The 49465-nt window shown below is 61.6% G+C and carries 50 protein-coding genes (1 of these 50 only partly in view); 25 read left to right on the top strand and 25 right to left on the bottom strand.

All coding sequences use genetic code 11. The features are described 5' to 3' along the window. Window positions 1-76: 76 nt before the first annotated feature. A complete protein-coding gene (ilvN, locus tag AKL28_RS06370; protein ID WP_050467241.1) occupies window positions 77-568 on the bottom strand; it encodes an acetolactate synthase small subunit in 492 nt (163 codons plus the stop codon). A gap of 2 nt (window positions 569-570) precedes the next feature. Further along, window positions 571-2289 (bottom strand): acetolactate synthase 3 catalytic subunit, encoded by a 1719-nt coding sequence (locus AKL28_RS06365; RefSeq protein ID WP_050467240.1) that lies wholly within the window; start codon window positions 2287-2289, stop codon window positions 571-573. A gap of 546 nt (window positions 2290-2835) precedes the next feature. On the opposite strand from AKL28_RS06365, the gene AKL28_RS06360 reads away from it, so the two are divergent. From AKL28_RS06360 to AKL28_RS06340, 5 genes are all read left to right on the top strand, one after another. Continuing rightward, window positions 2836-3405, top strand: a complete 570-nt coding sequence (locus AKL28_RS06360; RefSeq protein WP_050467239.1) for an RNA polymerase sigma factor — start codon at window positions 2836-2838, stop codon at window positions 3403-3405. Further along, complete coding sequence (locus AKL28_RS06355) at window positions 3402-3812, top strand: DUF3619 family protein (RefSeq protein WP_050467238.1); 411 nt, start codon at window positions 3402-3404, stop codon at window positions 3810-3812. Before AKL28_RS06360 ends, AKL28_RS06355 begins: the two co-directional genes overlap by 4 nt. Beyond that, a complete protein-coding gene (locus AKL28_RS06350; RefSeq protein ID WP_331456550.1) occupies window positions 3809-4642 on the top strand; it encodes a DUF3106 domain-containing protein in 834 nt (277 codons plus the stop codon). Before AKL28_RS06355 ends, AKL28_RS06350 begins: the two co-directional genes overlap by 4 nt. Window positions 4643-4895: 253 nt before the next feature. Continuing rightward, window positions 4896-5429: an RDD family protein gene (locus AKL28_RS06345; RefSeq protein WP_050467237.1), complete on the top strand. Its 534-nt coding sequence runs from the start codon at window positions 4896-4898 to the stop codon at window positions 5427-5429. A 112-nt stretch (window positions 5430-5541) separates the two neighbouring features. After that, on the top strand, window positions 5542-6471 hold the full coding sequence (locus tag AKL28_RS06340; RefSeq protein WP_050467236.1) for an esterase/lipase family protein: 930 nt from the start codon (window positions 5542-5544) through the stop codon (window positions 6469-6471). Window positions 6472-6547: 76 nt separating this feature from the next. On the opposite strand, the gene AKL28_RS06335 is transcribed toward AKL28_RS06340, so the two are convergent. Both AKL28_RS06335 and AKL28_RS06330 read right to left on the bottom strand, forming a co-directional pair. Further along, a complete protein-coding gene (locus tag AKL28_RS06335; RefSeq protein ID WP_050467235.1) occupies window positions 6548-6895 on the bottom strand; it encodes a hypothetical protein in 348 nt (115 codons plus the stop codon). A gap of 148 nt (window positions 6896-7043) precedes the next feature. Further along, window positions 7044-7880, bottom strand: coding sequence for a ferritin-like domain-containing protein (locus AKL28_RS06330; protein ID WP_050467267.1), 837 nt, complete (start codon window positions 7878-7880; stop codon window positions 7044-7046). Between the two features lie 123 nt (window positions 7881-8003). Between AKL28_RS06330 and AKL28_RS06325 the strand changes: the two genes are divergently transcribed. Both AKL28_RS06325 and hslO read left to right on the top strand, forming a co-directional pair. Beyond that, the gene (locus tag AKL28_RS06325) at window positions 8004-8528 is read left to right on the top strand and encodes a gamma carbonic anhydrase family protein (RefSeq protein ID WP_050467234.1); all 525 of its coding nucleotides are present in this window, start codon (window positions 8004-8006) and stop codon (window positions 8526-8528) included. A gap of 56 nt (window positions 8529-8584) precedes the next feature. Continuing rightward, complete coding sequence (hslO, locus tag AKL28_RS06320; protein ID WP_050467233.1) at window positions 8585-9511, top strand: Hsp33 family molecular chaperone HslO; 927 nt, start codon at window positions 8585-8587, stop codon at window positions 9509-9511. 103 nt (window positions 9512-9614) lie between these two features. Here the strand turns inward: hslO and AKL28_RS06315 are convergent, their stop codons facing one another. Then, window positions 9615-10337 (bottom strand): pseudouridine synthase, encoded by a 723-nt coding sequence (locus tag AKL28_RS06315; RefSeq protein ID WP_050467232.1) that lies wholly within the window; start codon window positions 10335-10337, stop codon window positions 9615-9617. Then, on the bottom strand, window positions 10330-11166 hold the full coding sequence (locus AKL28_RS06310) for an RNA methyltransferase (protein ID WP_050467231.1): 837 nt from the start codon (window positions 11164-11166) through the stop codon (window positions 10330-10332). The genes AKL28_RS06315 and AKL28_RS06310 overlap by 8 nt, the downstream gene beginning before the upstream one ends. Before the next feature lie 268 nt (window positions 11167-11434). Between AKL28_RS06310 and AKL28_RS06305 the strand changes: the two genes are divergently transcribed. The 5 genes from AKL28_RS06305 to AKL28_RS06285 all read left to right on the top strand — a co-directional run bounded on the left by AKL28_RS06305 (window position 11435) and on the right by AKL28_RS06285 (window position 15872). Continuing rightward, window positions 11435-12232: an inositol monophosphatase family protein gene (locus AKL28_RS06305; RefSeq protein ID WP_050467230.1), complete on the top strand. Its 798-nt coding sequence runs from the start codon at window positions 11435-11437 to the stop codon at window positions 12230-12232. A 75-nt stretch (window positions 12233-12307) separates the two neighbouring features. Then, window positions 12308-12847, top strand: coding sequence for a VOC family protein (locus AKL28_RS06300; RefSeq protein ID WP_082221386.1), 540 nt, complete (start codon window positions 12308-12310; stop codon window positions 12845-12847). Window positions 12848-12856: 9 nt separating this feature from the next. Then, entirely contained in the window at window positions 12857-13612 is a 756-nt protein-coding gene (locus AKL28_RS06295) for an alpha/beta fold hydrolase (RefSeq protein ID WP_050467229.1), read from the top strand. Between the two features lie 223 nt (window positions 13613-13835). Beyond that, entirely contained in the window at window positions 13836-15359 is a 1524-nt protein-coding gene (locus tag AKL28_RS06290; RefSeq protein WP_050467228.1) for a DEAD/DEAH box helicase, read from the top strand. A gap of 27 nt (window positions 15360-15386) precedes the next feature. Continuing rightward, complete coding sequence (locus AKL28_RS06285; protein WP_050467227.1) at window positions 15387-15872, top strand: GNAT family N-acetyltransferase; 486 nt, start codon at window positions 15387-15389, stop codon at window positions 15870-15872. 148 nt (window positions 15873-16020) lie between these two features. Here AKL28_RS06285 and AKL28_RS06280 read toward each other — a convergent pair whose 3' ends face one another. From AKL28_RS06280 to AKL28_RS06250, 7 genes are all read right to left on the bottom strand, one after another. Beyond that, window positions 16021-17154: an ABC transporter ATP-binding protein gene (locus AKL28_RS06280; protein ID WP_050467226.1), complete on the bottom strand. Its 1134-nt coding sequence runs from the start codon at window positions 17152-17154 to the stop codon at window positions 16021-16023. After that, on the bottom strand, window positions 17151-17801 hold the full coding sequence (locus tag AKL28_RS06275; protein WP_050467225.1) for an ABC transporter permease: 651 nt from the start codon (window positions 17799-17801) through the stop codon (window positions 17151-17153). The genes AKL28_RS06280 and AKL28_RS06275 overlap by 4 nt, the downstream gene beginning before the upstream one ends. A 12-nt stretch (window positions 17802-17813) precedes the next feature. Continuing rightward, entirely contained in the window at window positions 17814-18719 is a 906-nt protein-coding gene (locus AKL28_RS06270; RefSeq protein WP_050467224.1) for a glycine betaine ABC transporter substrate-binding protein, read from the bottom strand. A gap of 15 nt (window positions 18720-18734) precedes the next feature. After that, on the bottom strand, window positions 18735-19448 hold the full coding sequence (locus AKL28_RS06265; protein WP_050467223.1) for an ABC transporter permease: 714 nt from the start codon (window positions 19446-19448) through the stop codon (window positions 18735-18737). A 593-nt stretch (window positions 19449-20041) separates the two neighbouring features. Further along, a complete protein-coding gene (locus tag AKL28_RS06260; protein ID WP_050467222.1) occupies window positions 20042-20740 on the bottom strand; it encodes a DUF4197 domain-containing protein in 699 nt (232 codons plus the stop codon). A gap of 104 nt (window positions 20741-20844) precedes the next feature. Next, window positions 20845-22179: an MFS transporter gene (locus tag AKL28_RS06255; RefSeq protein ID WP_082221385.1), complete on the bottom strand. Its 1335-nt coding sequence runs from the start codon at window positions 22177-22179 to the stop codon at window positions 20845-20847. 156 nt (window positions 22180-22335) lie between these two features. Continuing rightward, on the bottom strand, window positions 22336-23124 hold the full coding sequence (locus AKL28_RS06250) for an AraC family transcriptional regulator (RefSeq protein ID WP_050467265.1): 789 nt from the start codon (window positions 23122-23124) through the stop codon (window positions 22336-22338). Between the two features lie 142 nt (window positions 23125-23266). Between AKL28_RS06250 and AKL28_RS06245 the strand changes: the two genes are divergently transcribed. Then, window positions 23267-24181: a DMT family transporter gene (locus tag AKL28_RS06245; RefSeq protein ID WP_050467220.1), complete on the top strand. Its 915-nt coding sequence runs from the start codon at window positions 23267-23269 to the stop codon at window positions 24179-24181. Between the two features lie 153 nt (window positions 24182-24334). Next, window positions 24335-24739, top strand: coding sequence for an NINE protein (locus AKL28_RS06240; RefSeq protein ID WP_050467219.1), 405 nt, complete (start codon window positions 24335-24337; stop codon window positions 24737-24739). A 239-nt stretch (window positions 24740-24978) separates the two neighbouring features. Here the strand turns inward: AKL28_RS06240 and AKL28_RS06235 are convergent, their stop codons facing one another. From AKL28_RS06235 to AKL28_RS06195, 9 genes are all read right to left on the bottom strand, one after another. Beyond that, window positions 24979-25917: a DNA ligase gene (locus AKL28_RS06235; protein ID WP_269432171.1), complete on the bottom strand. Its 939-nt coding sequence runs from the start codon at window positions 25915-25917 to the stop codon at window positions 24979-24981. An 83-nt stretch (window positions 25918-26000) separates the two neighbouring features. Next, a complete protein-coding gene (gene paeA, locus AKL28_RS06230; protein WP_050467217.1) occupies window positions 26001-27338 on the bottom strand; it encodes a polyamine export protein PaeA in 1338 nt (445 codons plus the stop codon). A 159-nt stretch (window positions 27339-27497) separates the two neighbouring features. Further along, on the bottom strand, window positions 27498-29123 hold the full coding sequence (locus tag AKL28_RS06225; protein WP_414735689.1) for a sulfite reductase subunit alpha: 1626 nt from the start codon (window positions 29121-29123) through the stop codon (window positions 27498-27500). A 7-nt stretch (window positions 29124-29130) separates the two neighbouring features. Further along, window positions 29131-30144: an FAD:protein FMN transferase gene (locus tag AKL28_RS06220; RefSeq protein WP_050467216.1), complete on the bottom strand. Its 1014-nt coding sequence runs from the start codon at window positions 30142-30144 to the stop codon at window positions 29131-29133. 110 nt (window positions 30145-30254) lie between these two features. After that, the gene (locus AKL28_RS06215; protein ID WP_050467215.1) at window positions 30255-31085 is read right to left on the bottom strand and encodes a DUF4198 domain-containing protein; all 831 of its coding nucleotides are present in this window, start codon (window positions 31083-31085) and stop codon (window positions 30255-30257) included. 80 nt (window positions 31086-31165) lie between these two features. Then, window positions 31166-31726, bottom strand: a complete 561-nt coding sequence (locus AKL28_RS06210; protein WP_050467214.1) for a DUF2271 domain-containing protein — start codon at window positions 31724-31726, stop codon at window positions 31166-31168. 78 nt (window positions 31727-31804) lie between these two features. Then, complete coding sequence (locus AKL28_RS06205) at window positions 31805-32470, bottom strand: PepSY-associated TM helix domain-containing protein (protein WP_050467213.1); 666 nt, start codon at window positions 32468-32470, stop codon at window positions 31805-31807. A gap of 131 nt (window positions 32471-32601) precedes the next feature. Beyond that, a complete protein-coding gene (locus AKL28_RS06200) occupies window positions 32602-33570 on the bottom strand; it encodes an alpha/beta hydrolase (RefSeq protein WP_050467212.1) in 969 nt (322 codons plus the stop codon). 71 nt (window positions 33571-33641) lie between these two features. Continuing rightward, window positions 33642-35720, bottom strand: coding sequence for a TonB-dependent receptor domain-containing protein (locus tag AKL28_RS06195; RefSeq protein WP_082221390.1), 2079 nt, complete (start codon window positions 35718-35720; stop codon window positions 33642-33644). A 247-nt stretch (window positions 35721-35967) separates the two neighbouring features. Here AKL28_RS06195 and AKL28_RS06190 point away from each other — a divergent pair, with 247 nt between their 5' ends. Together AKL28_RS06190 and AKL28_RS06185 are read left to right on the top strand one after the other, a co-directional pair. Beyond that, window positions 35968-36741: a response regulator gene (locus AKL28_RS06190; RefSeq protein WP_156226247.1), complete on the top strand. Its 774-nt coding sequence runs from the start codon at window positions 35968-35970 to the stop codon at window positions 36739-36741. Further along, window positions 36738-38081, top strand: coding sequence for an ATP-binding protein (locus AKL28_RS06185; RefSeq protein WP_231602355.1), 1344 nt, complete (start codon window positions 36738-36740; stop codon window positions 38079-38081). The genes AKL28_RS06190 and AKL28_RS06185 overlap by 4 nt, the downstream gene beginning before the upstream one ends. A gap of 15 nt (window positions 38082-38096) precedes the next feature. On the opposite strand, the gene AKL28_RS06180 is transcribed toward AKL28_RS06185, so the two are convergent. Further along, window positions 38097-38765, bottom strand: a complete 669-nt coding sequence (locus tag AKL28_RS06180) for a glutathione S-transferase (RefSeq protein WP_050467260.1) — start codon at window positions 38763-38765, stop codon at window positions 38097-38099. Window positions 38766-38831: 66 nt separating this feature from the next. On the opposite strand from AKL28_RS06180, the gene AKL28_RS06175 reads away from it, so the two are divergent. Then, window positions 38832-40274, top strand: coding sequence for an aminotransferase-like domain-containing protein (locus AKL28_RS06175; RefSeq protein WP_050467211.1), 1443 nt, complete (start codon window positions 38832-38834; stop codon window positions 40272-40274). Window positions 40275-40297: 23 nt separating this feature from the next. Here AKL28_RS06175 and AKL28_RS06170 read toward each other — a convergent pair whose 3' ends face one another. Together AKL28_RS06170 and AKL28_RS06165 are read right to left on the bottom strand one after the other, a co-directional pair. Beyond that, entirely contained in the window at window positions 40298-40537 is a 240-nt protein-coding gene (locus tag AKL28_RS06170) for a helix-turn-helix domain-containing protein (protein WP_050467210.1), read from the bottom strand. Between the two features lie 5 nt (window positions 40538-40542). Then, entirely contained in the window at window positions 40543-42867 is a 2325-nt protein-coding gene (locus AKL28_RS06165) for an FdhF/YdeP family oxidoreductase (protein WP_174525349.1), read from the bottom strand. A gap of 400 nt (window positions 42868-43267) precedes the next feature. Between AKL28_RS06165 and AKL28_RS06160 the strand changes: the two genes are divergently transcribed. The 8 genes from AKL28_RS06160 to cpaB form a co-directional block, all read left to right on the top strand. Continuing rightward, window positions 43268-44872, top strand: coding sequence for a collagen-like triple helix repeat-containing protein (locus AKL28_RS06160; protein WP_050467208.1), 1605 nt, complete (start codon window positions 43268-43270; stop codon window positions 44870-44872). A gap of 75 nt (window positions 44873-44947) precedes the next feature. Further along, on the top strand, window positions 44948-45166 hold the full coding sequence (locus AKL28_RS06155) for a helix-turn-helix domain-containing protein (RefSeq protein ID WP_050467207.1): 219 nt from the start codon (window positions 44948-44950) through the stop codon (window positions 45164-45166). 244 nt (window positions 45167-45410) lie between these two features. After that, window positions 45411-47102, top strand: a complete 1692-nt coding sequence (locus AKL28_RS06150; RefSeq protein WP_050467206.1) for a ShlB/FhaC/HecB family hemolysin secretion/activation protein — start codon at window positions 45411-45413, stop codon at window positions 47100-47102. Window positions 47103-47331: 229 nt separating this feature from the next. After that, complete coding sequence (locus AKL28_RS23840; protein WP_082221384.1) at window positions 47332-47505, top strand: Flp family type IVb pilin; 174 nt, start codon at window positions 47332-47334, stop codon at window positions 47503-47505. 207 nt (window positions 47506-47712) lie between these two features. Next, the gene (locus tag AKL28_RS06145; protein ID WP_082221389.1) at window positions 47713-47886 is read left to right on the top strand and encodes a Flp family type IVb pilin; all 174 of its coding nucleotides are present in this window, start codon (window positions 47713-47715) and stop codon (window positions 47884-47886) included. 93 nt (window positions 47887-47979) lie between these two features. Beyond that, the gene (locus tag AKL28_RS06140) at window positions 47980-48492 is read left to right on the top strand and encodes an A24 family peptidase (protein WP_169801820.1); all 513 of its coding nucleotides are present in this window, start codon (window positions 47980-47982) and stop codon (window positions 48490-48492) included. A 29-nt stretch (window positions 48493-48521) separates the two neighbouring features. Continuing rightward, entirely contained in the window at window positions 48522-49133 is a 612-nt protein-coding gene (locus tag AKL28_RS06135) for a TadE/TadG family type IV pilus assembly protein (protein WP_231602354.1), read from the top strand. Between the two features lie 37 nt (window positions 49134-49170). Continuing rightward, window positions 49171-49465 carry the start of a Flp pilus assembly protein CpaB gene (cpaB, locus tag AKL28_RS06130; RefSeq protein WP_082221383.1) on the top strand. 647 nt of this gene lie beyond the right edge of the window, so 295 of the gene's 942 nt are visible here — the first part of the coding sequence; the start codon lies at window positions 49171-49173; its stop codon lies beyond the right edge, outside the window.

The following is a 49465-nucleotide window of genomic DNA, read 5'->3' as shown; positions in this document are numbered from 1 at the left end:
ATTTTTCCTATGTTCTTAAATAACTGAATAACTCAAAACTTGAATGATGACTCTTGTGTACTGGCGCTGCGGCCGCTCAGATCTTCAGGATCCGTTCGCCGCGGCCGATGCCGGAGCCGCCGGTACGAACCGTTTCCAGGATCGCAGTGCGGTCCATGGCGTCAATGAAGGCGTCCAGCTTGCCCTTGTTGCCGGTCAGCTCGATCGTGTAGGTCTTTTCGGTGACGTCGATGATGCGGCCGCGGAAGATATCCGCCGTCCGTTTCATCTCTTCACGCTCCTTGCCCACTGCGCGCACCTTGATCAGCATCAGTTCGCGCTCGATGTGCGCGCCTTCCGTCAGATCGACGACCTTCACCACCTCGATCAGGCGGTTCAGGTGTTTGGTGATCTGTTCGATCACATCGTCCGAACCGGTGGTCACGATGGTCATGCGCGACAGGGTCGGGTCTTCGGTGGGTGCAACGGTGAGCGTTTCGATGTTGTAGCCGCGTGCGGAGAACAGGCCCACGACACGGGACAATGCGCCGGCTTCGTTTTCCAGCAGTACAGAAATGATATGGCGCATGATTAAAGATCCTCCGAACCCAACAGCATTTCAGTCAAGCCCTTGCCCGCCTTGACCATCGGCCAGACGTTTTCGGTTTGATCCGTAATGAAGTTCATGAAGACCAGCCTGTCTTTCATTGCGAAGGCTTCGCGCAGTGCACCATCAACGTCGCCCGGCTTCTCGATCTTCATGCCGACGTGGCCATACGACTCGACCAGCTTGTTGAAATCGGGCAGGGAATCCATGTAGGACTCGGAATAACGGGAACCGTAGTCGATCTGCTGCCACTGGCGAACCATGCCCAGGAAGCGGTTGTTGAGCAGAATGATCTTCGGCGTCAGGTGATATTGCTTGCAGGTCGCCAGCTCCTGGATACACATCTGGATCGATGCTTCGCCGGTGATGCAGGCGACGGTCGCATCCGGATTGGCCTTCTGCACGCCCATGGCGTACGGCAGGCCCACACCCATGGTGCCCAGGCCGCCGGAGTTGATCCAGCGGCGCGGCTTGTCGAAACCGTAGTATTGCGCGGCCCACATCTGGTGCTGGCCGACGTCGGAGGTGATGAAGGCGTCGCCCTTGGTGACTTCCCAGACTTTCTGCACCACCGCTTGCGGCTTGATGAATTCGTCCGAAGAAGCGAACTTCAGGCAGTCGCGCTCGCGCCACTTGTTGATCTGCTTCCACCAGTTATCCAGCGCGGCGCCGTTAGGCTTGGTTTCCGTGGCATCCAGCTGGGCCAGCAGCTCTTGCAGCACGTCCTTGACGTTGCCCACGATGGGGATGTCGACCTTGACGCGCTTGGAGATCGACGATGGGTCGATGTCGATATGGATGATCTTGCGCGCGTTCGATGCGAAGTGCTTGGGATTGCCGATCACGCGGTCATCGAAGCGTGCGCCGATGGCGATCAGCACATCGCTGTGCTGCATGGCCATGTTGGCTTCATAAGTGCCGTGCATGCCGGGCATGCCGACGAACTTGTCGCTCGAGGCGCGATAGGCGCCCAGGCCCATCAGCGTGTTGGTACAGGGGAAACCCAGGCGGTCGACCAGCTTGTTGAGCTCAGGGGCTGCATTGGCCAGGATGATGCCGCCGCCGGTGTAGATCATCGGGCGCTCGGCCGACAGCAGCAGCTGCAGTGCCTTGCGAATCTGGCCCGAATGGCCCTTGTCGACCGGCTTGTACGAACGCATCTCGACGCTCTTCGGATATTCGAAGGCGCAGGTATGCATCGTGATGTCTTTGGGAATGTCCACCAGCACCGGACCCGGACGACCTGTCGTGGCAATGAAGAATGCCTTCTTGATCGTTTCCGCCAGGTCTTTCACATCCTTCACCAGGAAGTTGTGCTTGACGCAGGGACGGGTGATGCCGACGGTGTCGCACTCCTGGAAAGCATCCTGGCCGATGGCGGTCGACGGCACCTGGCCGGAGATCACCACCATGGGAATCGAATCCATATACGCGGTCGCCAGGCCGGTCACCGCATTGGTGACACCGGGGCCGGAGGTGACGATACAGACGCCCACCTTTTCCGAACTGCGCGAATACGCGTCGGCGGCATGCACCGCAGCCTGTTCATGGCGAACCAGGATGTGCTGGAATTTGTCTTGCTTGAAAATTGCGTCGTAGATGTAAAGGACGGCGCCACCGGGATAGCCGAACACGTGTTCGACGCCCTCTTCGGCCAGGCAACGGACGAGTATGTCCGCACCGGAGATCTGCTCAGAACTCATTACTGCTTCCTTTCAAGGTCCATTGGAAATTGATCGGATGTTCTCTCCTGACGGAATCGCAGTCATCTGCTTGCCGTTGGCTTCCCTTTTTTGTGCGGTCACGCCATTTCTGCGCCCCAACCGTAGTGAGGTTCGAAATGCCGCTCAACGCGACTCGTTCAGCCTTGGTACAAGATGGACTTCTACTGATCCCTCGCGCTTGTGGCACGGGTTAGAACAAACAAGCTTTAAATTAAAGCGCGTCTTTGAATCGGCACGACCTTATGTGAAGCACCGACAAAGAACATAAAACGCCCCAAGTGTGGGAGGCGGGAGACAAACAGTAATGCGTTGCATCATTTTGGTCAAGAGAAATCCTCTGAAAACTGCTCCAATACTCGCGCTCCAAAGGTATTTGCAGAGAAACACCACGACAAATAGGGCCATTTTTGCTAGGATTCGGTCTGCTTTTTTAACAAATTCTTGCGCCTCCCGCATTTTCCTGCCGGATCACGGTCTGCTTCCGATCGATAACTTCCGGCTGTCCGCCCTCGGCAACCGTACTGCATGGCAACTGACAAAGAACTCTCCGATTTTCTTGAAAATGTCGAACGCCGCGCCTTCAAACAGGCGGTGTATGCCGTACGCAAAGACGAAGCTGCGTTGGACATTGTTCAAGATGCAATGATCAAGCTCGCCGAGAAATACGGCGACAAGCCTGTGGACGAACTGCCGATGCTGTTCCAGCGCATCCTGCAAAACACCATCCACGATTTCTTCCGGCGCGAAAAAGTACGCAATACCTGGGTCAGCCTGTTCTCCAGCTTTGGTGGCGACAGCGCTGGGCAGGAGGATTTCGACGTCCTCGAAAGCCTCGAAGCGCAAGACGGTTCGGAAGCCGCCGAATCCAGCGCCGACAAGGTCGAGCGCGAGCAGACGCTGACGCTGATCGATGCCGAAATCCAAAAGCTGCCGACGCGTCAACGGGAAGCGTTCCTGATGCGTTACTGGCAGGACATGGACGTGGCTGAAACGGCCGCCGCCATGGGTTGCTCCGAAGGCAGCGTCAAAACCCATTGCTCTCGCGCAACCCATGCGCTGGCTCAAGCTCTGAGAGCCAAAGGAATCACACTATGAACAACAAGGAACTGCAATTCGCCTATAAGGTGAAGATGGCGCTTGACGCCAACCTGGACAACATGTCCGACGACACTCTGCAAAGTCTGGCAGCGGCTCGCCGCGTGGCGCTCGCACGCAAGAAAAAAGCGCCCCTCACCGTGCGCGTGGAACAGCCTGTATTTGCCGGCGCGCTGGGCGCAGGCGGATCGATGTCGTCCGGCCAGCCGTCCTGGCTTGGCCGCCTGGGCGTGGCGGTGCCGCTCCTGGCCGGCATCATCCTGTTCGCCGGTATCTACCAGCACGAAAATGCCAAGCGCGTGGCCGACCTGGCCGAGATCGATGCGGCCGTCCTCTCGGACGAACTTCCGCTGTCGGCCTATCTGGATCACGGCTTCAACGCCTACCTGGCAGAAAAGAACCAATGACCATGCGCGACTCCACCGGTCTCATCACCAAAGCACCTTATCGCCTCTCGCGCATTGCGCTGGCGCTGGCAGTGCTGGCCGGTGGCTTGACCTGCGCGTGGACGTCGGCACAAAACGCTCCCGTTGCCACGCCTGCAACGGTGGCAGCATCGCCTGCGGCAACGCCCCAGGCAAACGCATCGACAGCAACACCCGCGGACGCACATTTGTCGCCGCCGGCCAAAGCCGGCACCGGCGCCAAGTCCTCAGGCAAGAAACCCGATAATAAGCTCGCATGGGCAACCCTGTCGGCTCCGCAGCAACAGGCCCTCGAACCGTTGTCCGGCGAATGGGTGAAGATGAGCGACCTCCAGAAAGAAAAATGGCTGGCGATCGGCAAAAAATTCACCAAGATGAAACCGGAAGAACAGCAGCGCCTGCATGATCGCATGCGCGACTGGGTCAAGCTGACCCCGGCACAACGCAGCGCGGCACGCACCAACTATGCCCGCGCCAAAAAGCTGGATGCCGAAGAGAAGAACGAACAATGGAATAAATACCAGCAACTCTCCGTCGAGCAAAAGAAAAAACTGGCGCAAGCCAAGTTGCCCAAGCGAGTTGCCAAGCTGCCTTCCGCGCCAGGTAACGCAGCCCCCACCATCCAGTTGCCGGCAGAGGCACTGGACCGTCCGCTGCCGCCGGCCGCAGCGCCAGCGCTGGCCCCTGGCTCGCAGGCGACACCGCAACCCGGCGCCATCCCCCAATCTCAGGCACAGGCAGCAGCAACTCCTCCTGCCGTGGTCACAAGTGCCGTGGTTTCCACCTCGGCCACGGTTGCCGAGAGCAATTAAGCTTTCCGTGTCGTTCGCTGCGGGCTGTTGGCTGCAGCGCTTGCCTCCTCCTCTTCGAACATCTTCCGCTGCACATGGCGTCGCCATGCCGATACGTGCCTTCTCGACGGCAGCGACGTATCGTCGCCTTGCCTTCAATCAAGCCTGCTTGTAGGCAAGTCCCGTCGATTGCATTACCATCCATGACACCATGGCCGCCACAGGGTCGCTATCGCCTGTTGCGCACATCAATAAATTTCAATACCGAGACACCATGCAGGACATGACCACGCCTTCGCTGCGCCGCCGCCTCAGCAGCATGCTCTACGAATCCATGCTGCTGTTCGGCGTCCTGTTTATTTCGGGCTGGCTGTTCTCGACCTTGCTGCAACAGCGCCACGCGCTCTATCTGCGCCATGCGCTGGAAGCCTGGCTATTCCTGGTGCTGGCTACCTATTTCATCTGGTTCTGGCTCCATGGCGGACAAACCCTGGCAATGAAGACCTGGCGCTTCAAGCTGGTGGACCTCTCGGGCCGACCGGTCGGCATCTGGCGCGCTACCTTTCGTTTCCTGCTGGCCTGGCTGTGGGTGCTGCCCGGCCTGGCGTTGGCATCGACCATGAGCGACCGGCATTGGATGCTGGTGCTGATCCCGGCCGGCAATCTGCTGCTATGGGCCCTGACGATCTACCTCGATCCGCAGCGCCAGTTCCTGCATGACAGGATCGTCGGCACGCGGCTGGTCAACTCTACCCCGACCGCCAAGCCCAAGGCCGCCACCGGCGCCGCCGATCCGAAAAGCACATAGGGAATTCCAGCCGACATAGCGTCATGGATCCGACACGGGGCTCTGCTATGCTCTGCGCAAACACGTGCCTCCGGCATATCCGCTCCCCTGACCGCATCGGACCCAGCCACGCATGATTTCCCGCATTTCCAGAACCCTGCTCCTGATCCAGCTTGCTATCGCGGTTCTGTTCTACTTTCTGTTGCGGCATTTCGACTGGCCCATTGCGCTGGCGGCACTCGGCGGCATCGGCATCGTGCTGCTGCTGCGCGCGCAGGTCACCGCCAACAGCTTCTTCCTGACCTGGCCCTACCGCGGCCGCACGTCGACTCCCATCGAAATCACCTGGCTGCAAATCGGCAAGCTGTTCCTGCGCGAATACCGCGCCACCATGCTGTGTTCCTCATGGGCGATGCCTTTCCTGCGCTTCGACCAGTTCACCTATCCCGACACCACCTCCCTGCCGGTACTGCTGATCCACGGCTACGGCTGCAACAGCGGCTACTGGCGATGGATGAGCCTGGCCCTGCGCGAAGCCCACATCACCCATTACGCGCTGGACATGGAGCCGGTATTCGGCAGCATCGACGGCTATGCGCCGCTGGTCGACGCCGCCGTCAGGCGCGTGCAGGCCGAGACCGGACAAAAGAAGATCGTCATCGTCGCCCATAGCATGGGCGGCCTGGCGGCACGCGCCTACCTGCGCGACCACGGCACCACGCATATCGCCAAGGTAGTCACGCTGGGCACGCCGCATCATGGAACCGCCATCGCCAACTTCGGCATCGGCATCAACTGCGGCGAGATGAACTGGCTGGGACGCTACGAAGAGGGCCGCAGCAGCGAATGGCTGCAAAAACTGGCCGCGACCGAAGAGGCCGATGCGTTAAGCGCCATCGTTTCCATTTATTCGCATCATGACAACATCATCTCGCCGCAAAGCTCGGCCCACCTGGCGGGAGCCCGCAATATCGCCATGCCGGGCATCGGCCATGTCGCGCTGGCGCTGGAGCCGTCGATACAACAAATGGTGATCGAAGAAATCCACAGCGCGCAGGACTAAGGCCTCGAGCCGGCAAATGAAAAAGCCTCCATACGGAGGCTTCTGTTTTTTACGGCCTTATCAAACTGAAAACGGATTACTTCTTGGCCGCATCCTGGATCTTCTGGCCAGCCTCCGCCACCTTCTCACCGGCCTTTTGCGTCAGTTCCTTGGCGCCTTCCTTGGTCTTTTCATAGGCGGACTTGGCATCTTCCTTGGCCTGGTCCATCGCCTCGCCCAACTTGCTGCTGGCATCCGAGGACTGCTCCTTGGTCTTGTCGGTCGCCTGGTCGATCTGCTTGCCGGCTTCCTGCACGGCGCCGTCGATCTTCTTGCCCAGCGCTTCCGCCGGACCGGCCTCATCCTTCTTCTGGCATGCGGCCAGCAAGGCAACGGCGGCACCTGCCGCCGCCAGGCCGAACAACAGTTTGGACATCGTCTTCATAGTGTCACCCTTTCCTGAAATAAGATCCCTCGATGGATCAGAACCCGGCAGTAATAGCATGGCTGTTATCGCATTGCCAGCCGATGAAAACAAGTTCCGATACAAAAACATGCTTTTTTTACAAAGCACTCGGCGCAATTCAATCTCATCAGCCCGCCATATCTTTAAACATCAACAATTCCTCGTCCGAAAAACCAGCAGCCTTCCTTGCCTCCAGGTTAAACGGCCCACGCAACGGCGGCGCCTTGTAGCGAATCGACAATTCGGCAAAAGTGGGCACCGGATCCAGCCCGCGCTGCTCGCACAGCCAGGCAAACCAGCGGTTGCCGATCAGCACGTGCCCCACCTCGTCGCGCAGGATGATGTCGAGGATCTCAGCCGCCGCCTGGTCGCCCGCCTGGGCCAATTTGGCGCGCACCGGCGGTGCCGCATCCAAACCGCGCGCTTCCAGCGTGCGCGGCACCAGGGCGATGCGGGCCAGCACGTCGGACTGGGTCTTTTCAGCCATATCCCACAGGCTGTTATGCGCCGTGAAATCGCCGTAGGCATAGCCCAGCGTCTCCAAATGCTGGGCTAACAGCGAGAAATGGTAGGCCTCTTCCGCCGCCACCTGCAGCCAATCAACATAAAATTGGCGCGGCATATCGGCGAAACGCCAGACCGCATCCAGCGCCAGGTTGATCGCGTTGAATTCGATATGCGCCAACGCGTGGATCAACGCCGCCCGCCCCTCGGGCGTGCGCATCGAGCGCGACTTCACTTGCAACGGCGACACCAGTTCCGGCTTGCCTGGACGGCCCGGAATGCCATCGCCGGCGTCGCTGGCAGCCAGATCCTCCTGCTGCTCCAGCGCCAATCCCCCATCATGCCAGACCGCATGCAAGGCATTGACTGCTGCGCATTTGGCTTCCGGCCGGGTTTCTTTCAGGCAAACCAAAGCGCCGACGCGCAGGCCGTTGAATGAAAGGATTTCAAGTGAGGGCAAGGCGTGATCCAAGGATGCTTCTTTCAAGGGACGGTAAAATATGCGGTTGATGACGCCAGCTTCGCCACCATATAGGCGCAAGCGGCAAAAAAGGCGGGTTCAACACGAGGAGACGATTTTATTATGGCAATCTATCAATTAGAGCAAGAAATTCCCGACATCCACGAAACCGCCTTCGTGGCTGACACCTCGACCGTGGTCGGCAAGGTGAAGATGGAAGCGCATTCCAGCGTCTGGTTCAACGTCGCCATCCGCGGCGACAACGAACTGATCACCATCGGCGAAAACAGCAACGTGCAAGAAGGCGCGGTGCTGCATACCGACATCGGTTATCCGATGGTGATCGGCAAGAATGTCACCGTCGGCCACCAGGCCATGCTGCACGGCTGCACCATCGGTGAAGGCGCCCTGATCGGCATCCAGGCCGTGGTGCTCAACGGCGCCAAGATCGGCAAGAACTGCCTGGTCGGCGCCGGCGCGCTGGTGACGGAAGGCAAGGAATTCCCCGACAACTCGCTGATCATCGGCGCCCCGGCTAAGGCCGTGCGCCAGCTCTCCGAAGAAGATATCGCGCGCATGCACGCCGGCACCGACAGCTACGTCGAGCGCGCGCAGCAGTTCAAGGCCAAGCTCAAGCGCATCGCCTGAGCACGCCTGGACTGGCATTGACAAGGCAGCGCCGGCGCGCTGCCTGGAAAGAAAGAATGAAAGACACGCTGCAAAAATTCCTGGTCGACAACGCTCCCGTGCGCGGCGAGCTGGTCGAAATTTCCGACACCTGGCAACAGGTGCAGGCCCGCCGCGACTATCCGGCCGCGGTCAAGACGCTGCTGGGCGAAATGCTGGCGGCATCGGCCCTGCTGTCGGCCAACCTCAAGTTCAACGGCATGATCGTCATGCAGATCCACGGCGACGGCCCGATCAAGCTGCTGGTGGTGGAGTGCGACTCCGAGCTGCAGTTGCGCGCTACCGCCAAACTGGCCGATGACGCGGCCATCGCCGACGAAGCCACGCTGACCGAACTGGTGAATGCGACAGGCCACGGCCGCTTCGTGATCACGCTCGACCCCAAGGACAAACTGCCCGGCCAGCAACCCTACCAGGGCATCGTGCCGCTGGACGGCGACAATGTGGCCACCGTCATTGAAAACTACATGCTGCGTTCCGAGCAATTGGACACCAAGCTGTGGCTGGCCGCCGACGGCAAGGTATCGCGCGGCATGCTGCTGCAAAAGCTGCCCAGCGAAGGCGGCATCAACGCGCCGACCGCCAAGGCCGAAGGCAGCGAGCTGGACACCTGGAACCACTTTGTCATGCTGGGCAACACCCTGCGCCGCGAGGAACTGCTGTCCACCGACATCAGCACCCTGATGCACCGCCTGTTCTGGGAAGAGACCATCCGCGTGTTCGACCCCGTGCATCCGCACTTCCACTGCTCCTGCTCACGCGAGAAGGTCGGCAACATGCTCAAGATGCTGGGCCGGGAAGAAGTCGAGGACGCGCTGACGCAAATGGACAAGCTCGCCATCGACTGCGATTTCTGCGGCCAGCACTACGAGTTCGACGCGGTGGACTGCGCCCTGCTGTTCGCCAGCGATGTAAGTGCCGAGGTGGGAGATATCCGGCATTGAGTTGTCTGCCAGCCAGCTTCTGTCGCCTCCTGCAAAAGCAGGAGCGACAAGTCAGCTGAAACACCGCCGCCGTTGGGCGGCCAGTCGTCAATTCAGTGAATCCTCAACCCTGCTCCGGCACCAGCAGCGCCATTTGCGCCGCATCGAGGTAGCACCACTCCCCCTCTTCCAGCGCCAGCGCATCCAGCTGCAAACCGCCGATGGCGGTCCGGCGCAAGGCACTGCAATGGTTGCCGGCCGCAGCCAGCATGCGTTTGACCTGGTGATACTTCCCCTGCTCCAGCACGATCTCCAGCAAATGTTCGCCCAGCTGGCTGCAGCGCGACGCCGCCAGCGGCGCCGGTTCGTCGTGCAGTTGCACGCCAGCCTTCAGTTGCGCGATCAGCGCTTCGGTCACCGGCTCGGCGGTGGTGGCCGCATAGACCTTGGGCACATGGCGCTTGGGCGAGGACTGCGCGTGGATGAAGCTGCCGTCGTCCGACATCAGCAGCAGCCCCGTGGTGTCGTGGTCCAGCCGGCCGACCGGTTGCACGTCGCGCCAGGTGAACTGCTCCGGCAGGATGGTCAGCACGCCGGGATGGTGGCTGGGCTTGCGCGAGCATTCGAAATTGGGCGGCTTGTTGAGCGCGATATAGACGTGCTCGCGGTACTCCCACTGCTCATCGAACAGCGTCAGCATGAGCTTGTCGGTATCAGGCGTGGCGCGATAGTTGTCGACCACTTCGCCGTTGACGGCCACTTCGCCGTCCTCGATCAGTTCGCGGCAATACTTGCGCGAGCCAAAGCCCTGCGATTGCAGGATGCGGTCCAGGGTCAACTTAGCCATTCTGTTCTCCCTTATCGGACGATTTATCCGCCGCACCGGCCTTGGCCTGCTTGGGCGCCAGGATCTGGCGGGCAATGCCGCGCAGGATGTTGACCTCTTCGGCCTCCAGTTGGGCACGCGAGAACATGCGTTTCAAACGTGGCATCAGTTTCTTGGGATTGTCGGGATTGAGGAAATCGATCGCCACCAGCGCCTGCTCCAGATGATCGAACATGCCTTCGATCTCGGCCACGCTGGCGCTGCTGCCCTGGAAGCCGACCTCGCCCGGCGCACGGGCGTCGCCGCTGGTCTGCATCGGGCCGCCGCGCAGTTCCAGCTCGGTCATGCGGCATTCATAGGCCAGCACCTGCACCGCTTGCGACAGGTTCAGCGAGGAGTAATCGGGATTGGCCGGAATGTTGATCAGCGCCTGGCATTTCTGCACCACCTCGTTGGGCAGGCCGAAACGTTCGTTGCCGAACAGCAGCGCGGCGTTCAGGCCGATGTCTTGCGACAGTTGTCCAGCCAGCGCACGCGGCGTGACCACCGGCGGCGAAAATTCGCGCAGGCGGGCGCTCACGGCGGCGGCAAAGTTGCAGCCCTGCAACGCTTCCTCGACGCTGCCAACCACGCGCGCGTTCTGCAGCACGTCCAGCGCACCGCTGGCGAAGGCCACGGCTTCGTCTTCATGTACGGCGTCGGGAAAGCGCGGATTGACCAGCACCAGCTCGGAAAAGCCCATGGTCTTGATGGCCCGCGCGGCCGAGCCGATGTTGCCCGGACTGCTGGTATTGACCAACACAAAACGCAGCCGGGTGAAAAGAGAGTGTTCGGATTCTTGCTTGTTCATTTAAAATAGCGGGATTCGCGCCTGAAATGCGGACGTTGGCAAAACGCCATCACACCGCGATTCGGCAAGTCCGCAAGCATACCGCCACGGACGGCGCATCGCTCATTAATTTCACTGTCGCCATTGTCGTTTCACTGCTGTACTTTCATTCGCACGCATGCCGTTTCCGTGATTTCTCGGGTACGCATTCGCGAAAAGGGAGACGGGGTCGACGGATACCAACGCGATCATCAGCATCGATCATCGCAATTTTAACGGAACCATCGGAATGATCATCCCACCCATGCTCAACACGGCGATCAAGGCAGCTCGCCGCGCCGCAACCATCATCAACCGGGCGTCCTTCGACGTCTCGCTGCTGAAAGTCACCCAGAAGTCGCACAACGACTTCGTCACCGAAGTCGACAAGGCCGCAGAAGACGCCATCATCGACGTGCTGAAAACAGCCTACCCCGACCACGCCATCCTGGCTGAAGAGTCGGGCGCTTCCGACAACCTGCACGACGAGAACGAAAACGTCTGGATCATCGATCCGCTGGACGGCACCACCAACTTCATCCACGGCTTCCCGCAATACTGCGTCTCGATCGCGCTGCAGCAGCGCGGCATCATCACGCAGGCGGTGGTCTACGACCCGACCCGCAACGACTTGTTCACCGCCTCCAAGGGCGCCGGCGCCTACCTGAACGAAAAGCGCATCCGCGTGGGCAAGCGCGACAAGATCGCCGATGCCCTGATCGGCACCGGTTTCCCCTTCCGCGACCTGGACGGCCTGAACGAATACGTCAAGATGTTCAAGGTCATGACCGAGCACAGCGCCGGCCTGCGCCGTCCGGGCGCCGCCGCGCTGGACCTGGCCTATGTCGCCGCCGGCCGCCTGGATGGCTTCTTCGAAAAGGGCTTGAAGCCCTGGGACATCGCAGCCGGTTCGCTGCTGGTGACCGAAGCGGGCGGCCTCGTCGGCACCTTCAAGGGCGACTCGGATTACCTCTACAAGGGCGACGTGATTGCCGGCAGCCCGAAAATTTTCTCGCAACAGGTTAACCTGCTGTCGGAATTTGCCTAATTTGCATACACTGCTCTCCTGAGTGAACGTTTCCCGCACGGCGTCCGCCGTGCAGGAAACGACCGAGGAGACGACATGCCTATCCCGCCCATCCAGCCGGCCACACCTGCCAGCGCCAGCCCGACCGCTCCCCCGACCTCAACCGCGCCCTACGCGCTGCCTCCCGGCTACCACAGCGTCACGCCTTATCTGATCGTCAATGGCACAGCCAATGCCATCGACTTCTACCGCCGCGCTTTCGGCGCCACGGAAATCATGCGACTGAACGGTCCCAGCGGAAAAATCTGGCATGCCGAAATCCAGATCGGCAACGCGCGCGTGATGCTGGCCGACGAATACCCGGAATTGGGTTTCGTCAGCCCACAAACCCTGGGCGGCGCCGGCGTCAGCCTGCTGGTCTACGTTTGCGATGTCGATGCCGTCTTCGGCCAGGCCATCGCGGCCGGCGCAGCGCAGCTGCGTGCGGTGCAGGACCAGTTCTACGGCGACCGCTCCGGCATGCTGCGCGACCCGTACGGCCACGTCTGGTCGATCGCCACCCATATTGAAGACCTCAGTACTGAAGAGATTTGTGCCCGCTCGCAAGAGTTGCTGGCCAAACGCTGCAAAAAATAAGGAGAAACGATGCCATTTGCGTTGAGCGACGGACGCAAGATCCACTATCAGGTCGAGGGTGAAGGCGCACCGCTGCTGCTGCACCACGGCTTCACCAGCAGCCTGGAAGCCTGGCGCTTCTTCGGCTTCACCGCCGCGCTGCGCGAACGCTACCGCGTCATCATGTTCGATGCGCTGGGCCACGGCCAAAGCGGCAAACCGCACGACACCAACGCCTACAGCCAGCCCCAGCGCTGCCGCGATACGGTCGCCGTTCTGGATGCGCTGGGTATCGAACGCGCACATTTCTTTGGTTACTCGCTGGGCGGCTGGGTCGGCTACGGCCTGGTGCGGCATGCGCCCGAACGCCTGTCCAGCCTGATCCTGGGCGCCGCCCATCCGTATGAAGACCTGAGCTGGAATACCTTTCACGGTATCGATGGCCGCGATCCGGAAGCCTTCATCGCGGCCTTCGAGACCTTGCTCGACGAACGCATCTCGCCCCAGGTGAAGATGCTGATCCGCGCCAACGACCTGGTGGCCCTGGCCGCAGCCGCCCAGCAGCCGCGCCCATCCCAGGAAGATTTGCTGGCGCGCATGGACATGCCCTGCCTGCTGTTTTGCGGCGACGCCGATGCGCGCCATACCGCCGTACAGCGCACCGCCGCACGGCTCGCACGAGGAGAGTTCGCCACCCTGCCCGGCGTGACGCACTTCGGCGGCCTGATGCAAAGCGCCCTGGTGCTGCCGCCGGTGATGGACTTTCTCGCGCGCCAGTCCGGCTGAGCTTGAACCCGGCATAACTCATCGGGGCGAGCCACGGCCGGGCAGAAGAACAACAAAAGGAGCGCGGAGAAAATAATTCTCTTCCGGCACAAGCCACGGCTGTTATACTGCGGCCAGCGCGGCATGCCACCAGTCAAGTCCGCCGCCCTCTCAGCGTTCCAACCCCGTCTGCCTGCGACTGGCGCCCTCTGCGGCGACAGGCCGAACCCATTTTCAGAGTCTCATGTCATTTTCCGCGCTCGGCTTGTCCGACGAAATCGTTCGTGCCGTTTCCGAACAAGGCTATACCTCCCCAACCCCAATTCAAGCTCAGGCTGTCCCGGCTGTTCTTTCCGGCGGCGACCTGATGGCCGGCGCCCAGACCGGTACCGGCAAGACCGCCGGCTTCACCCTGCCGCTGCTGCAACGCCTGGCATCGGCGCCGCGCAACAAGATCAACGGCCAGATTCCGATCCGCGCCCTGATCCTGGCCCCTACCCGCGAGCTGGCGGCCCAGGTTGAAGAAAGCGTTCGCCTGTACGGCAAGTACCTGCCGCTCTCCTCGGCCTGCATCTTTGGCGGCGTCGGCATCAATCCGCAGATCTCGCTGCTGAAGCGCGGCGTCGATATCCTGGTGGCCACCCCCGGCCGCCTGCTCGACCACATGCAGCAAGGCACGGTCAACCTGCAGCATGTGCAGATCCTGGTGCTGGACGAAGCCGACCGCATGCTGGACATGGGCTTCATCCGCGACATCCGCAAGGTGCTGGCGGTACTGCCGCCCAAGCGCCAGAACCTGCTGTTCTCGGCCACCTTCGCCGACGAGATCAAGAAGCTGGCCGACAGCCTGCTGACCAACCCAGCCCTGATCGAAGTGGCGCGCCGCAATTCCACCGTGGAAGTGATCTCGCAAAAGCTCCACCCGGTCGACCGCGACAAGAAGCACCCGATGCTGGCGCACCTGATCAAGACCCATCAATGGAAACAGGTGCTGGTCTTCACCCGCACCAAGCACGGCGCCAACAAGCTGGTCGAACAATTGGCGCGCGACGGCATCAGCGCCATGGCGATCCACGGCAACAAGAGCCAGTCAGCGCGCACCAAGGCGCTGGCCGAATTCAAGGACGGCAAGCTGACCGCGCTGATCGCCACCGATATCGCCGCACGCGGCATCGACATCGACCAGTTGCCGCACGTGGTCAACTATGACCTGCCCAACGTGCCTGAAGACTACGTGCACCGCATCGGCCGCACCGGCCGCGCCGGCGCCACCGGCGAAGCCGTGTCGCTGGTCTGCATCGATGAGCGCGACATGCTGCATGACATCGAGCGCTTCATCAAGCGCGAGATTCCGGTGGAAGTCATTCCTGGTTTCGAACCCGACCCGACCGCCAAGCCGCAGCCGATCCAGCTGCGCAGCGGCGGTGGCCGCCATCAGAACCAGGGCGGCGGACGCGGCCAGCGCAATGCGGCGCCGCGCAAGGCCGGCGGCGGCAATGCCCCGGCCAGCGCCAAGCCGGCCCAAGGCCAGAACCAAGGCCAACGCAGCAATGGCAATGCAGGCCAAGCAGCCAAGCCGCGCAATCCCGCCAATGGCGCCCCGAATGCCGGCGCCGGGCCACGCAAGCCCTCGCGTCCGCAAGGGCCCCACGGCGGCAATACCGGCAACGGCGGCGGCCATCATGGCCAGCCGCGCAGCCAGGGCCAGCGCAATGCCGGCGGCGGCAAGCCATCGGCGCTGACGCATGGCGGCACGCGAGGCAAATAAGCACGCTTACGCTAGCCTCCAAGACGCATGCAAATCGACATCATCAAGGCTGATCTGGACCAGCCGGCCCACGCCACTGCCCTGTTCGAGGTATTGAATGCCTATGCATCCGATGCCATGGGCGGCGGCAAGCCGCTGCCGGATTTCGTCCGGGACAACCTCGCCACCGAATTGAAGAAACGCCCCACCGCGCATGTCTTCCTGGCTTTCGATGGCGAACGGGCGGCAGGATTGGCGACTTGCATCGAGGGTTTTTCCACCTTCGCTTGCAAGCCGCTGCTCAATATCCACGACCTCGCAGTCATGCCCCAATACCGGGGCCAGGGCATTGCCCGCCGCCTGATCGCACGGGTCGAGGATGAGGCGCGTGTCCTGGGCTGCTGCAAGGTCACGCTGGAAGTCCTCGAAGGCAATGCCGTGGCGCGCAAGCTGTACCGCGCCTGCGGCTTCGAGGGCTATGAGCTGAATCCGGAAACCGGCAAGGCGATGTTTATGCATAAGCAGCTAGGCTAGCCAGACGGCATCGGAACACTGCTTCGTCTACCGCAACACAAAACGCCCACATCGCAACCGATGTGGGCGTTTTTTTGCGTCTTCCGTCTTTAGCTGTTACCTCTTGTCATGCAAGGCCGGCCGCGCATCGCGTTGCGCGTGCCTGCCATCATGCAGGCAATGCCATGCCGCGCGAACGGCCGGAGCTCAGATAGCTGGCGATGGAATCCTGGGTGACCTCACCGACATAGCTGCCGTCGTTGTCGATCACCGGCATCCAGCTGGTGCTGTGCTTGTACATCTTGGAGAGCACCACGCGCAGGTTTTCATCCGGCGCGGCGTTCATGGTGAACGGACGCACCTTGGCTTCTGCGCCACCTGCCGCACCACGCACATCGCGACGGGTCAGGTAACCGACGGCACGGTTGTCGGTGTCGGTGATGGTCAGATAACGGGAATCCTCATTGTCCATCAATGACAGTGCCTGGTCGCAGGATACGTCTGGACGGGCGGTCGGCGGCGTCGTGGCGGCTTCGCCGGCACGCACCAGCAGCAGGCGCTTCAAGGTATGGTCCTGGCCGACGAAGGCGCCGACGAACTCGTCCTTGGGACGCGCCAGCAACGCATCCGGATGGTCGAACTGCACCAGCTTGCCGGCGCGGAAGATCGCCACCTGGTCGCCCAGCTTGATCGCCTCATCGATATCGTGGCTGACCATGATCACGGTCTTCTTCAACTGGCGCTGCATCTGGAAGAATTCATTCTGGATCGCCTCGCGGTTGATCGGATCGACTGCGCCGAACGGCTCATCCATCAGCAACACCGGGGCGTCGGCCGCCAGTGCGCGGATCACGCCGATGCGCTGCTGCTGGCCGCCGGACAGTTCGCGCGGATAGCGCTTGAGGAATTTCGCCGGGTCCAATGCCACCATCGCCATCAGTTCGGCGGCGCGTTCGCGGCAGCGCTTGTTGTCCCAGCCCAACAGGCGCGGGACGATGGTGATGTTCTCTTCGATGGTCATGTTGGGGAACAGGCCGGTCTGCTGGATCACATAGCCGATATGGCGGCGCAGGCTGACTTCATCGATGCCGGTAGTATCTTCCCCGTTCAGCAGCACCCGGCCCGAGGTCGGGCGGATCAGGCGGTTGATCATCTTCAGGGTGGTGGTCTTGCCGCAGCCGGACGGGCCGAGGAAGACGCAGATCTCGCCTTCGGCAACCTTGAGGCTGACGGTGTCGACCGCCTTGACCTGGGTGCCGTCCTTCTGGGTGTAGGTTTTGCTCAGTTGGTCCAGTTCGATCATTTTTGCAGTCCTTTCGGGGTCAAGATTGTCTGCAGGCGTTGCAGCAGGAAGTCGGCGATGATGGCGAGTACGCTGATCATCACGGCGCCGACCACGAGTTTTTGCATATTGCTTTGGCTGATGGCGTGCAGGATCAGCACACCCAGGCCGCCGGCGCCAATGACGGCGGCAATGGCCATCACGCCGATGTTCATCACGACGGCGGTACGCACGCCGCCCAGGATCACCGGCACCGCCAGCGGCAGTTCCACCATGCGCAGCCGCTGCCAGAAGGTCATGCCGATACCGATGCCGGCTTCCTTGATGCCGGCTTCGATGCTATTCAGCGCGAGGTAGGTATTGCGCATGATGGGCAGCAGCGAATACAGGAACACCGCGGTGATTGCCGGCAAGGGGCCGATGCCGGCGCCGAACTTGGAAAAGATCGGGATCATCAGGCCGAACAGTGCGATTGACGGCACCGTCAGCACCACGGTGGCCAGGCCCATCAACGGTCCGGCCAGCCAGCTCAGGCGCACGATCAGGATGCCCAGCGGCACGCCGATGACGATCGCCAGGCTGACCGCGATGCCCACCAGCTTCAGATGCTGCAGCGTCAAATCGAAGATGTTGTGCCAGTCGGACTGGAGGTATTGGAAGATATCCATGCTTATCCCTCCTCAGATCAGGCCGGCTTGTTTGAGGAAATCCGCCGCGACCTTGCTGACGGGTTCCTGGTCGATGTCCACGCGCTTGTTGAGCTCGGTCATCTTTCCGGTGTCGATGCTGGCGGCCAGCGCGTTGAGCTGCTCGGCCAGTTGCGGGTTCCGGTCCAGGATCTCCTGACGCACGACCGGCGTGGCCTTGTAGGCGGCGAAGTAGCCCTTGTCATCCTCCAGCAGCTTCAGGTCGAAGCCCTTGATGCGGCCATCGGAAGCATAGGTCAGGCCGACGAACAGCTGTTCGTTCTTCAGCGCCGTGTAGACCAGGCCGGGGTCCATCTGCTTGACCGCGCCGCGTTCCAGCTTGAAGCCGTATAGCGCCTGCATCGGGCCAAGGCCGTCCGGGCGCGAGGCGAATTCGTAGTCCACGCCCATCAGGCGCTGATTCTTGGCGCCGTCCTGCGCGTCGGCATTGATACGGTCGGCCAGGTCTTGCAGCGAGTTGATGCCGTATTCGTCGGCGATCTTTTGCGGCATGGCGAAGGCATAGGTGTTATTCAATTCCGACTCGTTGAGCCATGCCAGGCCGCGCGGGGCGTCCAGTTCCTTGACCTTGCTGTAGATCTGCCCGGGATCGAGTTTTTCTTCGATGTGGTTGTAGACGATCAGCGCGGTGCCGGTGTAATCCCAGACGATGTCGAGCTGGCCGCTCTCCAGCGCCGAGCGCATCAGCGTGGTACCCAGGCCATTTTTGAGCTCGATGTCATAACCCTTGGCGCGCAGGTATTGCGCGGTCATGTTCGACAGGATCAATTGCTCGGTGAAATTCTTGCCGCCGATGACCAGATTCTGCGCCTGGACCTTGGCCGCGCCGAACATGGCCAGGGCCATGACCAGTGCGCATGCGATGTATTTTTTTTTCATGAATGTCCTTCCTGATTAAGCGCGCAAGCCGCGGCGAGAAAGGTAGATACCGGAGAGCGTCGTCACCAGTGCATCGAGCACCAGCGCCAATACCGCAGTGGCGGCGGCTCCCAGCAATAGCTGGCCGTGGTTGTTGAGATAGATGCCGGGGAAAATCAGCCCCCCCAGGCTTTCGCCGCCGATCAGCATCGACAGCGGCGCAGTGCCGACATTGATCGCCAGCGCGGTGCGCACACCGCCGACGATGATGGGCAAGGCATTGGGCAGTTCGACCCGGAACAGGATCTGGTACGGCTTCATGCCGATGCCGCGCGCCGCTTCCTTCAAGGAGGCCGGCACGTTCTTCAAGCCCTCGTAGGTGTTGCGCACGATGGGCAGCAGCGATGCCAGCCACAATGCCAGGACGGTCGGCCAGTTGCCGATGCCGAAGAAAGCCAGCGCAAGCGCCAGCACGGCGATCGACGGAATGGTATTGCCGATGTTGAAGACCTGGATGAACGCTTCGGCCGAACGTTGCGCCGAAGGCCGGGAAAGCGCGATGCCGGCCGGAATGCCGGTGGCCAGCGCCAGCGCCATGGAACAGAACACCAGTTCCAGATGCTTGCCGGTGTAGTAGATCAGGTCGCCCCGGTACTTGTGGATGACATCGGGGCCGATCCACCAGACCAGGCCCGCGATGACCAGCGCAAATGTTGCTGCGCCAGTGAAGACGTGACGAAGACGCGTCATGTTACCCCCTTGGTATAGCTGACACGACATGACGCCGCGGCAACGGGTTTTAAGAATCGATTGTGCGTGGTTCGTTGCCCTGTAGAGGGCGAATCATTTGGATACGAACCGAAAGCTGCAAGGCAGCGATGAAACCGAAGAAAGCTTCGGCGATGATGCTTACCGGACAAGAAGGATTGCCGAAGAGGCGATCCGCACTGCATGCCGGAAAATTTGAATACCCGCGAACGGGTCAGGAGCTGCTAAGAGTCGTTGTTGAACAAATTATGTCACCAGGACAACCGATAGTATAAAGCAATCCCTTAATGAAGTCCAGAAATGTAGAAAATCGAAGTCATAACTCGAAGATCTTAAGCATTTCAAATAGTTCCTCGGAACAAGAAAAAAGATGACAAATCAATACCAAAATACACTGTAAAAATTGCCGAAATCCCTTGCCCGGCAGGGATTCCGCCGGTTCTGAGGCAAGCTTGGCGCAGTTAAAAAAAATCGCTTGCCTCGATATCGAAGCAAGCGATTTTCACTCGTCCCGGAGCCGGTCCATGCATGGCCGGCGGAATGGTTTCCCAACCCGGGATCAAGCCATCACGACATCATTTGAGCGCACCGAATACCTTGCCGATAATCGCGCTGCCGCTGCCAACCGGATCCTTGCGGATGGCTTTTTCTTCTTCCCCGATCATCAGGAACAGGCCATCCAGCGCGCGCTGCGTCACATAACCCTCGACCGTGCTCTGGTCGCCCGACACCAGCCCGGTCTTGGCGACCTGGCCCATGGTGGCGTTATACCTGGCGGAAAGGCCGTTCTTGTCGGTGATGTTTTTGACAATAGGCAGGAATTTGGTGGCCAGCTCGCCGGAGGTCTTCTGGCGGAAGAAGTCCGTCACAGAAGTATCGCCGCCGGACAGGATGTTCTTGGCATCCGACACCGACATCGATTTCACCGCATTGACCAACAGCGGCTTGGCCAGCGGAACCGCAGCCTCGGCGGCGTGGTTCATGTCCACCACCAGGTCATCCACCTTCTGCCCCTGGCCGGTCATGCGAATGATCGGCATGGCCTGCTCCAGCGCGCTGGGCAACTTGATCTTGACCTTGTCGTTGTTGAGGAAACCGTTTTGCTGGCCCAGCTTGGAGACGGCCACATTGGCGCCCTTCTCCAGCGCCGCCTTCAAGCCGCTGGTCGCATCCTGATTGCTGATGTCGGACAGCGAAAAAGCGAAAGCGGCGGTGGCCGACAACAGCGACACACCCACAGCGGCACGACGCAGGGAAAAAGAAATCAGGGACATGGAGAGCTCCGGTAAGTGACGGGACGATGCCGCAAGTATCGATGGCACCGCTACGATCATACCGGCCTTGTGCCGATCAAGCCAAGAGCGGTTTGACCCGCCCTTTACTTGCCGCGGGAAAGTTCGAGGCCGGCATTGTGCGGCAGCTTACCGGTGACGGGCACCGAGGCGATCGAGAACAGGCCGATCACCAGGAAGGCCGGCCAGAAGTCGGATTCGACGATGGTGGCATGGCCTTGCACATAGTTCGACAGTTGCAGCACGATGCCCGCGATAGTCACGCCCATGCCCAGTGAAAGCTGCTGGATCACACTGGCCAGGCTGGTGACGCGGCCGGCGTCGCGGTTGTCGATGTCGGCGTAGGCGATCGAATTCAGGCAAGTGAATTGCAGCGCCGGGAAGATGCCGCCCATGAGCACGATCAGGGCGATCAGCAAATAAGGCGTGTGGATGCTGAAAATGCCGTAGGCGGCCAGCGCGATGCCGGCGAACACGGCGTTGACCATCAGCGTCGTGCGAAAGCCGTAACGGCGCAGCACGGAAGAGGCGATCAGGCGCATGAACAGCGAACCGAACGCCGAGGCACAGGTGATAGTGCCGGCCTGAAAGGCCGTCATGCCCAGGCCTTCCTGCAGCGCCAGCGGCAGCAGGAAAGGCACCGCCCCCAGGCCGATGCGAAACAGCGAACCGCCCACCACGCTGGCATGCAGCGTGGGGATGCGCAGCAAGCGGAAGTCCAGCAAGGGATACTCGATCTGGGTCGAATGGCGGTAGTACATGACCAGCGCAATGGCGCCGATAGCGCACATGGCAATCGGCGTGGCGCCGTCAACCAGATGGGTGCCGAACAGCGACAGGCCAAGCATGATCAGCGCGGCGCCAACCGAGGTCAGCACGAAGCCCTTCACATCCAGCGGCGCCGGGTCGTCCTCGACGAAATTCTCGATATAGCGGCCGGCCAGGTAAAGGCCGAGGAAGCAGATAGGGATGTTGATCAGGAACACCCAGCGCCAGTGGAAATAGGTGGTGATGAAGCCGCCCAGCAGCGGCCCGACCACCGGCCCCAGCAGCGCCGGCAGCGTCAGGTAGCTGACCGCCTTGACCAGCTCCGCCTTGCTCACCGAACGCGCGATGATGACGCGCCCCACCGGCACCATCATGGCGCCGCCGATGCCCTGCAGGAAACGCGCCGCCACGAAAGTGACCAGCGAGCCCGACACCGCGCACAGGATGGAACCGGTCATGAACACCACCATGGCCGAACGGAACACCTTGCGCGCGCCCAGCTTGTCGGCCATCCAGCCCGAGATCGGGATGAACACGCCAAGTGCGGCGACGTAAGCCGTCATCGCCAGCTTGAGGGTGATCGAATCCTGGTTGAGGTCGCGCGCAAGCGCGGGAAGCGAGGTCGCCAGAACCGTGGCGTCCATGTTTTCCATGAACAGGGCACAGCCGACAATAAGAGGGACAAGCAACGAAGGTCGCACGATTGCAACGGATGGGCTAGTGAATGAAGCGGAAGCCTTCGCTCCCGACAGCGAAACAGTTTACACCAGTTGGCGTTTCCCTGCGGGAAGCCCTGCCGTCCGTGGCATTTATGCATCGCCCGCGCCGTTGCGAAAGAAACGGCTGGGCACGCTGCCGAAATGCTTGCGGAACATGGCGGCGAAGGCGCTCTGGCTGGTGTAGCCATGCGCCAGCGCCACATCGATCACCTTGTCGCCGCGCGCCAGTTGTTCCAGCGCGAGCAACAGCCGCGCCTGCTGACGCCAGTGGCCGAAGCGCATGCCGGTGTCGGCCAGAAAGCGCCGATGGAAAGTACGGGTGGCGATCGACAGCCGCTCGGCCAGTTGCACCACCGATATCGCCTGGTCCGGTTCGGCCATCAGCGCTTCGCAAATGCCGCGCAATCCCGGCTCCGCCGGCAGCGGCAGATACAGCGGCAACACGGGGACCGAACGCAATTCCAGCACCAGCAAACGCAACAAGTGCCATGCGCGCGAATCCGGCGGCAGTTCAACCCCGAGTCCGAGGCCGACCGCGGACACAATCAGCTCCCGCAGTAGCGGTGGGATGTCCAGCACGCAGCTTTGCTGCGGCAGATTAGGCAATTCCGGGGTATTGATGAAGACGGTGCGCATCTTGACGTCGCCGCGCATGCGCACCAAATGCTCTACATCCGGCTGCAGCCAGACGCCGCGTGTCGGCGGCACCACCCAACGGCCGTCGGCGGTTTCCACGCACAGCACGCCTTCGATCGCGTACAGCAGCTGGGCATGCGGATGGCGGTGCGGTGCAATGACATGGCCGTGCGGGTAATCGATGGCCAATGCGCCGCAGGGGGCATTGGCAGCGATCAGGTCCTGGTAATGGGTGGTATCCAAGAATGCGGCCAAGTGTCACTTTTGAGATAAGAATAGACATTTTAGCACGCGAACGACTAGATAAATCCGGGCAGGATGGCATGGCGCTGGAGGGTATCCCTCCATCCGCCCGACCTTCCATCCACCCATCCACGTTCATGCCATGCCACTGACTTCCTATCTTTACCCCTTCCTCGCCATCGTGCTCTGGGCCGGCAACGTCATCGTCTCCAAGCTGGCCGCCTCGGCCATTTCGCCGGTGGCGATCACCTTTTACCGGCTGGTCCTGCTGCTGGTCCTGATGAGCCCCTTCGTCCTTAAGCCGCTGTGGAACAACCGCGCATTGATCCGCCGGCATTGGTGGAAGCTCGCCCTGTCCGGCCTGCTGGCGATGGCCGTCTTCCAGAGCCTGTCCTACCGTGCCGCCGAAAGCACCACGGCCACCAACATGGCCATCGTGACGGCGCTGATCCCGCTCCTGACAGCCCTGCTCTCGGTCGTGATACTCGGAGAAGCCGTCACGCTGGGCATGGCCGGCGGCGGCGCACTGTCCTTCCTCGGCCTGCTGTACCTGGTCGGCCAGGGCGACATCTCAGCGGCGCTGCGCGGCGGCGTACATCTCGGCGATGCGCTGATGCTGCTGGCGGCGCTGTCTTATGCCTTGTACGGTGTGCTGCTCAAACGCTGGAAGATGAACGTGCCGGCCTGGCAGGCGATCTACATGCAGGCCATCGCCGCGCTGGTGTTCATGCTGCCGCAGTTCCTGATGCTGGAACCCGGCACCGCGGCGCTCGATGCACGCACGCTGCCGCTGATCGGCTACTCCGGCATCGGCTCGTCGATCCTGCTGTCCTTCCTGTGGATAGAAGGCGTCAAAAAGCTCGGTCCCAGCCGCTGCAGCATCTTCATCAATCTCTTGCCCGTGCTGACCGCGCTGTTCGCCATCGCCTGGCTCAATGAAAGCATGCACGCCTACCACGCCATCGGTGGCGGCGTGAGCCTGATCGGCGTGCTCCTGACGCAAATCGTGCAAAGGCCGCTGTTCGGCACGCGCAGGCTGCCGGCCAGCCGTATCTGAATATTCACCGGAAAAAGGAAGCAGGCAGGGAAATCCTGTAGGACATCGAACAGGTTCTAAGATGCGACGCCGGGAGGGTGGACTACAATATGACCGCCCTCCCGAAAAATCAGAGGCATCACACACCTCACACATCTTACATACGGAGCCCGGATGACCAACGACACCCATAGCAAAACACTAGGCTACCTGCTCTGGATCTTCGGATTCACAGGTTCGCACCGCTTCTACTACGGCAAACCCGTGACCGGCACGATCTGGTTCTTCACCCTCGGCCTGCTCGGCATCGGCTGGATCATCGACCTGTTCCTGATCCCCTCGATGGACCGCGAGGCCGACAGCCGTTTCGTCGGCGGCAACAGCAATTATTCGGTGGCCTGGCTGCTGCTGACGTTCCTCGGCATCTTTGGCGTGCACCGCATGTATATCGGCAAGTGGCTGACCGGCATCCTCTACCTGCTCACCGGCGGCGTGTTCCTGCTGGGCGTGCTGTACGACTTCTGGACGCTCAACTCACAAATCTCCGAACAAAACCACAGCGGCAAGGCGCCGCGCTGAGCCGCACGCAAGCCGTACGCCAACCACAAAGATTCGCGCATAAAAAAAGCCCGCATCCTTTCGGATGCGGGCCCCCACTCCATTACAACGTTACTTCCGCCACCGGCTCCCCCAAGAGTGCAACCAACACACGAGCAGGTGGCGGTTCCCAGTATCGTCAGCACGACCTGCCTTGAATATAAGAAAACTCTCAAAAAAATTGGACGCACATTGCCTGCATGGCAAAGGCCATACCTGGCTCAATCTCCGCGTTGCCGCAGCAGCACCGCGAAGCGCGGCTTGCCGCTGGCATGCAGGCCCCGATAGCGATAGGTAACGATGCTGCCCAGCGACGGCGGCGCGCGACGTTGCGCATCGGTGAGGCCGCTGCCGATATTGAAGCGCAATCCATCCGCAGTCTCCACCGTCAGCGCACCGACCATGCCCTCGTACTTTCCCTTTCCGGCCAGATAAGCGACTACCTTGGCGTCGGCATCTTCCATCGACTTGAACTTGAGCAAGTCGTCATTGCGCTGGGCCTGGTAGAACGAGCCGCCGCGATGCAGCACCAAGCCTTCACCGCCCTGTTTTTCCACCTCCGCCAGCAAACCCTGCAAGGCCTGATGGCTGGCCACCTTGCGCTGGCGCACCGCCACGACCCAAGCCTGGGATATCGCACCGACCAGCGCCTGCAAGGCGGGCAGCCGCTCATCGAAGGTCCCCGGCTCCTGCGGCAGATCGAACACCATGAAACTGACGCCGCGCCAGCCCTGCTCATCCGGCACCTGCCTGCGCACCGTGGAAACGGTCTGTTCGAACTGCCCGCGCCCACGCCACAACTCGCCGTCCATGGCACGCTGCGGCCAGCCATGCACAAACCATCCGGGCGCCTGGACCACCTCACCGCCGCGCGTCAACAATCTGCGGCCATCCCAATAGGCGCGGATACCGTCGTATTTCTCGCTCACCCAAAAATCGGCCAGCGGCACGCCCTCGCGGTAAGTATTGGCCAGCATCAGGGGCGGCTTGCCGGCGGCCCGAGCGGACGTTGCCTGCTGCAGCCATGCCCCGGGCAACGCCAGCACGGACAGCAGGCGCAATGCCGCACGCCGGCCCGGCCTGTCCCGCGGCCCCATGCCGGGCAAGCGCCCGGCAAAAATAATGGAAAGAAGAGAGAGAATGCGACGGCGGATATCCATGCGGGTTCCTGTTCTTTCCCGCCCGCCGGCGTGCCGCTGCAATGCGGCACGCGCGCCCCGTCATGTTGGTGTCGACCGGATGGTCAGAGATCGCCGGCAGCTTCCTTGCTGGTCTGCGGTTCGCCCTTTTCTTGTTTGAAGCGAGTGACCAGCAACTGGTTGATTTTGTTTCCTTCGATATCGACCGCCTCGAACTTGAAACCCGAAAAGAGCACAAAGTCGGTTTTTTTCGGGATCTTGCGCAGCATGTACATGATGAAACCGGCCAGCGTCTCGTAACCGACCGGGTTCGGATACTCTTCGATGTCCAGCTCGTTCATCACATCGTTCAAAGGCGTCAAGCCATCCATCAGCCACGAGTTCTCGTCGCGCCGCACGATTTGTTGTTCCTCCTCCGGCATCGACAGCAAGTTGCCCATCAGCACGTTAGTGACATCGGTAATGCTGATGATGCCCACCACCAGCGCGTATTCATTGACCACGATGGCGAGATCCTCATCCATCGCCTTCATGCGCTCCAGCACCTCCCACAGGTTCAGGCTGTCGGGAATCGACAGCGGGCTATGCACCAGGCCCTTGTCCGCCAGCGAGAAACGTTCGCCCTTGAGCAGGCGCTTCAATACATCCTTGCTGTCGATGTAGCCGAGCACGGTATCGATGTTGCCGTCGCACACCAGGAAACGCGAATGCGGATGGTCGATGATTTTCTGCTGGATGGTTTCTTCGCTGTCGTTCAACAGGAAGTAGACGATACTCTCGCGCTGCGTCATGGCCGACGGCACGTAACGGCTCTCCAGCTCAAACACGTTTTCGATCAGGTGATGTTCCTGCGTGAGCAGCACCCCGGCCTGGGCCCCGGCATCGACCATCGCGTGGATCTCATTGGGCGTGATCACCTCCTGGCGCACCTGCGGCAAGCCGAACAGCGTGAAGATCCATTTCGACAGGTTATTGAAGAACCATACCAGCGGCCTGAACAGGGTTTCCAGCAGCAGCATCGGCTTGACCAGCATGACCGCCGCGCGTTCCGGCGCGACCATCGCCAGCCGCTTGGGCATCAGGTCGGCAAACAGGATGAAGAAGGCGGTCACCGCCAGGAAGGACATGGCGAAGCTGATGTTCTCCACCCAGGGGCCTTGATAGAACGCTTCGACAATCAGGCGCATGTGCGGCGTCAAGGCCGGCTCCCCGATCACGCCGCCCAGGATGGCGACGGCGTTGAGCCCGATCTGCACCACCGTGAAGAAGTTGCCCGGCTGTGCCTGCAACGCCAGCACACGGCCGGCATTGGCATCGCCATCCTTGGACATCATCTCAAGGCGGATCTTGCGGGAAGCCGCAATGGAGATCTCGGCGCAGGAGAGAAAGGCGCTGATCACGACCAGAAGAAGGATCAGCAAAAAGCTGGTGAATATGCTCATTTTGTTCTTATCTCTTTGATTTAACGCCCCATTTTCTCGCGCAACGGGGAGAAAACGCAAATCATCGAAAAAGAATACTCCACAGCATCGTCCCGATTGCCGGTCTACAGCCGCCGGAAAATCAGGCAAACCGTACCTTGGATGCGCCGGCGGCCAGCCTCAGTACACGTCGCGCCGGTAGCGCCCTTGCTCGGCCAGCGCGATCAGCGCCTCTTCGCCGAGGATGTCCTGCAAGGCGCAAGCGACACCCGACGCCATCCCCTGCAGGCTGCCGCACACATAGATGTACGCTCCCTGCCCGACCCACTGGCGCAGCAGGTCGGCCGACTGGCGCAGCTTGTCTTGCACATAAATGCGTTCGGCCTGGTCGCGCGAGAACGCCAGATCCAGACGTTCCAGCATCCCCTGCGCCTGCCATGCCTCAATCTCACTGCGATGGAAGAAATCAGTAGCGCGCGAACGCTCGCCGAATACCAGCCAGTTGCGCCGATGCCCGGCGACCGCCCGCGCACGCAAGTGGGCGCGCAAACCGGCCAGGCCGGTGCCATTGCCGATCAGGATCAGCGGGCTGGCGTCGGGCGGTGTGTGAAAACTGCTGTTGTTGCGCACACGCAGCGCAATCTCCTGCCCTTCAAGCGCATGCAGGGTCAGCCAGCCGGAACCGATGCCGGGACGGCCATCCGCCTGCGCCATGCGGCGCACCAGCAGATCGAGCGCGCCATCTTCCGGCAAGGAGGCGATGGAATATTCCCGATGCGGCAAAGGCGTCAGTTGCGCCAGCACTTGCTCCGGCGCCAGGCCGCGCAAGGCATCGATCGCCGCCGCTTCCTGCGGCAGCATCCTGCCTGCCAGTGCCTGAGCCAGCGGCGCACCTTTCAACGATAGCGCCCACATGAAACGGCGCACCGCCTCATCGCTGTTGCGCGGGCCGATCTCGGCGATGTCGCCGGCCTGCCACTGCGGCGCCGGCAAGTCCAGCGGCGTCAGCGACAAGTGAAACGCGGGGCCGCCCGCACTGCCCGGATTCAACAGGCGGCGCTGCGCCAGGCGCCAGCGGCTATAACTGGGCGCGCTCCAGTCTGCATCGTCGGTATGGCCGGACAGCACGCCGAGCTGGTGCTGCCAATGACGCAACGCGCCTTCATCGCCATTGTCGACCTCGACCGTGTCGAACAGCGGCTGGGCATGGCGTCGGCGCAGCCACGCTTCCAGGGCATGGCCGAAGGCGCAATAGCGCGCATAGCCGCGGTCGCCCAGCGCCAGCACGCCAAACTGCAGGCCTGCCAACGACGCCCCGTCTGCCGCTTCGGCCATGCGGCGCGCGAACCCTGAGGCGCCGTCGGGCGCGTCGCCCTCGCCGGTAGTGCTGGCGATGAACAGCGCCTGGCGCGCCGCCTGAAAATCCTGTTCGGTGATCCGGCCCAGCGGCAACATCCGCACTGCCATGCCGCCCTTGCGCAGGCTTTGCGCAGACTGCAAGGCCAGTTGCTCGGCAAAACCGGTCTGGCTGGCGAAGGCGATCAATACCGTCCCTGCGGCAGCACCTGAATCGGTGCAGCCATCATCTGCCGCCCACAATTTTTCCTGCTCGCGCTGCACGCGCCTGTACTTCAATACGGTTACCGTGCAGAACACCAGATACGCCAGCGCAATCAGCGCCGCCAACAACCAGCGGCCCTGCGCACTGTCAGTCATCTGCGCACGCCAAGCGCCCCAGCTGGCCAGCGCGGCCGCTGCGAAGGAAGCGATCAGTTGGGTGGAGGTCGACGCCATCAGCTTGCCCATCACGCCCTCAATCCAGCATGGCGGCAAAAGCCGGCGTCATGCTCTCGCTGAAACCGGATGCGCCGCCGCCGATGAACAGCGCCGCAATGTTGCGCTCACTCGCGAAAGTCATGCCCTCTTCCATGCCGAGCACGGTGAGCGCCGTCGCCAACGCATCGGCCACCATGCACTGCGGATGCAGCACCGTGACCGAAGCCAGGTCATGCCGCACCGGACGGCCGCTGCGCGGATCGATGGTATGCGCATAGCGCCGGCCATCGCGTTCGAAATAGCGCCGGTAATCGCCGGAGGTAGCGATCGCCAGCCCGTGCAGCGCCACCAGCAGGTCTTGTGCCGCCGTATCTTGCGGCGGCCGTTCCAGCGCCACCCACCAGGGCTGGCCATCAGCCTTCACCCCGAAGCCGGAAAGCTCGCCGCCCACTTCCGCCAGCCAGCTCACGCAACCGGCCCCGCGCAACGCCTGCGCCACGAGATCGACCGCATACCCCTTGGCGATGCCGGAGAAATCCAGATAGACCCCGCCCGGCTGCTGCGCGCTGCGTGTGGAACGGTCCAGTCCGATGCGCCGCCACCCACATCGCGCGCGGGCAGCCTGCAGCGCGTCCTCGGCCGGCACTTCGTAAAGCGAAGAAGCGCGCTCGCCCTCCGGCCCGAAACCCCACAGGTTCACCAGCGGCCCGACAGTCGGGTCGAAAGCGCCGCCGCTGTCGACCGCCATCGTCAATGCGGCATCAAGCACGGTATGGAAAGCGTCCGGCAAACTGTGCCAACTGCCTGCCGGCGCACGGTTGAAGCGCGACAGGCTGGAATCCTCCTCCCAGGTGCTCATCTCGCGGATCACCCGGTCCAGTTGCGCCTGCACGGCAGCGGCGATCGATTCACGCGCCACGCCCTTGGGCGCCAGCGCCTGCACGCTCCAGGATGTCCCCATGGTGGCGCCGGACAGGCGATGTTCGACGACGCCCGGCGGCAATACCGGCGGTTCGTCCAGGTCAAGCGGAATCAATACGCGGTTGGACATCGGCTGACAAACTCACTGCGAGGGGAAACGCCTGCACGCCTCCCCGAAAACAAAAACGGCACCCGCGATGCGGGTGCCTGGAACGGTCAGTGCTTCAGCGCTTCTGCGCCTCAGGGCAGCACTTCCACGGTAGCGATGTAGCTCGCACGGCGCTGTGCGGCTTGCGGCAGCGTAGTCTTCTGGTCGGACACGCTGGCTTCCATCCAGTACATGCCCGGGCCGCCCCACTTCACGCTGAACTTGCCCTCGCCATCGGTCTTGACCTTGGTGTCCTGCAGCTTGTCGCGGTAACGGATACCGCCCGGCACCACTTCCACTTCAATGCTGGAAGCCGGCTTGCCATCCAGCATCAGCTGGAAGCTGGCGGTGTCGCCCGCCACCAGATCGGTCGGATGGGTGATCGGTTGCAGTTCAAGGCCCGCGCCGGTGATCGCCAGCGCGGTCTTGGTCGGCTTGCCCGCCGTCACGAAGGTTTCCACGCGGCCGTTCACCTGGGTCACTTTCAGCTCCTGCGCATTGGCCGGGATTTCCTTGGCCAACGCGTCAGCCGCACCGCGCCAGCGCTTTTGCTGGCCGTCTACCTTGTAGCTGGCGAACACGCCATTGTTGACCACGGCGATCTTGTAGGTGCCCGGCTGGCTCAACTGCACATCGAACGTGCTGCGATATTTGCCGGTAGCGGCATTGACCGCCTGCACCGGCTTGCCCTCAGGACCGGTCACCACCAGGCCATCCAGGCGCAACGGGAAGTGTTCAAAGTAGAACAGGTCGTTGGAAACGGCGGCATCCACCGTCACCCAGGCTTCATTGCCCGACAGCACGGTGGCCGACGGCAACAGCCACTGGCGATGCGCGTGGGCCGACAGCGGCAGGCTGATCGCCAGCGCCAGAGCGGCGACCTTCATCGAGGCGCGCACGGTGCGCTTGAGGGAAAAATTCATGTTGGCTCCTTGGTCTGGGTTCTGTGATTGTGCAAATGGAAAATGCGACCTGAATCGCGACTGCAATCAGGGCTTCAGTGTCAGGGCTTCAATTCGAGCGAAACGGCACCCAGTTCGCTGCTGCCTTGCGCCTTGGCGGTTTCGGCCGATTTTGGCGGCCACTGGAACGGCAGCTTTACCAGCTCGCGACCGCCGACTTCGCGTGCGGCTTCCACCATCAGCACGTAATCGCCCGGCGCCAGGCTGGCCAGCGGCCCCTTGCCGGAACCGAAGTTCAGTTTCTGTTCACCGGCCGGACGGGTCGCGCCGCTGACGCCATCCACCGGCATCTGCAATTCGCGGCCGCTGCGGCGCCACCATTGGCGGATATCCTTGAGCCACTTCTCGCCTTCCTTGTCCTTTTTCTTGAGGTCGTACCAGACTGCCAGGTTGGCGGCCACGCTCTGGTCGGCGCGCTCGATCCAGGCCGCCAGGTAAGGACGGTGGTACTCGGCCACGTTGAGTGTGGGAATCTCGATCTTCAGGTTCATGTCGGCCGCGCCGACCGGAGCCGCCGAAGTGAACAGGGCTGCCATGGCCAATGCCAAGACGGTAGGTTTGAGCAATGCGGATTTTCTTGCCGGATCTTGCTTGTGTTTCATAAGACAGGCCTCGCTAACGGATTCGGATGAAAACGACGGATAAAAAACAGGTGGAACCAGCCCGGCTGCACGCCGGACTCAATGAATAAACAGGATCGCCAGCAACAGCGGCGCCACCAACCCAAGCACAACCAGCGGCCAGGTGGCAGGACGCTTGCCCGCATGCATCTGCAGCAGGAACAGGCCGGTGATGCAAAACACCAGGCAAGCCACGGCGAAGATGTCGATGAACCAGCTCCATGCCGTGCCGGTATTGCGCCCCTTGTGCAAATCGTTGAGGTAGGAAATCCAGCCGCGGTCGGTTTTTTCGTATTCGACCTTGCCGTCCTCCAGCGCCACCCTCAACCAGGCATCGCCCCCCGGACGCGGCAGTGAGACATACACCTCGTCGGCCGACCATTCCGCCGCCTGTGCGCCCACCGCCACCGACAGCTGTTGCGCGATCCAGTCGCGCACCGGCGCCGGCAATTCGTCCCTGGCGCTGCTGCCTTTGCTGTCGGCGGCTTCAGCCTGCCGCCTCAAGGGCGCCAGCAGCGCCTCGGGCAGTTGCGCATGGCGATGGCTGACTTGAGGCTTGGCCTCGATCTGCGCCGCATGGTTCAACGTCAACCCGGTCGCCGCGAAGGCCAGCATCGCCACCAGGCACATGCCGGAACTGATCCAGTGCCATTGGTGCAAGTGCTTGAGCCAGAAGGCGCGGCGTTTCTGGTCCGGTAGTTGCTTGGCTGCGTTGGCTTCCTTCATAGCGCGGGGATGGCTCCCCGCCACCCTTTTTAAATAATAATAATTCTCAATTATAACTTCGCTACCCACGAATAACACAACCGCGGCCGCTCTTTTACTTTGCGATACATAGCGATACAAAGCTCCATTTCCTAGGGTGGCAACCCGGCGGCAATGCGCAAGGCCGGCTCCAGCGACGCAGGCAACATCGGCCCATGCGCCATGCCGGGGAAACTGCGCAAGGAGACCGCCAGTCCGCTGTGCCCCTTGAGGCGGGCAATCATGTCCGGCAAGGTCCGGGGTGGCATCCCGGCGCGCGATGCCATCATGGATTGCGCCTTCGCATCAGCCTGGACATCGCCCTGCAACGCCACCTTGCGTTCGCGCGTCTCTGCATCCCCCACCATCACCCACAGGCGGGTGCCGGGCGCTACCGTGGCATGCGCGAAGTTCTTTTCCTCCTCCAGGATCACCCCGCGCTGCCACCATAGCGAGGGACTGGCGGCAATGTAATTGCTGAACAAGCTCCCGCGGGAAAACAGCGCATGCAGCACGAACAGCCCGCCGTAGGAGTGCCCCCACAAGGCCAGCCTGCCGCTGTCGAGCGGCGCCATGGCACGCACGCGCGGCATGACCTGCCGTTCGAGCAGGTCGAGGAATATGTCCGCCCCGCCGCCTTTGCGGCCGCGCGCGGCCTCTTCATCGGCCTGCCCCGGCGGAAATGGCGGGGTGTAGTCGTAGGCGCGCGCCTTGACGTCGAAGCGCAGCTCGGTGTCGTAGCCGATGGCGACGATCACCGGCGGCTGGGCCGCATCCAGCGCCTGCAACTGCCGCTCGTCGGTGGATGCCATCGCGGCGTTGCCGTCGAGCAGGAAGATCGCCGGATAACCCGATGCCGGCGCGGCACGACGGGGAATGCCGACCATCACGCGGTAGCTGCGTTCACCATCGTACGAACGCAGATCGAAGCGTTCGAAACGATAGAAGGCAGAACCGGTGTCGGCGATGGTCGGGCCAAGCTTCCTCGACAAGTCGGGCTGAGCCCTGGTCATGCCGGGAAGGAATGCATATAACAAGGGCGCTGCCAGCAGGCGGCGGCGCGAATGCAGGATATCGGTCACAGGAAATCCATCGGTGACAGGGAGAAGACCCGGCGCCACGCAGGCAGCGCCAGGACATCAGGCAAACGCCGTCAGAAACGCTGGGTCAAACTCACCCACAGGCGACGGCCATCGCCGACGGTGTTGAAGCTTTGCTCGTCCAGGCGCTTGTCGGTGATGTTGTAGATCGCCGCGGCCACGCTGGTGAGCTTGCCGATGTCATAAGTAGTGCCGATATCGGCCAGCGCATACGCCTTGTACTCCTTCACGCCGGACGACGAGATGGTGGTGCCGGCGGTCCCCACGCGCGCTGCGGCGTTGACTTCCTTGCCGTGGTAATTGAACGCGGCCCACAGTCTCCAGGCATCCGATTGCGCCCAGTCGGCGCGGATGTTGAACATGTGCCTGGGCGTGCGCGCCAGTGCATAACCGTCATAGTTGCCGCCCTTCTGGCGCGAATCGGTATAGGTATAGTTGGACTTCAACGCCAGGCGGCTGGTGGCTTGCCAGCGGCCGGTCAACTCCACACCCTTGATGGTGGCGCGGTCGACGTTGTAGCTGTACCAGAGGCGGTAGTTGGAGTCCTGCGACCAGCGCGCGATCGAACCGTCGGCGTTATAGACCAGGGCGTTGCTGACCTTGTCCTTGAAGTCGGTATAGAACAGCGTAGCGCCGCCGGAGAGCCCGGCCTTGTTGTCCCACAGCGCGCCCAGTTCATAACTGGTACTGGTTTCCGGCTTCAGGTTGGGGTCTCCGATGATCACGCCGCAAGTGCCGGTGGGGCCATAGGTGCATCCCGCGCCGCCGGTGGTGTAGGCATAGCCCGGTGCGATGGTGCGGATATCCGGCGCACGGAAACCGCGCGAGATGCCGCCCTTGACGGTGAGATTGTCGGTGGTATGCCATACGCTGTAGAGACGCGGGCTCCAATGGTTGCCGTAGATTTCATGGTTATCCAGCCGCAGGCCGCCGGTAAGCGACCAGGCATCTGACAGCTTCCATTCATCCTCGACGAACAAGGCTTTCTGCGTGATGCGGAAACTCTGGTTGATACCGGTACGCAAGCCCGGGTTCTGGTCGGTCAGCTTGCCTTCGCTCCATTGGCCGCCCAGCACCATCCAATGCGATTCCAGCGGTATGCTCAACTTCCCGTCCAGTACGGCATTCTCGATCTTGGGCGAACGTGCGGCCTGGGTATAACGGTCGCTGCCGACCGGGCTTTCGGTGTAGCTCTTGCGCTGCGCCTTTTCATACGAGAACGTCACGTCCGATGTCGCCCAGCCATAGCGGCCGGTATGCGACAACGAGAAATGGTCGCGCGGGTTTTCGGTATAGCTGTCGGCTGTCGTCGCGGTGGAGGCCAGCGTATGGTAGGAAGACGCGTCGCGGCGCACCTGGGTGGTACCGGCTTCCAGCAGGATGTCGTGATCCTTGTTGGGCGTGAGCGACAGGCGCGCGGTGAAATCGGTATCCAGCGCCTTGGTATTGCCGTTGAGGATACGGTCTTCCTGGCGCTTGTAGACCTTGCCCCACAGTTGCAGGCCCAGCACATCGGCAGCGATCGGTCCGTTCACGTAGAACTGTCCCTGGTAGGAATCGCCGGAGTCGCCATGCTGCTGCAGCGTGGTGTCGAAAGTCACCGCGCCGCCCCACTTGCCGGCGATCTTCCTGGTGATGATGTTGATCACGCCGCCCATGGCGTCGGAACCATACAGGGAAGACATCGGGCCGCGCACGACTTCGATGCGCTCAATGGCTTCCAGCGGCGGAATGTAGGACTGCTCGAAACCGGAATTGCCGTTGGTGCGCGCGTCGCGCGTGCTCTGACGCTTGCCGTCCACCAGGATCAGCGTATAGGCGCCGGGCAGGCCGCGGATGAAAATATCCTTCTCGGTCGCGGTGCCGGTGACGGTCACGCCTTCTACATCGGACAGCGCATCGGTCAGGTCGCGGAATTGCTTCTTCTTCAATTGCTCCTGCGTGATCACGGTGATGCTGGCCGGCGCGTCGACCACTTCCTGCTCGAAGCCGGTGGCGGTCACGACCACTTCCTTGAGTCCCTGCGAAGCCGACGCCGATTGCGCCTGGGCCGCGCCCCCTATCATCGCCAGCGCCGCAGCGACAGCCAGCGCCGCACGGGTCGGCATGAATTCCTGTTTCGATTGTTGCATGGTGCTGTTCCCCATCGTGTTGGTTGCCCCTCCCCTCGCAAAACGCAGGCGCAAGAGAGCCCCTGCAAGGAAAGTCCCCGCAAAGCCGCACCGGCACTGGATTGTGATCAGGTTGGAGTTTTAATGCATTTGCAAATGAGAATTATATTCATTTAAAATTGGGAAAAGTTTGTCAATATGTGGCAATCCCGGCCACCCACTGCGCCAGCGCGCCAAGCCTCCCGACGCAATACGAGAAGGGCAACACATGCCATACCCACCCAATATCGATCGCCATATCCTGGTGGTCGACGACCACCTCGACATCTGCGAACCGCTTGCCGCCTACCTGCGCCGCCAGGGCATGCTGGTCAGCATGGCGTTCAACGCCGCCCAGGCGCGCCGCCTGCTGCACAAGCAGGCATTCGACCTGGTTGTGCTGGACGTGATGATGCCGGGCGAAGATGGCCTGTCGCTGTGCCGCCACATTGGCGAACAATACGGCACCCCGGTGATCCTGCTGACGGCGATGTCGTCCAGTGCGGACAAGGTCAATGGCCTTGAAACCGGCGCCGACGACTACATCGTCAAACCCTTCGAACCGCAGGAGCTGGTGGCGCGCATCAAGGCCGTGCTGCGCCGGATCGCCCGCAGCCTGCCGGTCGCCGTTGCGGACGACGCGCCCGAGAAAACCGCCGGCCATGACGCCGTCCACCGCTACGTCTTCGACGAGTGGACGCTCGACCTCGAACGCCGCGAACTGCGTGACCGCGACGGCATGGCCACGACCCTTTCCAGCGTCGAATACCGCCTGCTGTGCGCCCTGGTGACCCACCCCAATACCGTGCTCTCGCGCGACAAGCTGATGGACCTTACCGCCGGCGCCGATGCGCAAGTATTCGACCGCAGCATCGACAGCCAGGTCAGCCGCCTGCGCAAGAAGCTCGAACCCGATCCGCGCCGCCCCAGCCTGCTCAAGACTGTATGGGGCAACGGCTACCTGTTCGCCGCGCAGGTGCGCGCCGAACCGGTCCTTCCATGAAGCTGTGGCCGCGCACCATGGCAGGCCAGCTGGTCGGCCTGCTGCTGCTCGGGCTGGTGGCCGCGCATGCCATCGGCCTGTCGGTCGTGCTGACCAACGGCGAAACCATCCACTCCATCTCACGCGACCAGATGGTCGAGCATGCCGCCATGGCGTGGCGGCTGGGCACCTTGCCGCAAGCACAAGCGCGCCAGGCGCTGGAAGCCATACGCGACGGCAATGCGGATTACATGCTGGGCAAGACGGCCGATATCGATGAAGGCAGCCAGCAAGGCTACGACCAGGATGCCATCGCCGAAAAACTGCAAGCCTCGCTGGGCCTGGAAGCCCACGACGTACGCGTCAGCCTGGTACGCCACAGCGCGCGCCATGGCGACTTGCGCATTGCCATGCGCACACCGGACGGGCAATGGCTCAACACCTTGCAGCATCCCGTGATGTCGCAGGCATGGATGCGTCCGCTGCGCTTTTCCGTGCCGGTCAGTACGCTGCCGGTGCTGGTAATCGTGTTCCTGTTCGTGCGCCGCATCCTGCGTCCGATCAAGGCGCTGGCGCATGCCGCCGAACGCGTCAGCCGCGGCGAGCAGGTCGGCCCGCTGCCGGTAAGCGGACCGTCGGAAGCGCGCGAAGTCACCTCCGCCTTCAACCTCATGCAAGAACGCCTGACGCGCTTCATCGAAGACCGTACCCGCCTGCTGGCCGCCATCAGCCATGACCTGCGCACACCGATCACCTCGCTGCGCCTGCGCGCCGAGATGGTGGACGATCTGCAACTGCGCACCGCCATGATCCGCACCCTGGAAGAGATGCGCGTGATGGTGGAAGAAACCGTGCGCTTCGCGCGCGACGATGCCCGCAATGAAGACACCCGCGAAGTCGACTTGCGCACGCTGCTGCGCGACGTGGTGGAAGATCAGTTGGCCCAGGGCCGCGATGTACAGTTGGTGCGGTTGCGCAGCGGCGCGCCTGGCGCGCTGCCGTACCGTTGCCGCCCGGTGAGCCTCAAGCGCGCCATCGGCAACCTGGTGGACAATGCGGTGCGCTACGGCCAGCGCGCCCGGCTGGCCGTGTCCTCAGGAGCCGGCGGCTCCCTGCACATCCATGTGGACGACGACGGCCCTGGCATTGCTGCCGACAAGCTGCCGGAAGTATTCAAACCCTTCGTCCGGCTGGATGCCGCACGCAACCGCAATGCCGGCAAGGATGGCGGCAGCGTTGGATTGGGATTGGCGATTGCGCGCTCATGCATCGAAGCGCACGGCGGACGGCTGGAGCTCGAAAATCGCGGCGACACAGACCGGCCATCCGGCCTGCGTGCGGTGATCAGCCTGCCGGTGTAGGCCGGGATCTGGGTCTCAGCTCAGCAGCCCATACGGGCCGCCGCGCTCAAGCGCGCGCTGGTAAGCGGGCCGCGCATGGATCGCTTCCAGGTACTTGAGCAGGTTGGGATAGCGGCCATCCAGCCCGCCGCGGGCGCGCAAGCCTTCGACCGGGAAACTCATCTGGATATCGGCCCCGCTGAACGCCGCTCCGGCGAACCACTCCGCCTTGCCCAGCTCCGCCTCCATGAAATGCAGGTGGCGCCCCAGTTGCGGCGCAATCATCTGCTTCCTGAAACCGCCCGCAATCATGCTGGCCACCGGCCGGATCAATGCCGGCACCGCCTTGGGCAGCCTGCTGAAGATCAATTGCAGCAGCAACAGCGGCATGGCCGAACCTTCCGCATAGTGCAGCCAATAGCGGTAACGCAGGCGCTCGGGCGTGCCGGCCGCAGGCAACAGCCGGCCCTGGTCGTAGCGCTCCAGCAAATATTCCACAATGGCGCCGGATTCGGCGATGGTCAGTTCGCCATCGGTGATCACCGGAGACTTCCCCAGCGGATGCACCGCCAGCAGCTCCTTGGGCGCCAGCATGGTCTTGGGGTTGCGCTGGTAGAACTTGACCTCATACTCCAGCCCCAGCTCCTCCAGCAGCCACAGCACGCGCTGCGAGCGCGAATTGTTCAGGTGATGCACGGTGATCATGGTCTTGGCCTTGTAGAATACAGGCGACCACTCTAACACTTAACATCGCCCCCAAAACCGCCCAACATGGCTGCCACTCCCCTGTACAAGCAATTCGCCGACCAGCTGGCGGCATCCATCCGCGAGGGCGTGCTGCTGCCGGGCGAACGCATTGCCTCGGTACGCATCGCCAGCCAGCAGCGCAAGGTCAGCGTGACCACCGTGGTGCGTGCCTACGAGTTGCTGGAAAGCCGCGGCATCATCGAAAGCCACCCGCAATCCGGCTACTTCGTCCGCGAGCAGGCGCCGGCATCCGACAAGCCCGCCGCCAAACGCAGCGCGCGCCAGGACAATCCGGCCTACCAGCGATCCACCGAGGTCGATGTCAGCCGGCTGGTGCTGGCCACCTTGAAGACCATCCAGCAAGACGGCACCGTGCCGCTGGGTTCGCCCTACCCCAATCCCGCGCTGTTTCCCTCGCAGCGGGTGAGCCAATACGCCGGCAAGATCATGCGCGACGCCAGCCACTCCAGCGTGTTCGACGACCTGCCGCCGGGCCATCCCGACCTGCTGCGGCAGATCGCACGGCGCTACCTGGAAAATGGACTGAAGGTCGATCCCGAGGAAATCGTGGTGACGGTAGGCGCCACCGAAGCCATCAACCTGTGCCTGCAGGCGGTGGCGCGCCCGGGCGACACTGTCGCGGTGGAGACGCCGACCTTCTACGCCATGCTGCACGCGATCGAACGCCTGGGCATGCGCGCACTGGAAATCCCGACCGATCCGCAACGAGGCATCGATGTCGATGCGCTGGAACAGATCATGAAAACGCAGCCGGTGGCGGCCTGCATGGTGATGCCCAACTTCCAGAACCCGCTCGGCTTCCAGATGCCCGACGGCGAGAAGGAGCGACTGGTGCGGCTGGCCGAACGGCACCAGATGCCGCTGATCGAAAACGCCGTCTACAGCGAGCTGTACTACGGCAATGCCCATCCCTCTTCACTGAAGAACTACGATCGCGAAGGCCTGGTGCTGCACTGTTCCTCATTTTCCAAAAGCCTGACATCGGCTTACCGCATCGGCTGGGCCATGCCCGGGCGCTATCGCGCGCAGGTGGAAAAACTCAAGTTCCTCAACACGCTGACCACACCCACCGCGCCGCAACGGGCCATCGCGGAATACCTGACACAAGGCGGCTACGAGCGCCACCTGCGCCGGGTGCGCCGCGCCTTCGCCCAGCAGCGCGACCTGATGCGCCATTTCGTGCTGCGCTTCTTCCCCGACGGCACGCAAGTGTCGGAACCGGAAGGCGGCTATGTACTGTGGGTGGAATTGCCGTCAAGGGTAGACGCGATGGAACTGTACCGGCGCTGCCTGTCGCTGGGGATCACGGTGGCGCCGGGACGCATCTTCGCGGCGACCAACCGCTACAGCCATTTCATCCGGCTGAACTACAGCTATCCGTGGTCGCGCGAGATGGAACAAGCGTTGAAGCTGGTGGGGAAACTGGTGCTGGAATTGTCGGCGTAGGCGTCAGAACCCGTTCAAACATGTCATCCCTCGGAGGGCAACAGCAATTGCGCGCTGCCGGTGCCATCCTCGTTCAACTCCACCTTCAACACCCCCGCCTCTTCCAGGGCCGAGAGGAAACGCCGCAGCGTACTCATGCGCAACTGCGTGCGCTTGGACAGCCGCGCCAGCGACAACGGCGCGCCGCCGCTGCGCTCATGGTCGGCTTGCAGTTCGCCGAGGATGGCGAGCACTTCCGGCGGCAAGGCGTCTTCGTCCGCCATCACGCTCAGGCCGCGGCCTGCTGTACCGCCGAACGCGACAACAGCACCGGGATGGATTTGGAAGTCGGCGTGCGGGCGCGGTCGGCGAAGCTCTCCAGCGGCACCAGCGGGTTGGTTTCCGGGTAGTAGCTGCCGATGCAGCCGCGCGGGATATCGTACTCGACCAGCAGGAAGCCGTTGGCGCGGCGCTCCACGCCGTCGTCCCACACGCTCACCATGTCGACCCATTCGCCGTTCTTCAGGCCCAGCATCTTCAGATCCTCGGGATGGATGAACACCACCCGGCGCTGGCCGAACACGCCGCGGTAGCGGTCGTCCAGGCCGTAGATGGTGGTGTTGTACTGGTCGTGCGAACGCGTGGTCATCAGCGTCATCAGCTTGTCGCCGTGGATCTTGCGGGCGCGATGGATCGGCGTGTCCTTGGGGATCGCATGGACGATGAAGTTGGCGCGGCCGGTATCGGTCTTCCAGACGCGGTCGCGCGACGCCACGCCCAGGTGGAAGCCGCCCGGATGGGTGATGCGCTCGTTGTAGCCCTTGAAGGCGTCGTACACCTTTTCGATGGCGTCGCGGATACGTGAATAATCCTCGGCGTACCACAGCCAGTCGATCTTCTTGCCGTTGTTGCGCGACTTCATGGTGGCTTCGGCCATGTGGGCCACGATCGCGGTCTCCGACATCAGGTCGGGCGAAGCCGGCTTGTTGATGCCGTAGGAGACGTGCACCATGCTCATCGAGTCTTCCACCGTCACGCCTTGCGGGCCGGACTTCTGCACGTCGATCTCGGTGCGGCCCATGGTCGGCAGAATCAGCGCATCCTTGCCGTGCACCAGGTGGCTGCGATTGAGCTTGGTGGTGATGTGCACGGTCAGGTTGCACGAGCGCATGGCGTCGAAGGTGCGGTAGGTATCGGGCGTGGCCATGGCAAAGTTGCCGCCCAGGCCGATGAAGACCTTGGTGCGGCCTTCCAGCATGGCCATGACGGACCCCACGGTGTCGTTGCCGTGATGGCGCGGCGCCTTGAATTCAAAGACTTGTTCGAGACGGTCGAGGAAGGCCGGAGTCGGCTTTTCGTCGATACCGACCGTGCGGTCGCCCTGCACGTTCGAGTGGCCGCGCACCGGGCACAGACCGGCGCCGGGGCGGCCGATGTTCCCACGCAGCATCATCATGTTCGACAGCAGCTGGATCGCACCCACCGCATGCTTGTGCTGGGTCAGGCCCATGCCCCAGGTGGCGATCACGGCCTTGCCCTTGACATAAACCTGCGACAGCTTCTCGATATCTTCGCGCGAGACGCCGGACTCTTCCACGATCTCGCTCCAGCTTTCAGCGCGCACGTCGGCGGCAAACGCCTCAAAGCCGGCGGTATGTTCTTCGATGAACTTGACGTCCAGCACGCGCTCGCTCCCGGCGGCCACGGCTTCGTCATCCAGTTCGATGGTGCGCTTGATGACGCCCTTGATCAGCGCCAGGTCGCCGCCCAGTGTCGGATGGATGAACATGGAACTGATCTGGGTGCTGCCCAGCGTCAGCATCTCGACCTTGCTTTGCGGATCGGCGAAGCGCTCCAGGCCGCGCTCCTTCAAGGGGTTGATGGCAACGATGGTGGCGCCGCGCTTGGACGCATGGCGCAGCTCGCCCATCATGCGCGGGTGGTTGGTGGCCGGGTTCTGGCCGAACAGGAGCAGCGTGTCGCACAGGTCGAAGTCGTCCAGCAGCACGGTACCCTTGCCGATGCCGACCGTGCCCGGCAAGCCGACGCTGGTCGGCTCGTGGCACATGTTGGAACAGTCGGGGAAATTATTGGTGCCGTACTGGCGCACGAACAGCTGGAACAGGAAGGCTGCTTCGTTGCTGGCGCGGCCGGAGACGTAGAAATCGGCCATATCCGGGTCGGACAAGGCGTTGAGGTGCTTGCCGATCAGGTCGAACGCGCCCTGCCAGTCGATCTTGCGGTATTTGTCGGTGGCGGCGTCGTACACCATCGGATGGGTCAGGCGGCCGTGTTCTTCCAGCTCATAGTCGGACTGTTGCATCAGTTCGGCCACGGTGTGCTGTTCGAAGAACTCGGCGGTGACGCGCTTCTTGGTGGCTTCAGCCGCCACGGCCTTGACGCCGTTTTCGCAGAATTCGAAGGTGGAAGTGTGTTCGCGGTCCGGCCATGCGCAACCGGGGCAGTCGAAACCGTCGGGCTGGTTCTGCGACAACAGGGTGCGGATGCCCTTGCCGTCTGCCACGTGTTCCTTGACCAGGTTCAGCGCCACATACTTCAGCGCGCCCCAGCCGCCGGCGGGTTGGTTGTACTGCTCGATTCTCGGTTTAGCCATGATCTCGGTGCGAACGGATTGATTCCAGATTCGGCGAGTCTAGGACAAGCCTCCGCATGGCTGCATGTACAGTCGCAACAGCGGGAACAGAGCACAGTGCGACCAGATCCGGATGGTCTCCGGCATGGACAAAACCGTCGGCAATTCGCGCCGTATCCGAAACATTTTGTTCCCGGCGTAACGTTACAGAGAACACGTAACGACATCTTCCGCGCACATCAAAAAAATCTGAATTCAACCAAATAAAAATTGTAAGTCATTGATTTAAATAAGAAATATCACTCTCCGAAAAATATTCAAACAGTTCTGGAACCAGGCATTTTTTCATGGCACGCACTTTGCCATTTAAGTATGCCGAGTCTTCACATCTGACTCTGAATTCGAACAAAGGAGAGTGAACATGAACATCTTAAATAAACGCGTCTGGGGCGCCGCGGCTCTTACCCTCATCTTGGTGCTCAGCGGTTGCGCCAGCGGCAGTGGCTCCACCGGTACCAGCCTGGGCGGCGGAAGCGGCGGCGGCGGTGGCGGCGACGGAGGCACCACGACACCCACAACACCCACGACACCGACTCCGACAGTGACTCCGACCGGAGCCGTCACCGGCAGCGTCGGCAATCTCGTCACCGCGACAGGAAATGCCGTCTCCGGAGTCGGCACAACCGTTGGCTCGCTCAATCTGCCAATCGTGCCGCAGCAAACGCAAACCGATTTGTCCAATGTCGTGACCAGTACCGGCGGCATCGTTTCCGCTCTCGGCAATGGCATCAGCAGCGGTCTTGGACAAATGGGCGTCGTCGCCAATCCGGTCGGCGTGACCGTGGCGAGCACCGGCAATGTGGTCGACCAGACCGGCAAAACCGTACAAAGCGCAGGACAGCTGGTGACGAATCTGGGCAGCGGCCAATTGTCCGTGCTGGCGCCGGTGACCGCACCGCTGGGCGGCCTGGTGACTCAGGCCGGCAAAACGGTGTCGGGCCTGGCAACACCGGTGACCAAGCTACTGACGACCGGCCCGGTCGAACAGATTACGCAAACACTGAGCAACGTGATCGTTCCGATTACCAGCAAGGTGACCACGCTGACCCAAACTGTCGGAACCAAAACCGGCCTGGGCCAACCCGTACAGAACTTGCTGACGAATCTGGGCGGAACGGTGAGTAATCTTGGCGGCACCGTGACCAAGAGCGATGTGCCAATCGTGAATAACCTGGGCGTCATCGTCACCTCGGCCGGCAATACCGTCAACGCGGCCGGCATCTTGCTGCAACCCGCCGGCGGCACGACGTCCAACAACAATATTATCGGTGGCTTGCTTGGCGGCCTGGGCAATCTGGGCGGCACCGGTACGGGTACAGGCACGGGTACAGGCAATTTACTCTCACCCGTGACCAATACACTGGCGTCCCTCACCGGCGGCTTGGGTAACTTGGGCGGCCTGGGTGGCGTGGGTGGCATTGGCGGCACCGATAATCTGCTGGCGCCGATCACCGGCACGCTCAGCGCCCTGGTCGGCGGCGGACTCGGCACGATCGGCGGCAGCACAGGCAATCCGCTCGCCCCCGTCACCAATACAGTCGTCGCCCTGACCAACAGCCTTGGCCTGAACGGTCTCACCGGCGGCGGCACAGGCAATCTGCTAGCCCCTGTCACCAATACGGTCGTCGCCCTGACCAACGGCCTTGGCCTGAACGGCCTCGCCGGCGGCACCGGCAGCACGGGCCTGTTGTCGCCTGTCACCAATACCATCGGCACGCTGGTCGGCGGCGGCTTGGGTACAGTCTCCGGCGGCACCGGCACGACCAATTTGCTGGCGCCCGTCACCAATACGCTGACCGCACTGACCGGCGCCCTCTCTGGCAATACCGTCACTACTACCGTTGCAGTAGCGCCGGTCGTCACAACCGCACCCGTGACCAGCGGTACCGGCACCACGGGCAGCACCAACAACATCCTGGCTCCGGTCACCAACCTTTTGGGCAACTTGCTCGGGGCTAAAAAATAATTACGACAGCATGCGCGCCGGCTTTGATGCAAATAACAAACGGCGCGCATTCCTATCGATCAAGGGGAAAACAATATGTCGCTCAAACAATACTCACTGGAAGAAATTTTCAGCAAGCTGCAACAGATCGAAATCTTTGTCGCCACCGGCGACCTTGTGCAGGATGCCTGCCAGGAAGTCGGTGTTTCAAAACAAAGCTATTACCGCTGGAAGAAAAAATTTGGTGTCCCAAGGATCTTCTCATCACGGGGTTCCCCCCATCCCATCGACATGATGTTCGAAAAAAACAATTAATTTCACTGTCGTCAATACGGCGCAAAGCCGTGGATACGCTCGCTTAGCCGGGCGTTCTCTAAACATGCGTTTGCGTGTTTGCAACAAAATATTCACAAAAATATTTGACGCTAGTCAAAATTAAACTAATTATTAAGTTGTTACGTGATTTAATAATTACGTTACATTCTGCGAATACCGCGCAGATGCCTAGCCTTTAAAGACAAAATAAAGAACGTTGCATGCTAGCAAAAGGGAAGTTGCTATGCAGAAAACTACCAATAGTATTGCCTTAATAGCTACGCTCTACATGTCGTATTGGGGGCTGCCATTTACCAGCGCCAACGCGGCGGATGTCCGCAGTCCTGGTGCGGGCAATCCGCTCGATAGCCTGCCCAAAGTGGAACCCGCGCAGCCGCAAACGATGGACGTCGATATCCAGACGAAAGGTCAGGACCCGGCGCTGCAACGTTTGCTGGCCAGCCGCATCGTGCCTTCGCGTTTTCAGATCGCAGGCGTAAAGACCCTGCCCTTTGACGCCGTCGCTGCGCAATTTTCCGGGCTGGCCAATCGGGAAGTCACCGTGGCCGAGTTGCTGCAAGCGGCCAATAACGTCACCCAAATGTATAAGGACAAAGGCTATCCGCTGTCTTTCGCCTTTATCCCGGCACAAACCTTCGACAACAACATCGTGGTCGTCAACGTGGTGGAAGGTTATGTCAGCGAAGTCAACATCGAAGGCAACCCGGGTGCTTCGGAAGGACGCCTGCGCGAAATTGCCGAACAGCTCAAGAACGATCGCCCGCTGAGCAGCGCGACTTTCGAACGCATCACCGGCATCCTGAGCCTGCAGCCCGGCATGCTCATCAATGCCACGGTCAAACCGCCGCCAGCCACCGACGGCGCGGCGGAAATGGTGCTCAACGTCAAGCGCAAGGCGGTAACGGTGGGCGCCGGCCTGGACAATGCGACCTCAAGCCTGCGCGGCATCATCAGCGCGACCGAAAACGGCCTGACGCCGCTGGGCGAACAAATTACGGTCAGCACGCTGGTACCGCGCGGCCCTCTGAACGAAAAATATTACGGACTCACCTATGCCCAACCGCTCGGCAAACAAGGCTTGCAGTTCCAGCTCAATCTTTCGGATTACAGCGGCGAGCCGGAAAACCAGAGCCTGGTCCCGCAACAGTTCAACGCGACCTATCTGAACAAAACCCGGCGCCTCGGCGCCTCGCTGAGTTATCCGCTGATCCTGAACAACCGCACCAACCTCACGCTTACCGGCGGCGCTTATGCGGCAGAGAACACCGTGCGTTACACCCGCTCCGTGCCTGCGCTGGTGCCTGTGATCGAGGTGCGCTCCAGCATCCGCGCGCTCAGCCTTGAAATGGCCTGGACCAAGCTGCTTGAAAAAGGCAGCACGCAACTGTCGCTCGGCCTCTATCAAGGCATGAACACGGCGGGCGCGAGCCTGACCAACAGCAATGTCGACCTCAATTTCACGCGTCTGAAAACGCTGTTTACGCAAACCTACCAGTTGCCCGCCGGATTCGGCGCTGCACTCAGCGGCAGCGGGCAATTGAGCGGCAGCGTCTTGCCGCTATCGGAACAAATCAGCTTCGGCTCCAAACTGTTCGGGCTGGCCTATCCTGCCGGCGAAATTGCCGGCGACCAGGGCTGGGGCCTGTCGCTGGAACTGAATCGCGCGATTCCTTTCGATGCGACTTACCTGAAACAGATTCAGCCCTATGTAATGACGGATTCTTCACGGGCTTATGTGAACTCGGGCGATCTGTCGCATAACAAGATCGCCTCTATCGGCGCCGGCATGCGCTTTTCCGACCAGCGCCACTATTCGCTCGACCTGTCGATCGCCCAGCCCGTCGGCCAGAAACCGATCAATTCCGACGACAGGCCTTTGCGTCTGAATATGTCTTACACCTATCAATTCGATTAAGAAAATACCTTCGACGACTGGCCTATCCGAACAATCGAAGAAGGGTTTTGCCGAGTACCGGTCAACACTGGCAATTCGGCCTGTTTCGAAGAGAGGAGCATGCGATGAAATGGTATCGACGAACGTGATCGCAATAGAGGGCGGCCTGTGATCCGGCGTGGCCAGGAAATGCATGACTGCCGACATTCGATGTAGCGAACTAACTTTTATCCCGATTCCGGAGATGAACATGAAAAACCAACTGATCCAATTCCTGCAAGACGAAGAAGGCGCAACCGCCATTGAATACGGCCTGATCGCCGGCCTGATCGTGGTGGCCATCATTGGCTCCCTGCAAAGCGCCCGCACGGAACTGATTCGTATCTTCGGCCTGATTGTCACCGCACTCACTGCGGCGGTCTGAACCGAGGTGCAACGGCGCACCAGTCTTTCCAATTGCCCGCCAACACCGGGGACGCGGGTTATTCCGAAGAGAGGAGAAGGCGATGAGATGGTACTGACAAACGTGATCGCAATAGAGGGCGGCTTGTGATCCGGCGTGGCCAGGAAATGCATGACTGCCGAAATGAGGAAATAGAAAACCGACTTTTACACGATTCTGGAGATGGACATGAAAAACCAAATCATGCAATTCCTGCACGACGAAGAAGGCGCAACCGCCATTGAATACGGCCTGATCGCCGGCCTGATCGTCGTAGCCATCATTGGCTCCCTGCAAAGCGCCCGCACGCAACTGATTCGCATCTTCGGCCTGATTGTCACCGCACTCACTGCGGCAGTCTGAGCCAATGCGCAATGGAGGATCGGGAATGCGCGTGCGGCATATGCGGATACGTCGGCATATTGCATCCCCGTTCCTGATGCAGGAATGTTGCCCATGACGATCCTGTTGCTCCCGCTGTACATCGGCGTGCTGGTGTACGACCTGCTGTTCAGGCGGGTGCCGAACAGGCTGCTTTTGTTCTTTCTAGTGCTGCACTTGGCGTGGCTGGCAGTGACCGGACACGGCATCGGCGGCATTGACGGATGGCAATCGCTGATAGGCGGAACAGTCGGCCTGGCCTTGTTCATCCCCTTGTATGCCCTGCGCGCCATGGGGGCCGGCGATGCCAAGTTCTTCGCCCTGCTCGGACTGTTGCTGGGGCCGCAGTATCTGATTCCACTTTGGCTGATCGGCAGCCTGCTGGCCGGCGTGCATGCGGTCGCCATCTACCTGTCGCGACAGGGAATGATGTATTTGCTGCCCGGCATGAGCTGGGCCATCGAAAAAATTACCGACAACGCGCTATACCAGCGCATGTGCCATGCAAGACAAGGACGGCAGGGTATCCCGTACGCAGCCTATCTGGCGATCGCGGCGGCCCTGACGATGCTGTACAAACAGGGCTGAAGCGGGATGCATGCATCGAGGAGATAGCCATGGCAAGAATATGGACATGCTGTTGCCTGACCGTGCTGGCGTCACAGTATCTGTGGACCATTCTCTGCATGGCATTGCGCCGGTGGTGGTCCGGCCTGCTGCGGCCGCTCAGAAAAAACCGGCGCAGCCGCGCTGCCGATGCTGCCGATGCTGCCGATGCTGCCGATGCTGCCAATCCTTCCATCTATCGGCAGCGCGGCGTTGCCGCCCTGGAGTTCGTACTGGTCTTTCCGGTTTTTTTTATCATCTTTTACAGCATCATCACTTACGGCCTGATCCTGGTCGCCCAGCAATCCATCACGCTGGCGGCTAGCGAAGGCGCCCGCGCCGCCATGCGTTATGCCGCCACCACCACTGTGCGCACATCCAATGCGCAAAGCGCGGCAGTCGGCCCTGGCAGCGTCGCATCGTGGCTTGGCAACCGCATCACCTTCACCGGCACCTTGCTCGCCGCCTGCCCATACAACGCCAATGGCGGCACTTGCTACCAGGTGACCGTCACTTACCCCAACTACCAGCAGAATCCGCTGGTGCCCCTGGTGCTCGGCTCATTGATAGGCGTGCTGGTGCCCAACCAGTTAAGCAGTTCGGCAGTGGTCCAGATCAACTGACGGATACACCCGAGACTTTCATGGGAGCGATGTTCGCATGAGCAAACTAACCAAAATAGCAGCGGTAATACTGCTGCTGCTGGCGGCAAGCCTGGCGGCGCTGGCCTGGTGGATGGGGCGAAGGGAGCAGACGGTGATCGTTCCAGCGAACGCCCCGATGGCCAATAGCGCCGTCTATGCCAACGTGGTGGCCGCCAGGAAGCTGGAAAAAGGCGTGCCGATCACTGCCGACAGCGTCAAGCTGCTCAATTTGCCGACCACCATTGCGGGAACATACCGGGACATCCGCAGCGTGATCGGCAAAATTCCGGCGACCGATATCGCCGCCGAGA

It is taken from the genome of Herbaspirillum chlorophenolicum, from assembly GCF_001189955.1.
Classification (GTDB): domain Bacteria; phylum Pseudomonadota; class Gammaproteobacteria; order Burkholderiales; family Burkholderiaceae_D; genus Herbaspirillum; species Herbaspirillum chlorophenolicum.
The sequence above is the reverse complement of the archived record's forward strand: the minus strand, read 5'-3'. Positions and strand labels throughout refer to the sequence as shown.

What these genes read in the sequence shown, in the direction of transcription:
- ilvN (WP_050467241.1), bottom strand. Translation starts at nt 568, where the DNA reads ATGCGCCATATCATTTCTGTACTGCTGGAAAACGAAGCCGGCGCATTG.
- AKL28_RS06365 (WP_050467240.1), bottom strand. Translation starts at nt 2,289, where the DNA reads ATGAGTTCTGAGCAGATCTCCGGTGCGGACATACTCGTCCGTTGCCTG.
- AKL28_RS06360 (WP_050467239.1), top strand. Translation starts at nt 2,836, where the DNA reads ATGGCAACTGACAAAGAACTCTCCGATTTTCTTGAAAATGTCGAACGC.
- AKL28_RS06355 (WP_050467238.1), top strand. Translation starts at nt 3,402, where the DNA reads ATGAACAACAAGGAACTGCAATTCGCCTATAAGGTGAAGATGGCGCTT.
- AKL28_RS06350 (WP_331456550.1), top strand. Translation starts at nt 3,809, where the DNA reads ATGACCATGCGCGACTCCACCGGTCTCATCACCAAAGCACCTTATCGC.
- AKL28_RS06345 (WP_050467237.1), top strand. Translation starts at nt 4,896, where the DNA reads ATGCAGGACATGACCACGCCTTCGCTGCGCCGCCGCCTCAGCAGCATG.
- AKL28_RS06340 (WP_050467236.1), top strand. Translation starts at nt 5,542, where the DNA reads ATGATTTCCCGCATTTCCAGAACCCTGCTCCTGATCCAGCTTGCTATC.
- AKL28_RS06335 (WP_050467235.1), bottom strand. Translation starts at nt 6,895, where the DNA reads ATGAAGACGATGTCCAAACTGTTGTTCGGCCTGGCGGCGGCAGGTGCC.
- AKL28_RS06325 (WP_050467234.1), top strand. Translation starts at nt 8,004, where the DNA reads ATGGCAATCTATCAATTAGAGCAAGAAATTCCCGACATCCACGAAACC.
- hslO (WP_050467233.1), top strand. Translation starts at nt 8,585, where the DNA reads ATGAAAGACACGCTGCAAAAATTCCTGGTCGACAACGCTCCCGTGCGC.
- AKL28_RS06315 (WP_050467232.1), bottom strand. Translation starts at nt 10,337, where the DNA reads ATGGCTAAGTTGACCCTGGACCGCATCCTGCAATCGCAGGGCTTTGGC.
- AKL28_RS06310 (WP_050467231.1), bottom strand. Translation starts at nt 11,166, where the DNA reads ATGAACAAGCAAGAATCCGAACACTCTCTTTTCACCCGGCTGCGTTTT.
- AKL28_RS06305 (WP_050467230.1), top strand. Translation starts at nt 11,435, where the DNA reads ATGATCATCCCACCCATGCTCAACACGGCGATCAAGGCAGCTCGCCGC.
- AKL28_RS06300 (WP_082221386.1), top strand. Translation starts at nt 12,308, where the DNA reads ATGCCTATCCCGCCCATCCAGCCGGCCACACCTGCCAGCGCCAGCCCG.
- AKL28_RS06295 (WP_050467229.1), top strand. Translation starts at nt 12,857, where the DNA reads ATGCCATTTGCGTTGAGCGACGGACGCAAGATCCACTATCAGGTCGAG.
- AKL28_RS06290 (WP_050467228.1), top strand. Translation starts at nt 13,836, where the DNA reads ATGTCATTTTCCGCGCTCGGCTTGTCCGACGAAATCGTTCGTGCCGTT.
- AKL28_RS06285 (WP_050467227.1), top strand. Translation starts at nt 15,387, where the DNA reads ATGCAAATCGACATCATCAAGGCTGATCTGGACCAGCCGGCCCACGCC.
- AKL28_RS06280 (WP_050467226.1), bottom strand. Translation starts at nt 17,154, where the DNA reads ATGATCGAACTGGACCAACTGAGCAAAACCTACACCCAGAAGGACGGC.
- AKL28_RS06275 (WP_050467225.1), bottom strand. Translation starts at nt 17,801, where the DNA reads ATGGATATCTTCCAATACCTCCAGTCCGACTGGCACAACATCTTCGAT.
- AKL28_RS06270 (WP_050467224.1), bottom strand. Translation starts at nt 18,719, where the DNA reads ATGAAAAAAAAATACATCGCATGCGCACTGGTCATGGCCCTGGCCATG.
- AKL28_RS06265 (WP_050467223.1), bottom strand. Translation starts at nt 19,448, where the DNA reads ATGACGCGTCTTCGTCACGTCTTCACTGGCGCAGCAACATTTGCGCTG.
- AKL28_RS06260 (WP_050467222.1), bottom strand. Translation starts at nt 20,740, where the DNA reads ATGTCCCTGATTTCTTTTTCCCTGCGTCGTGCCGCTGTGGGTGTGTCG.
- AKL28_RS06255 (WP_082221385.1), bottom strand. Translation starts at nt 22,179, where the DNA reads ATGGAAAACATGGACGCCACGGTTCTGGCGACCTCGCTTCCCGCGCTT.
- AKL28_RS06245 (WP_050467220.1), top strand. Translation starts at nt 23,267, where the DNA reads ATGCCACTGACTTCCTATCTTTACCCCTTCCTCGCCATCGTGCTCTGG.
- AKL28_RS06240 (WP_050467219.1), top strand. Translation starts at nt 24,335, where the DNA reads ATGACCAACGACACCCATAGCAAAACACTAGGCTACCTGCTCTGGATC.
- AKL28_RS06235 (WP_269432171.1), bottom strand. Translation starts at nt 25,917, where the DNA reads ATGGATATCCGCCGTCGCATTCTCTCTCTTCTTTCCATTATTTTTGCC.
- paeA (WP_050467217.1), bottom strand. Translation starts at nt 27,338, where the DNA reads ATGAGCATATTCACCAGCTTTTTGCTGATCCTTCTTCTGGTCGTGATC.
- AKL28_RS06225 (WP_414735689.1), bottom strand. Translation starts at nt 29,123, where the DNA reads ATGGGCAAGCTGATGGCGTCGACCTCCACCCAACTGATCGCTTCCTTC.
- AKL28_RS06220 (WP_050467216.1), bottom strand. Translation starts at nt 30,144, where the DNA reads ATGTCCAACCGCGTATTGATTCCGCTTGACCTGGACGAACCGCCGGTA.
- AKL28_RS06215 (WP_050467215.1), bottom strand. Translation starts at nt 31,085, where the DNA reads ATGAATTTTTCCCTCAAGCGCACCGTGCGCGCCTCGATGAAGGTCGCC.
- AKL28_RS06210 (WP_050467214.1), bottom strand. Translation starts at nt 31,726, where the DNA reads ATGAAACACAAGCAAGATCCGGCAAGAAAATCCGCATTGCTCAAACCT.
- AKL28_RS06205 (WP_050467213.1), bottom strand. Translation starts at nt 32,470, where the DNA reads ATGAAGGAAGCCAACGCAGCCAAGCAACTACCGGACCAGAAACGCCGC.
- AKL28_RS06195 (WP_082221390.1), bottom strand. Translation starts at nt 35,720, where the DNA reads ATGCAACAATCGAAACAGGAATTCATGCCGACCCGTGCGGCGCTGGCT.
- AKL28_RS06190 (WP_156226247.1), top strand. Translation starts at nt 35,968, where the DNA reads ATGCCATACCCACCCAATATCGATCGCCATATCCTGGTGGTCGACGAC.
- AKL28_RS06185 (WP_231602355.1), top strand. Translation starts at nt 36,738, where the DNA reads ATGAAGCTGTGGCCGCGCACCATGGCAGGCCAGCTGGTCGGCCTGCTG.
- AKL28_RS06180 (WP_050467260.1), bottom strand. Translation starts at nt 38,765, where the DNA reads ATGATCACCGTGCATCACCTGAACAATTCGCGCTCGCAGCGCGTGCTG.
- AKL28_RS06175 (WP_050467211.1), top strand. Translation starts at nt 38,832, where the DNA reads ATGGCTGCCACTCCCCTGTACAAGCAATTCGCCGACCAGCTGGCGGCA.
- AKL28_RS06170 (WP_050467210.1), bottom strand. Translation starts at nt 40,537, where the DNA reads ATGGCGGACGAAGACGCCTTGCCGCCGGAAGTGCTCGCCATCCTCGGC.
- AKL28_RS06165 (WP_174525349.1), bottom strand. Translation starts at nt 42,867, where the DNA reads ATGGCTAAACCGAGAATCGAGCAGTACAACCAACCCGCCGGCGGCTGG.
- AKL28_RS06160 (WP_050467208.1), top strand. Translation starts at nt 43,268, where the DNA reads ATGAACATCTTAAATAAACGCGTCTGGGGCGCCGCGGCTCTTACCCTC.
- AKL28_RS06155 (WP_050467207.1), top strand. Translation starts at nt 44,948, where the DNA reads ATGTCGCTCAAACAATACTCACTGGAAGAAATTTTCAGCAAGCTGCAA.
- AKL28_RS06150 (WP_050467206.1), top strand. Translation starts at nt 45,411, where the DNA reads ATGCAGAAAACTACCAATAGTATTGCCTTAATAGCTACGCTCTACATG.
- AKL28_RS23840 (WP_082221384.1), top strand. Translation starts at nt 47,332, where the DNA reads ATGAAAAACCAACTGATCCAATTCCTGCAAGACGAAGAAGGCGCAACC.
- AKL28_RS06145 (WP_082221389.1), top strand. Translation starts at nt 47,713, where the DNA reads ATGAAAAACCAAATCATGCAATTCCTGCACGACGAAGAAGGCGCAACC.
- AKL28_RS06140 (WP_169801820.1), top strand. Translation starts at nt 47,980, where the DNA reads ATGACGATCCTGTTGCTCCCGCTGTACATCGGCGTGCTGGTGTACGAC.
- AKL28_RS06135 (WP_231602354.1), top strand. Translation starts at nt 48,522, where the DNA reads ATGGCAAGAATATGGACATGCTGTTGCCTGACCGTGCTGGCGTCACAG.